The sequence below is a fragment of the Streptomyces silvae genome (assembly GCF_016745505.1).
GTDB lineage: Bacteria > Actinomycetota > Actinomycetes > Streptomycetales > Streptomycetaceae > Streptomyces > Streptomyces silvae.
Window position 1 is genome coordinate 1 of the sequence record NZ_JAERUC010000039.1, and the last position, 55,127, is coordinate 55,127.

Genomic DNA, 55,127 nt, shown 5'->3' on the forward strand with positions numbered 1-55,127 from the left:
ACACGGAAGAGGTCACTGGTTCAATCCCAGTATCGCGCACCATCCGGAACCCCCGGTCGTCTCGACGACCGGGGGTTCTGTCGTGGGCGGGGTCAGCCGGTGAAGAGCTGGGTGGCCTTGCGGACGAGCTCGTACAGCCCGTAGCCGAACGGCACGGCGACCCAGAGCCAGACGAACACCATGAGCGGTTTACGACTGCTGGTGGACACGGGGGCTCCCTTCCGGTGCCTCGTGGAAGCGTGCGTGGACGGGGCGGATGCACTCGTTGGCGACGAAGCCGACGATCAGCAGCCCGATCATGATCGTCAGGGAGGTCCCGTAGAGGTCGGGGCCGCTGTGCCCGGCCCGCTCCCCCGCGTCCGCGACCCGGTTGACGATCAGCGGGCCGAGGACGCCGGCGGTGGACCAGGCGGTGAGCAGCCGTCCGTGGATGGCTCCCACCTGGTACGTGCCGAAGAGGTCCTTCAGATAGGCGGGCGCGGTCGCGAACCCGCCGCCGTAGAAGGAGAGGATCACCAGCGCGCAGCAGATGAACAGCGGCTTGGAGTCGTCGCCGAGCTGGGCGATGACCACGTACATCAGGGCGCCGACGCCGAGGTAGATCCGGTACATGTTCTTACGGCCGATGAGGTCCGAGGTGGAGGACCACAGGAGGCGTCCGCCCATGTTGGCCAGCGAGAGCAGGGCGACGAAGCCCGCCGCCGCGGAGACCGAGACGGGGGTGGCCGTGTTCGCGAAGAAGTCCTGGATCATGGGGACGGCCTTCTCCAGGATGCCGATGCCCGCGGTGACGTTCATGCACAGGACCACCCAGAGGCACCAGAACTGCGGGGTGCGCAGGGCGTTGCGGGCGGAGACCTGGGCGTTGGTGACGAGCCTGCGGGTCTCCTGCTTCGGTTCCCAGCCGTCGGGGAGCCAGCCCTCCGGGGGCACCCGCACGAGGAAGACGCCGAGCGCCATGAAGGCGGCGTAGACGACTCCGTGGACGAGGAAGGCCGTGGCGATGCCGGAGCGGTCCGTACCGAAGCTCTCCAGCATCCCGGTGGACCAGGGCGAGGCGATGAGGGCGCCGCCGCCGAAGCCCATGATGGCGATGCCGGTCGCCATGCCGGGGCGGTCGGGGAACCACTTGATGAGGGTGGAGACCGGGGAGATGTAGCCGATGCCGAGGCCTATGCCGCCGATGAAGCCGTAGCCGAGCACGACGAGCCAGTACTGGCCGGTGGAGGCGCCGAGCGCGGCGACGAGGAAGCCGGAGGAGAAGCAGACCAGGGAGACGAACATCGCCCAGCGGGGGCCGTTGCGTTCGACGAGGGTGCCGCCGAACGCGGCGGAGAGGCCGAGCATGACGATGCCCAGCTGGAACGGGAGAGCACTGGCGGTACCCGAGAGGTCGAGGGCGGATTCGAGCGGAGGCTTGAACACGCTCCAGGCGTAGGCCTGTCCGATGGAGAGATGCACGGCGAGCGCGGCGGGCGGCACGAGCCAGCGGCTCCACCCCGGGGGCGCGACAGTTCGGGACCTGTCGAGGAAGTTCATGGACCCGCACTTTAGGCATCAGCCATGGCCATGACTAGATCATGAACGGAACTCCGTCGACCGTATGCAATGCGGGCCCGGACGCCGGGTCCGGACCCGCCCTGCGGCACCACCCGCCCAGGAGGGTGGGGTCAGGAGCTGAACAGCATCCGGCCGAAGCTCTTCTGACGGTGGTGGCCGCCGTAGTGACCGCCCTGGTGCGGTGCTCCCCAGGCGGGGGCCTGCGCGGCGGGGTAGGCCTGCGGGGCGGGCGCCGCGGGGTAGGCCTGCGGGGCGGGAGGGGCGGGCGGTGCCTGCTGGGCCCACTGCGACTCCAGGCGGGTCAGGGACTCCAGCTCGCCGTAGTCGAGGAAGATCCCCCGGCAGCCGCTGCACTGCTCGATCTGGACACCGTTGCGGTTGTACGTGTGCATCTGGGCATGGCACTTGGGACACTGGATCATCGGGTCGGCTCCTCAGGTCGTGACGACGTCGCCGGAATGCATGCCCGGCGGCGAACGCTTCACCCTACGACGCGTGTTCGGGCGCCAACTCGGGCGGGAGGGAAGCGATGCGGACACATGCGTCGATCATCAACTGTTCCACCTCATCCGGACTGCGGTCCTCCGCCGTGGACTTGGCGAGGGCGAGGGCCGCGGTCTGCACCGTGAGCGCTCGCGCGGCGACGTCCAGCTCGGGCCACGGGTCCCCTTCGGGCCGCACGGCCGGGCCGCCGGCCGCCCGGTAGGTGTCCAGGAAGCGCAGCCAGATCGCGGGCGGCAGGAGCCCGGCCGCGTACCAGGCTGCGGGCCGCGCCAGGTCCCAGGCGGGATCGCCCAGGCCCGTGTCGTCGATGTCGATCAGCAGCCAGGGGCCGTGCTCGGCGGGATGCCGTACGAGCTGGCCGAGGTGCAGGTCGCCGTGGCAGAGGAAGCCGTCCCGGGGTCCGGGCACCGGGTGTTCGGCACGGGCCCAGCCGGGGAGCCCGCGCCAGGCGGCCAGCACCGGGCCGGTGGCCGGGTCGCCGGGGCGGGCCGCGCACATCCGTGCCACGGCCCGGGCGGCCTTGACCGGGCCGCGCATGGGCGGGAGCGGGTGGGGCGGCGGGGTGCGGTGCAGCCGGGCCAGCAGGGCGGCGGCGTCCTCCCAGGGGGCGGCGCCGGGGTCCGTGGGGTCGACGGGTGCGCCGTACGGCCAGAGGCTGACGGTGCGGCCCTCGGCGGTGCCGGGCGGTCCGGCCGGGGCGGGGAGCGGCGGGAGCAGGATGCCCGCCAGCCGGGGTGAGGCGGCCAGGGACAGGCGGGCGGTGAGGGCGGGCACCTCCGAGTCGGCGGCGTGCGCCTTGGCGACGACCCGGCCGCTGCGGACCACGGTCCCGTCGGGCCGGTCGGCGAGCACCTCGGGCGCGGGGCAGGCGCACGCAGTCGGGCCGGCGTGCGCGCTGCCGTGCGCGAGCTCGCCCAGCGCGCGTACGACGGGGGTGGTGGTCATCGGATCGGCTCCCGCGGGGGTGGTCGGCCGGCCCGCGGCCGGTCCCGGCGGCGATCGTACGTGGCGGTGCGCAGTCGTACGCGGCTGTGCGGGGCCGTACGCGGCGAAAAGGGTCCGGACAGCGCGATGTCCGGCCAGCTCCCCAGCTGGCCGGACAAACGCTGCCGTCCGCCGCACCCCCGTCCCCACGGGGCTGTTGGCCGGATGTCCCGGTCCGGACCGCTCTTCCGGACCCGGGGCGCCGCTCAGCGCCCCAGCATCACGCCCACGGACGACGCCTGTGTGACCACTGCGTCCCAGCCGCCGAAGACGACGACCAGCAGGGCCGCCAGGGGAAGGACCATGGCGGTCGCCACCAGCGGGTGGCGCGTGCCGGACGGGCGTACGCCGAACGCGGTGTAGGCCCTGCGTCCCTGCGTGCGGATGATCGTCCGCGTGGCCGTGTCCGCCATGGTTCCTCTCCTGACCTGTTCCGGAGCGGCGGGCGTCTGGCCTCGGGGGACGAGTTCCACGCCCGCCGCTTGACTCCAACATTAGGGAGGCGGGGGCCGCACGGCGTCATGCCCGCGTACCGAATGCCGGGCCTCCCGGAGGATGAGCCGGGAGGCCTCGGTGTACTCCCCTGGGTGGAGATCAGGCGCCGGACCTTGGGGTCATCCCCGAGGGGATGCTCAGAGGCGTCCTCCCGGGGGACCGGCTGTTCGACCGGGGCGGGCACCCTGGTCGCCATGGAGGAGCCAGGCGGCACGGACACCGATCCGACGGGGGCACCGCCCATGTCTTCAAGGCCATGGGGAGGGTGACTTCACTCACTTCCACCACCCCCCGGCGGTCCGCTGTCTCCACCCGGCGGCCCGCCCTGGAGGCCACCGCTTCGTACGTCCTGGTCGTGTCGCCCGCGTCCACGGCTGTTTCCGCACGATCACCCTTTTTGGATCCAATCTCCCTTGTGCGGCGGTCCTTTGAGATCTCGCACGGGCCGGGGAGCCTGGATCGCCGGCTCCCTGACCCCACCTCAATTCTCGCACCGGGCACTGACAATCGATGGGCCGGCGAGGGCGCGGCCTCTGAGCGCGCCGCGCCACGGGTACGTAAGCTGTGCCTCGTCAGGCGGACCGGCAGCGGGGATGGGCAGACGATGGCGATGATGCGGCTCCGGCGCGAGGACCCGCGTGTCGTCGGCTCGTTCAGGCTGCACCGGCGGCTCGGGGCGGGCGGCATGGGAGTCGTCTATCTGGGTTCCGACCGCAGGGGCCAGCGGGTGGCGCTCAAGGTGATCCGGCCGGACCTGGCGGAGGACCAGGAGTTCCGCTCGCGTTTCGCGCGCGAGGTGTCCGCCGCCCGGAGGATCCGCGGCGGGTGTACGGCGCGGCTGGTGGCCGCCGATCTGGAGGCGGACCGCCCGTGGTTCGCCACGCAGTACGTGCCGGGTCCCTCGCTGCACGACAAGGTCGTCGAGGAGGGCCCGCTGTCGGCCGCCGAGGTGGCCTCGATCGGGGCGGCGCTCTCGGAGGGCCTGGTGGCGGTGCACGAGGCCGGTGTCGTCCACCGCGACCTGAAGCCGTCCAACATCCTCCTCTCCCCCAAGGGCCCCCGGATCATCGACTTCGGCATCGCCTGGGCGACGGGGGCCAGCACGCTCACCCATGTCGGTACGGCCGTCGGCTCGCCCGGCTTCCTGGCGCCCGAACAGGTGCGCGGTGCAGCCGTGACGCCCGCGACGGACGTGTTCTCGCTGGGCGCCACCCTTGCCTACGCGGCCATGGCGGACTCACCCTTCGGGCACGGCAGTTCCGAGGTGATGCTCTACCGCGTGGTCCACGAGGAGCCGCATCTGTTCGATGTGCACGATGCGCTGGCCCCGCTCGTCCGGGCCTGTCTGGCGAAGGACCCGGAGGAGCGGCCGAGCACCCTCCAGCTCTCCATGCGGCTCAAGGAGATCGCCGCGCGTGAGGCGCAGGGACTCCAGGAGCGCAGGCCGCCGGCGCAGCGGGGCGCGCAGGAGCTGGACCGGCCGACCGGGCGGCTGGAGGGTCCGTACACCGAGCAGTCGACCCGGCGTACGGCCGGAGGCGGGCCCGCTCAGGAGTCGCGCGCCCCGGGTGGGCGGCGTCCCTCGTCGTCGCGCCAGGCGTCTCCTCGCACGGGTGGCTCGCAGGCCAGGGTGGCGCGGGGCGGTCCGCGCTCCGGGCAGCAGCCGCACGGCCCGAAGGGCACCAACGGCAGGCAGGCCTCGCGCCCCGGCGTACGGACGACCTCGGCGGGGAAGGGCGGGAGGCGGCCGGCCAATCCACGGCTGCTGCGTCAGCGGCTCGTCGTCTTCGTCGTGGTGACGCTGCTGGTCGCCCTCGGCATCGCGGCGGCCCAGGGCTGCCAGGGCCCGGCGCGCGGGCTGGGCGGCACGCCGTCACAGACGTACGACGGGGCCGCCGTCCACCCGGGGCAGGCGGACGCGGCGCGGGGTCGGACGGCCCGGGTCGGATAGGCCGGACGGCCCGGATCGCGTGGTCGGGAGCAGAAGGCCCGGGGCGTGTGGTCGGGTCGGACGGCCCGGATCGCGTGGTCGGGGGCAGAAGGCCCGGATCGCGTGGTCGGGTCAGAGGGCCCGGGTCGCGTAGAAGGCGACCGCCGAGGCCGCGGCGACGTTGAGCGAGTCGACCCCGGCGTCCATCGGGATGCGTACATGGGTGTCGGCTGCGGCGAGCGCCCCTGGGGTGAGCCCGTCGCCCTCCGTGCCGAAGACGAGCGCCAGCTTCTCGTACCGCCGTGCGACGAGTTCGTCCAGGGTGATCGAGGTGTCGCTGAGGCAGAGCGCGGCGGTGGTGAAGCCCGCCTCGCGGAGCAGTCCGGTGTCCTCGGGCCAGGACGTCAGTCGGGTCCAGGGGACGTGGAAGACGGATCCCATGGAGACCTTGACCGCCCGCCGGTAGAGCGGGTCGGCGCAGCGCGGGGTGAGCAGGACGGCGTCGACGCCGAGTGCGGCGGCGTTGCGGAAGGCCGCTCCGAGGTTGGCGTGGTCGACGATGTCCTCGAACACGGCGACCCGCCGTACGTCCCCGTGGTCCGGGGAGAGCAGTGCGCCGGCTCCGGGGAGCGGCTTGCGCTGCATGGAGGCCAGGGCCCCGCGGTGCACGTGGTAGCCGGTGACGCGTTCGGCGAGGGCCGGGGTGACCGCGTAGACCGGTGCGGTGGCCTCCTCGATCACGTCGCGCATGACGTCGACCCACTTGGCGGAGAGCAGCATGGACCGCATCTCGTACCCGGCGTTCCGGGCGCGTCGGATGACCTTCTCGCCCTCGGCGATGAAGAGTCCCTCGGCGGGTTCGCGCCGGCGCCGGAGTTCGACGTCGGTCAGGCCGGTGTAGTCGCCCAGCCGGGGGTCGTCCGGGTCGTCGACGGTGATGAGTTCAGCCACGGGTGCTACTGCCTTGTCGGGGTGAGGTCTGCGGCCCGGCGGGGGGCGCGGGGTTCCGCCGGGCGGTGTGCGGGGGCGTGGGCCGGGTGCCGGCCGTCAGCCTTCGAGCGGGCCGGCCGGGTCCGTGCCGACGGCGACGACGTCGCCGATGACGATGACCGCCGGGGGGCGTACCTCTTCCGCGACGACGCGCTCCCCGACGTTCCCGAGGGTCGCGTCGACCCTGCGCTGGGCCGCCGTGGTGCCCTCCTGGACCAGGGCCACCGGGGTGTCCGGGGACTTGCCGTGGGCGATGAGCGCCTGGGCGATGGCGCCGATCTTGTCGACGGCCATCAGGAGGACGAGGGTGCCGCGGAGCTGTGCGAGGGCCGCCCAGTCGACGAGGGAGCGCGGGTCGTCGGGTGCCACATGGCCGCTGACCACGGTGAACTCGTGCGCGACGCCGCGGTGGGTGACGGGGATCCCGGCCGCGCCCGGCACGGAGATCGAGCTGGAGATGCCGGGGACGACCGTGCAGGCGATGCCCTCGGCGGCCAGCGCCTGGGCCTCCTCCATGCCGCGGCCGAAGACGAACGGGTCGCCGCCCTTGAGGCGGACCACGGACCTGCCGGCCTTGGCGTGGTCGATGAGCGCCTGGTTGATCGCCTCCTGCGCCATGAACCGGCCGTACGGGATCTTCGCCGCGTCGATCACCTCGACGTGCGGCGGGAGCTCGTCGAGCAGGTCGCGGGGGCCGAGCCGGTCGGCGATGACCACGTCGGCCTCGGCCAGGAGGCGCCGGCCGCGGACCGTGATCAGGTCGGGGTCGCCGGGGCCGCCGCCCACCAGGGCGACGCCGGGGGCGCGGGTGCGGTGGTGCGGGGCGGCGAGGGTGCCGTCGCGCAGGCCCTCCACGATCGCGTCGCGGACGGCGGCGGAGTGCCGGGGGTCGCGGCCCTGCGAGGTGGTGGTGAGGACGGCGACGGTGATGCCCTCGCTGCGGCCGGTGGCCGGCGTCCAGGCGGTGGCCGCCTCCGCGTCGTCGCTCCGGACGCACCAGGTGCGGGTGCGCTCGGCCTCGGCGGACGCGGCGTCGTTGGCGGCGGCGTCGGACGACGCGACGAGGGCGTACCAGGTGTCGGCGAGGTCGCCGTCCTGGTACCTGCGGCGCTCCCAGCGGATCTCGCCGGTGTCGGCCATCGCCTCGACGGAGGCGGTCGCGGACGGGGAGATCAGGGTGATGTCGGCTCCGGCCGCGATGAGGGCGGGCAGCCGCCGCTGTGCGACCTGGCCACCGCCGACGACGACGACGCGGCGCCCGTTCAGGCGCAGTCCGACGGGGTAGGCGGGGTGATCGTCATACTCGGCCATGGTCGTGCGTGCTCCTCGTGCGATGCGGAGTGCTGCGGCCGCTGCGGCGGTGGAGCGGCTGTGACGTGATGGGGGCGGTGGGGCGGGGTTCACGATACGGGGTGGGGCGGGAGCCGGGGCGGGGCGCCCGCGGCGGTCCCGCTCGCCTCCCCGCCCCACCCCGTGACCGGGTTCCCGCCCCGGCCCCGCGCCTCGAACGCCGGCGAGGCCGGGAGGGATGCCTCGGGCTACTTCTCCGTGACACCCGCGGCGTCGAACGTCGCCACCTCGTGCATCGCGCGGGCGGCGCTCTGCACGATGGGCAGCGCCAGCAGGGCGCCCGTGCCCTCGCCGAGGCGGAGGTCGAGGTCGACCAGGGGGCGCAGGCCCAGCTTGTTGAGCGCGGCGACATGGCCGGGCTCCGCGCTGCGGTGGCCAGCGATGCACGCGGCGAGCGCCTCGGGGGCGATCGCGCGGGCGACGAGCGCCGCCGCACCGGCACTCACGCCGTCCAGGATCACCGGCGTACGGAGCGACGCGCCGCCCAGCAGGAAGCCCGCCATCGCGGCGTGCTCCAGGCCGCCGACCGCGGCCAGGACCCCGATCGGGTCGGTCGGGTCGGGCTGGTGCAGGTCCAGGGCCCGGCGTACGACATCGACCTTGCGGGCGTGCATCTCGTCGTTGATCCCGGTGCCGCGGCCGGTCACCTCCGCGGGGTCCATGCCGGTGTAGACACAGATCAGGGCGGCCGACGCGGTGGTGTTGGCGATGCCCATCTCACCGGTGAGCAGGCCCTTGTTGCCGGCCGCGACCAGGTCGCGGGCGGTCTCGATGCCCACCTCGATCGCCGCGAGCACCTCTTCGCGGGTGAGGGCGGGACCGGTGGTGAAGTCGGCCGTCCCGGGACGGACCTTCCGGGGCAGCAGGCCGGGGGTCGGCGGCAGTTCGCACGCCACACCGACGTCGACGACGCAGACCTCGGCGCCGACCTGGGCGGCGAAGGCGTTGCAGACGGCGCCGCCACCGAGGAAGTTGGCGACCATCTGGCCGGTGACCTCCTGCGGCCACGCGGTGACGCCCTGGGCGTGGACGCCGTGGTCACCGGCGAAGATCGCGACGGCGGCGGGCTCCGGGACGGGCGGCGGGCAGAGCCGGGAGAGCCCGGAGAGCTGGGCGGAGATGATCTCCAGCATGCCGAGCGCGCCGGCGGGCTTCGTCATCCGCTTCTGGCGCTCCCACGCCTCGCCGAGCGCCTTGGCGTCCAGCGGGCGGATGCCGGCGATGGTCTCCTGGAGGAGGTTGTGCGGCTCCTCGCCGGGCAGGGCGCGGCGGCCGTACGTCTCCTCGTGGACGACCCAGGACAGCGGGCGGCGCTTGGACCAGCCCGCCTGCATCAGCTCGGGCTCCTCGGGGAACTCGTCGACGTATCCGACGCAGAGGTAGGCGACGACTTCGAGGTGGTCGGGCAGGCCGAGTGCGCGGACCATCTCCCGCTCGTCGAAGAAGCTGACCCAGCCGACGCCGAGGCCCTCGGCGCGGGCGGCGAGCCACAGGTTCTCGACGGCGAGCGCCGAGGAGTACGGGGCCATCTGCGGCTGGGTGTGCCGCCCCAGGGTGTGGCGGCCGCCGCGGGTCGGGTCGGCGGTGACCACGATGTTCACGGGGGTGTCGAGGATGGCCTCGATCTTCAGTTCCTTGAACTGCTTGGCCCGGGCCTTCGGGAGCGACTTGGCGTAGGCCTCGCGCTGGCGCTGCGCCAGTTCGTGCATGGAGCGGCGGGTCTCCGCGGAGCGGATGACGACGAAGTCCCAGGGCTGGGAGTGGCCGACGCTGGGCGCGGTGTGGGCGGCCTCCAGGACGCGGAGGAGGACCTCGTGCGGGATGGGGTCGCTGCGGAAGCCGTTGCGGATGTCGCGCCGTTCACGCATGACGCGCAGGACGGCCTCGCGCTCGGCGTCCTCGTAGCCGGGGGCGGGCGGGGAGGCGGGGGCCTCCTCGGCGGCCTCGTCACCTTCTGCGGCCTCGGGCTGTACCGGGGCGGCTTCGGCGGCCTCGGGCTGCTCCGTCGCCTCGACGGGCAGGGCCTCCCGGGGGGCCTCCTCGGCGGAGTGCGGGGGCTCGGCCTCCGGGGTCTCGATGATCTCGGGCCCGGTGCCGGGCTCGAGGTCGGCCTGGGCCTCGGCTTCGGGCTCCGTGAGGATCTGGGGTCCGGCCTGCGGTACGACGAGGAGCTCGGGCGCCGGCTCGGGCACCGCGACGGGCTCGGGCAGAATCTCGGGCTGCTGGACGGCCACCGGCTCCGGCGCCTCCAGGACCTCGGGCGCCACAGACGCCTCGGGCGCCACGGCCTCCGGAGCGGGCTCGGGGGTCTGCTCGGGCTCGGCGGCGGGGGCGGTCGCTCCAGCGACGGGTGCCTCGGCCACGGGCGCCTCGGCGACGGGGGCCGGGGCGAGGTGGGGAGCCGTGGGTACGGATCCCTCCACGGGGACGAACTGTCCGGCCGGCTCGGCCGGGGCGGCCTCGACGGGCGGCACGACGGCTGCCTCGGCGGGGGCGCCGGCCTGGACGGGCGCGGGAGCCTCGGCCACGGCGTCGGCGGGACGCGCCTCGGCCGCCTCCGGCTCCGGCTCGACGGAGGCCTCCGGCTCGACGGATGCCTCCGGCGCCACGGGGGCTTCCGGCGCCACGGCTGCCGCGGGCTCCGGCTCCGGAGCGACCGTTTCTGCGGGTGCGACGGGCGGAGCGGTTGCGACGTCCGGGGCGGGTGCGGCGTCCGGGGCAGGTGCGGCGGGTGCCGCCGCCTGGACGGGTGCGGCTGCCTCGACGGGTTCGGCGAGCTCCGCGGGCGCCACCTGCGCGGCGGGCGCCTCGGCCTCCACCACCGGCTCGGGAGCAGTCGCGGGCTGGACTTCCGCCACCGGCTCGGGCTCCGTCACCGTGGCGGCCTCCACCGGCTCGGGCACGGCAGCAGGCTCGGTCACTGCAGCGGGCTCAGGAGCGGCAGCGGGCTCAGGCGCAGCCGCCGGCTCAGGTGCCGGCTCAGGTGCCGCGACCGGTTCCGGTGCGCCCCACGCGGACGCACCCTGGGGCGGGATCTCCCCCAGCTGCGGGCCCGGCAGCAGGGTCGCGTCGGCGGCCGGGGCCTCGAAGTACTCGGGTCCCACCGTCGGCGGACCCGCGTGCCGTACGGGCATCGGGTTCTGCGGGCCGGCCGGCCCCCGGTCCGCGAGCGAGCGGACCACTCCGCCGGTCGGCGTACCCCCGTAGGTGGGCGCCTCGGTGGACGCGGGGCCCCGGTGCAGCGGGCGCCGGGCGGGCGCGGCGGCCGCCGGCACCTGCACCGGCGCGTGGGCCGGGAACTGCTCGGCCTGGGCGGCCGGAGCATCGCTCCACGCGCCCTGTGAGGCGGGCATCAGAAGGAGGTCGTCGTCCTCGGGTGTGTGCTCGGAGGGGTCGAGGTAGGTGTAGGCGTCCTGGGCGGGGATGCCCGGCTGCTCCACCATGCCTGCGTTCTCCGGCAGTCCCTCGCCCGGGATCTGGCCGGTGTCAGTCATGCGTACCCCTCGCCCATCGTCAGTGCTCCTTCGCCCTTCGCCCGGGATGCCCGAACCACGGCACGCCGGTGCTCGTCAACAAGAACGAGCGGGCTCCCCGCGCGGCACGAAACGCGCGCGGAGGTATACATTCTCGCGGCCGTTCGCCGCCGCGACAGACAGTTCTGCCTCGGCTCGATGTGGACTGCGCCACGTTGCGCGTCCCCCGGTTACGCCGTACCACATCGCGGACCAAAACGGTCCACTTTTCCGGACATTGACGAACGAACCGTCGAACAGCCGGGCGCGGTACAACAATCGGTCAGCCTACCTCGCGCTCCCCCGAGAACACTTCAGGGGGCGAGATCGGACCGCACCGCGGAGAGCAGGAACACGACGGACCGTTCGCGTTCCGCCCAGGCCGAGGTGTCCAGTTCGACGGACTGGAGCAGCGAGCACGCGACGGTGTAGCCGTTCTCCGAGAGCGCCGCGCCCAGTGCCTCCGCCTCGTCCCGGTTCGAGGCGTGGGTGACGATACGTTCCGGCCGCCGGTCGGCGACGGCCGTCACCACGGGTGCCCCGCCGCCCCCGATCCGTACGACGTCGGGTTCGGGCAGGCGCTCCAGCACGTGCGGGGCCTCGCCCCTGACGACCTGGACGCCCACCCGGAAGGCGCGGGCGGCGGCGGACGTACGCGCGCAGGCGTCGGGGTCGCGGTCCACGGCGAGCACCGCCGCGCCGAAGCGGGCCGCCTCCACGGCGAGGGCGCCGCTGCCGGAGCCGATGTCCCAGACCAGGTCGCCGGTGCGCGGGCCCAGGCGGGCGAGCTGGGCGGCGCGCAGTCCGGGGAACTCCCCTTCGCCGGTCTCCCCCGCGCCGCCGTACGAGGCCGGGGGCAGCGCCCAGCCCCGGACGTCCTCGGTGCGCCGGCCGGCGATCCAGGGGCCGGTGGTGGTGGTCTCGGGCCCGCCGCCGATGACGATGACGACGTTGGGGTCGCGCCAGGTGTGATCGGCGGTCTTGTCCGAGGTGAGGACGGTGACCCGCTCGCGTACGGTGCCGAGTTCCTCGCAGATCACGAAGGTGCGGTGGACCCCTTCGAGCAGCAGGGCGAGCTCGGCGGGGCCTGCGCCGGGGGACGTCAGGACGGCCACCTTGTGGTGGGCCCGGATGACGTTGACCGCGCGGCGCAGGGTGCGCGGGTGGGCGACGACGATCTGCGCGTCGTCCCAGGGCATCCCGGCGCGGGCGAAGGCGGTGGCGACGGAGGAGACGGCGGGGACGACCTCGACCTCCAGCCCGTGCTCCGGCTTGCGCAGGGTGCGTACGACGCCGAAGAAGCCGGGGTCGCCGTCGGCGAGGACCACGGCGCTCCCCCGGTGGCCGGCGATCCTGCGGGCGGCCAGGTCCACGCTGCCGAGGCGGATCCGCTCGGCGCGCTCGGGGACCTCGGGGAGATCGAGGTGGTGGCCGGCTCCGGCGACGAGGGTAGCGGCCGAGAGCGCTGCGGTGGCAGCGCCGGTCAGTGGGGAGCCGTCCCAGCCGATCACCGTGACCCGGTCGGCCATCGTCGTCAGTCTCCAGGGTGTGAGCAGGCGGGGCGCTCCGCCGGACGGGCGGAGCAAGGGTGAGCGTATCCGGTCCGTACCCGCGCTCTGCCGGGGGCTCCCGGCACCCGGGAGGGAGGTCAGTTCCAGTCGTTGTACGTGCCGTAGCCGCCCGCGTCGGCCAGCTGCTCGGCGACGCCCTCCAGGTCCTCGGGCAGGAGCCCCCACACGATGAGGTCGGTCCTGATGTCGGTCCAGCCGCCGTCCTCGGTGGCGGTCCTGGCTATGCGGGCGTTGCGCAGGACTCCCTCGCTGATGCAGCCCAGCTTCTGGGCGACCTGCTGGGAGGCGGTGTTGCCCGCGGGGGTGCGCAGCTCGATGCGTTCGAAGCCCTGGTCGCGGAAGAGCCATTCGGCGAGGGCGAGCACGGACTCGGTGGCGTATCCCTCGCCGCGCGCCCAGGGGGCGGTGATGTAGCGGACCTCGGTGGCCAGGGTGCGCCGGTCGGTGTTGAGGAGCCGTACGGAGCCGACGAGGCGCTGGGTGAGGAACTCGGTGACGGCGAAGACGATGCCGTTGCCCTGGGAGCGTTCGGCGGGCGCGATCCTGCGGACCCACCGTTCGGCGTCGACCTGGGTGTAGGGGTGGGGGGCGTCGGTCCAGGCGGTGACCAGCTCGTCGTTCATCATCTCGATGTACGCGGGGACGTCCGCCATGTCGAAGGGGCGCAGCACCAACCTGTCCGTGCTGATGGAGATGGACGGGAAGGTGGTAGTCATGCGCAGCTCCATGCAGAAGACCGTGTAAAGGCACCAGCATGCAGCATCGGACCGTGGATGCGCATGGCCGGGTCGGCACGGCGGAGCCCCGCACACCCTGTTCGGGCGTGCGGGGCTCGTGGAGCAAGTGCGGTACGGAGGTCAGGACTTGGCGGGCTCACCGAAGGCGGGGACGATGGATCCCTTGTAGGTGTCCTCGATGAACTTCTTGACCTCGTCGGAGTTCAGGAGCTCGGCGAGCTTCTGGACCCGGGGGTCGTCCTCGTTGCCGTCCTTGACGGCCAGGAAGTTGGCGTACGGGTTGCCCTCGGCCTTCTCCAGGACCAGGGAGTCCTGGGCGGGCTTCAGGTCGGCCTCGATGGCGTAGTTGCCGTTGATGACGGCGGCGTCGACGTCGTCCAGGGCGCGGGGCACGGTGGCGGCCTCCAGCTCCTTGAACTCCAGGCCCTTCTTGTCCGTGATGTCGCTGATCTTGGCGTTGGTGCCCACGCCGTCCTTGATGGTGATCAGGCCGTTCTCGGCGAGGAGCTGGAGCGCGCGGCCCTCGTTGGTGGTGTCGTTCGGGACGGCGACGGTCTGGCCCGCCTTGATGTCCTTCACGTCCTTGATCTTCTTGGAGTAGAGGCCGAGGGGCTCGAGGTGGACGTTGACGACCGGGACGATGTGGGTCTTGTTCTTCTTGTTGAAGTCGTCCAGGTAGGGCTTGTGCTGGAAGAAGTTGGCGTCGACCTGGCCGTTCTCGGTGGCGGTGTTCGGCAGGACGTAGTCCGTGAACTCCTTGACCTCCAGCTTGAGACCGGCCTTGTCCGCCAGGTTCTTCTTCACGTAGTTGAGGATGTCGGCGTGCGGCGTCGGGGACGCGGCGACGACGAGGGCCTTGGAGGTGTCCGCCTTGGCACCGGTCTCGCCCTTGGAGGCCGGGTCGGAGTCCGTGCCGCAGGCGCTGAGCCCGAGGGCGAGGGCGGCGGTGGCTGCGGCGGCAGCGGTGATCTTGATGTTCTTACGCACGAAGAGTGCCTCTTTCCGATGGTGGTGGTGCGCCCGGACAAGGAGTTCGGACTTCAGGGGAGAAGAAAGTTCAGGTGGTGGTGCGGCCCCGGCGGGCCAGCAGGCGCCCGGCCACGTCGCCGATCAGCTGGACCACGGTCACGATGACGATGAGCAGCGCGACGGTGATGAGCATGAACTGGTCGTCGAAGCGCTGGAATCCGTAGGTGACGGCCTTGGAGCCGAGCCCTTCGCCGCCGACGGCGCCGGCCATCGCGGAGTAGCCGATGAGCACGATGACGGTGGTGGTGACACCGGAGACCAGCGAGGGCAGGGCCTGCGGCAGCAGGACCTTGCGGACGATCGTCGGGATGGACCCGCCCATCGACTGGACGGCCTCGACGAGCCCGTGGTCGACCTCGCGCACCGCCGTCTCGACGAGCCGCGCGAAGAAGGGGATGGCCCCGATGGCGAGGGGCACGATCATCGCGGACGGGCCGATGAAGGTGCCGACGACCCAGGTGGTGAAGGGGATCAGGGCGATCAGCAGGATGATGAACGGCAGGGAGCGCCCGATGTTCACGATCACGCCGACGATCTTGTTCACCACGGTGTTCTGCAGCAGTCCGCCCTTGTCCGTGAGGACGAGCAGGATGCCGAGCGGCAGCCCGCCGACGACGGTGACGAGCGTGGACCAGAGCACCATGTAGAGGGTGTCGATGGTGCCCTGCGTGAGCAGTGGCTGCATTTCGGACCAGGTCACTTCGCCACCTCCTTGGTGATCGCGGCGGGGGTCTGGGAGGGGATGCCGGTGGGTGCGGCGGGGCTGCCGTCCACGACCTCGGCCTGGAGGCCCTGCTCGCGCAGGAAGCCGATCGGTACGACGTTCTCGTCGAAGGGGCCGGGCAGCTCGATGCGCATGCGGCCGATCTGCTTGCCGCCGACGGTGTCCATCGCGGCGCCGAGGATCGAGATGTCGATGTTGTACGTGCGGGAGAGCTGCGAGATCACCGGCTGGGCCGCGGCCTCACCGTGGAAGGTGACGTCGACGACGGTGGAGCCGGGTCCGGAGGGGGCCCCGCCGACCGGGAACAGCTCGTGGGCCAGTTCGGATCCGGGGGTGGCCAGCAGTCCGCCGACGGTGCCCGACTCGACGATGCGGCCCTTCCTCATCAGCGCGGCGGAGTCGCAGACGGTCTTGACGACGTCCATCTCGTGCGTGATGAGCAGGACGGTGAGGCCGAGCTCCTGGTTGAGGTCGCGCAGCAGCTGGAGGATGGAGCGGGTGGTCTCGGGGTCCAGCGCGGAGGTCGCCTCGTCGGACAGGAGCACCTTCGGGTCGCCCGCGAGGGCGCGGGCGATGCCGACGCGCTGCTTCTGGCCGCCGGACAGCTGGGCGGGGTAGGCCTTGGCCTTGTCGGCGAGGCCGACGAGGTCGAGGAGTTCGAGCGCCTTGCGGGTGCGTGCCTGTCCGGAGATCCCGAGGATCTCCAGGGGCAGCTCGACGTTGTCCCGGACGGTGCGCGAGTCCAGCAGGTTGAAGTGCTGGAAGACCATGCCGATGCGGTTGCGCGCCCGGCGCAGCTCCTTGCCGGCGCGGCGGCCGCGGCCGGCGAGGGCCGTGAGGTCCTGTCCGGCGACGGTCACGGTGCCCGCGGTGGGGCGTTCCAGGAGGTTGACGCAGCGGATCAGGGAGGACTTTCCGGCGCCGCTCTGTCCGATGACGCCGTAGACCTCGCCTTCGCGGACGTGCAGGTCCACGCCGTCCAGGGCGGTGACCTCGCGGCCGCGTGACTGGTAGACCTTCGTGAGGCCCGAAGTGGTGATCACAGGGTTTCCGTCACTGTCGAGTGCGCGGCGCGGTGTCCGCCGGGCACGGGGCATTCGTCTGATGGGACTGTTCTCAGTGGTCGACCGGTGGGAGTCCCGTCATGGTCCGGCCGCGGCGGTGCCGCCGGGCGCGGGGCATGGGCGGGCCGGCTCTGTCCATGGGTACGGACGGCACGGGCTCGGTCTCGCTTCGGGGCGCGAGGCCCAGGCGGGGGCCCTCAGAAGGCGCGCATTCGACACATACAACGAGCACCGGGCGTCAGGATCGCCTCGGTCGCAGGGCTGCGGTAGCTCGTCGTGGTCATGCCCCAAGTAAAACAGACGTAACTTCCGGCCGATCCACCGTGTCCGAATAGCGGACAGCCGTGGATGCGGGCCGGAGCCCGCCAGGATCGCCGTTCACACCGCTGTGACCTGCACAAACGACGACGGTTCCGGTACGTCCACGGGTGCCGGCGCGATCATGCTGTGGGCGCCCTGTGGCAAAGGCCACGATTCCCGTGGCCCCGCTCCGCCGGGCGGCCGTCCACCACGGCGGCCTGGGGCCGCACGCGGAGGCTCCGCCCGTCCGTAATACCCTCACCTCATGCTTGACGCCCTGACGGTCGCGGTCGCCGTGACCGCGCTCGCCCTCGCCGCCTGGTGCGGGATCGCCGCCTACCGGGACCAGCCCACGAAGGACTGGCACTTCATCGGCATGGCGGTCGTCTCCGTGCTGGCACTGGCGCAGCTGCTCGTGGGAATCGTGCAGCTGGCGCGCGGTGAGCGGCCCGAGCAGGGCATGACGATCTTCATCGCCTATCTGATCGGCGCCTTCGCGGCCGTACCGGCTGCGGGATTCCTGTCGCTGACGGAGCGGACCCGGTGGGGCTCGGTGACGGTGGCGGCCGGTGCGGTCGTGCTCGCCGTCCTCGAAGTGCGGCTCTACGACATCTGGGGAAACTGACCATGAGCGACACCGACCGCACGGGGGCGCCCGCGTCCCCGGCCCCGCAGACGGACACACCGCGGCAGAAGCAGCAGTTCGAGCTCGGCACCGGACCCGGGCGCGTACTGGTCTGGTTCTACGGGGTGTTCACCGTGGCCGCCGCGTCCCGCTCGATCGTCCAGATGATCCTGGACTTCGACAAGGCGCCGCTGGCGTACGTGCTGTCGGCCGTGGCCGCCGTCGTGTACGGCTTCATCACCTACTCGCTGGTGCGGGGCGGCGAGAAGGCCCGCCGGGCGGCGCTCGTGTGCTGCGCCGTCGAACTGGCCGGGGTCCTGGTCGTCGGCACCTGGACGCTGGTGAAGCCGTCCGCCTTCCCCGACGCCACGGTGTGGTCGGACTTCGGCGTGGGCTACCTGTTCATCCCGGTGATCCTTCCGGTCACCGGGATGATCTGGCTGCGCCGCGCGCGGAACGCCTGACACGGCTGACCTACGTCCGGGCGTCACGGGAGCTGCCCGGGCGCCTCGTTCAGGCGCTGGTCACATAGGCCGGCGCGGTGGCGTCCTTCTCCAGGAGGACCAGCCGGACTCCGTCGCCACCGGTGGTGTTGCCCACCCTGGCGTACCCCGCCTTGCGGTAGAGGCGCAGATTTCCCTCGCTGCGCTCGCCCGTGTGCAGACGGAAGCGGGTCGCCGAACGCCCGTCCGCCAGGCCGGACTCCGCCGCCCGCAGGAGGCGCATACCGAGGCCGTGGTTACGGAGCCGGGGGTGGACGCAGAGCTTGCCGATCCGTCCGGTGCCGTCCGTATCGGTGAAGCCGCGTACGGAGCCGACGACTTCGTCGCCCAGCCGGGCCACGAACACCAGGTCCGTGGCGACTTCGTCCCGCACGGAGTCGAGGCTCTGGACGAGCGGGTCGATCCGGTAGTTGCCGTAGAGCTCCGCCTCGCTCTGGAAGCAGAGGTACTGGAGTCTGAAGATCTGCTCGACGTCCTGTGCCGTCGCCGCCGAGATGGTCACGCTCATGCCCATGTGTGCATGCCTCCCGCTCACCTGTCCGCCGGTTGTCTACCGCTCCATTCCCCGCAGTTCAGGAGCTACAACCTCCGCCGCGAGCATTCTGCGCAGACATCCAAGGCATCGGGAACGCATAGGGCCCAAACTCCCCTGTGACATACCCAACTCCCCTGCGATTTCCCGGTACGTCGGATCGTGGGGGGCCAGCATCGCCTCCAGTAAGCGGGGGCAGCGTCCGGGCAGCCGCCCCACCGCGGTGCGCAGCACCCGGCGTTCGTCGGCCCCCACCGCGATCCGTTCGGGAGAGCCGGCCCAGTCGCCCGGCGGCCCGCCGACGGTGTAGGCGCGCTCGCGCCGGCTTCTGCGGCGGGCCCCGCGCACCTCAGCCCGTACGGCGGCGCGGACCCAGCGGGCGGGATCGGCGGGCACCTCGGGTCCGGGCCGCCGCTCCAGGAGCCTCAGCCAGACCGACTGCTCCAGGTCGGCGGCCTCGACCCCGGCGGCGTGGGCCTCGGCCGCCGCCTCCGCGCGGACCAGCGCGTGCAGGGCGAGCACGACGGCCCGCCAACCGTCGCCCGGTCTCCCGCCGGGGGCGACAGGAACGACAGGGGCGACAGAGGCCGGCGGGACGGCAGGAGCGGCAGGAGCATGATCAAGAAGAGTCACGCTCCGTCAACGCTCCCCGTGCGCGGCCGGCTGCCGCACACGGAGAGCTCCACCCGACCGGGGCATGAGGGCCGCGCGGCTGACGCGCCCGGGGGTCAGCGCGCGGCGAAGTCGGCCGCCGCGAGCAGGGCGGTGTCCGGGTTGTCGGAGAAGATCCCGTCGATGCCCGTGGCGAAGTACGCCTGGAAGGCGCCGAACGCGTCGCCGTACGCGTTCGGGTCCGTGCCGCGCCGGAAGTCCGCGGGCAGGAAGGTGTTCTCGTTGCGCATCGTGTACGGGTGCAGGACGAGGCCCCGCGCGTGCGCGTCCGCGACCAGGGTCGTGGGGGTGGTCAGCCGTCCCTGGCCGTCCTTGGGGATGACCAGGTCCAGCGTGGGGCCGATGCCCTGGGCGAAGGAGGCGATCCACTTCAGCCCGGCGGGCTTCACCAGGTCGGCGACGGTGCGCGGGTCACCGGCCTCCACGAAGTCCCAGGGCCGCTCGGACGGACCTGACAGCAGGACGACCCGGGGCGTGGCGACGAGCTTCGAGAGCCGTCGCATCGAGTCCGGCTCGAAGGACTGGAGGAGCAGCGCGGAGTTCGCCCGGTGCCGGCCGTGGCGGCGCAGCAGCTTGGCGAGCGGCTCCTCCAGGCCGAGCCCGAGGCCCCTGAAGTAGGTGGGGTGCTTGGTCTCGACGTACAGCCAGACGGGCCTGCCGCGCCGGCGGCCCTCCTTCTCCGCCCAGCGCAGGACCTCCTCGAAGGTGGGGATCTCCCAGCGGCCGTCGTACAGCGTGTTCTCCTGGCGGTTGCCGGGGATGCGCTCCTTGGCCCTGAGGGTCTTGAGCTCGGCGAGGGTGAAGTCCTCGGTGAACCAGCCGGTGAGGGAGACCCCGTCGACCCGCTTGGTGGTCCTGCGGCTCGCGAACTCGGGGTGATCGGCGACGTCCGTCGTGCCGGTGATGTCGTTCTCGTGGCGGCAGACCAGGTGGCCGTCCTTGGTCGGCACGAGGTCCTGCTCGACGATGTGCGCGCCCATGTCGAGGGCCAGCTGGTAGGAGCCGAGGGTGTGCTCGGGGCGGTAGCCGCTGGCGCCGCGGTGGCCGATGACGGTGGGCACGGGCAGGTCCCGGTAGCCGCCCTTGCCCCCGCGTCCGTCCGTGGCGACACGCCCGGCGGCATTCGCCGTGGAGGCCGTTCCCAGGGCCGTCGTCCCGAGGGCCGTCGTGCCGAGGACGGCCGCTCCCAGGAGGGTCCGGCGGCCCGGCCCGGTCTGCGCGCGCTCTGTCATGAATGCTCCTCGCATGTGATGTCTGGCACCTTCGGGGCGAGGCTCGATCGTAGGCAGCTACGCCATCGGTGGGGCGGACCGTGGACGAACATGGCGGAAACACACGTCAACACTGCGTATCCGCTGGGTGAACCCGATGTGCGGAGAGGCGGTACCCGCGAGTATCGTCCTCACCTGCACAGACCCTCGCGAATTCCCGCCCCGGCCGCCCGGCCACGACACCGGAGGATGCGTTGTCCCGACTCACGGTCATCAAGGCAGTGCTCGGACCGATCCTGCGCCTGCTCTTCCGGCCACAGGTGGAGGGTGTCGAGAACATCCCCGGGGACGGTCCGGTGATCCTCGCGGGCAACCATCTGACGTTCATCGACTCGATGATCATGCCGATCTGCTGCGACCGGCCGGTGTTCTACATCGGCAAGGACGAGTACGTCACCGGCAAGGGGCTCAAGGGCCGCCTCATGGCCTGGTTCTTCACCGGCTGCGGCATGATCCCGGTCGACCGGGACGGTGGCCGCGGCGGCGTCGCGGCGCTGATGACGGGCCGCCGGGTGCTGGAGGAGGGCCACGCCTTCGCCATCTACCCCGAGGGCACCCGCTCCCCCGACGGCCGTCTGTACCGGGGCCGTACGGGTATCGCGCGGCTGACGCTGATGACCGGTGCGCCGGTCGTGCCGTTCGCGATGATCGGCACCGACAAGCTGCAGCCGGGCGGCGCCGGTCTGCCCCGCCCGGGGAAGGTCACGGTCCGCTTCGGTGAGCCGATGGAGTTCTCCCGGTACGAGGGCATGGACCGCGACCGCTACGTGCTGCGGGCGGTGACGGACTCCGTGATGGCCGAAGTGATGCGGCTGTCCGGTCAGGAGTACGTCGACATGTACGCCACGAAGGCCAAGGCCGCCTGAGCCGTACGGGTGGAATCACGGTGCCCGGCGCGGAAGCGCCGGGCACTCTCGCGTTCGGCACCCACGCGCCGGCGTTCGGTACCCACCCGTCGGCGGGCACCCGCGCGCCGGGCACCCGCCCCTCAGGCACTCACACGCCCCGCATCCACCCTCCGGGCATCCGCGCGCCGGGCACTCACTCGTCCGGGATGATCCCGTCCTCCAGCCGCTGGCCGCGCAGCAGGAACCACGCCGCCACGGCCGTAGCGAGCAGGACCACCGCGCCCACCGCCGCCGACACCCGCAGCCCGTTGACGAAGGCCTCCTGGGCCGCGACGACGAGCTCGCTCCCCTGGTGTGCCGGAAGGTGTTCCGCCGTCTCCACGGCTCCGCCCAGCGACTCGTGGGCCGCCGTCGCCGCTGCGGCCGGGATGCCTTCGGGGGTTCCGAAGCCCTTGTAGACGCCGGTGACGATGGATCCGAGCAGCGCGATGCCGAGGGCCGCCCCGAGTTCGTACGCCGTCTCGGACACCGCGGACGCGGAGCCGGCCTGTTCCTTGGGGACGCTGGAGAGGATGACGTCGGAGGTGACGGTGAACGCGAATCCCGCGCCGACGCCCACGACCAGGAGCAGCACCCCGATCAGGGGGTAGCCGGTCTCCTTGTGGATCACGGTGACCACGGCGAGCGACAGGCCGATCGCCCCCAGCCCGACGGCGACCACGGAGCGCACGGAGTAGCGGCGTGCCACCCTCCCCGCGAGCAGTCCGGCGGTCACCGCGCCGACGGCCGCGGGCAACTCGGCGAGCCCGGCCTCCAGGGGGCCCCGCCCCTGGACCAGTTGGAGGAACTGGGAGAGGAAGAAGACGATCCCGGACAGGCCGAGGATGGTCAGCAGGTCGGCGAGGACCGCGCCGGAGAACCCCCGGTGGTGGAAGAGCCGCATGTCCAGCAGCGGGGCGGGGAGCTTCAGCTGACGGCGCACGAACCAGGTGAGCGCCAGCAGACCGCCGACGGCCGCCACGACGTTCTCCCAGCCCACACCGTGTGCGGCGGCCTCCTTGATGGCGTAGACGACCCCGATCATGCCGACCAGGGAGAGTCCCACACTGATCAGGTCCCAGGGGCCCGGGGCAGGGTTCTTCGACTCGGGGATCATCTTGATGCCCACGGCGACGAGGACCGCCATCACGGGCAGGTTGATCAGGAAGACCGAGCCCCACCAGAAGTGCTCCAGGAGGAGCCCGCCCACGACCGGTCCGACGGCGGCGCCGGCCGAGGCCATCGCGCCCCAGATGCCGACGGCGAGGCTGCGTTCGCGCGGGTCGTGGAAGAGGTTGCGGATCAGGGCCAGGGTGGACGGCATCAGGGTGGCGCCCGCGACACCGAGCAGCGCGCGGGCCAGGATCATCATCTCGGGACTGGACGCGTAGGCGTTGAGCACGGACACCGCGCCGAAGGCGGTGGCGCCGGTCAGCAGCAGCTTCTTACGGCCGATGCGGTCACCGAGGCTGCCCATGGAGACCAGGAGTCCGGCGATGACGAAGGAGTAGACGTCGCCGATCCAGAGCAGCTGGGTGCCGGTCGGTTCGAGGTCCTCGCTGAGGAACGGCGTCGCCAGACCGAGGACGGTGGCGTCCACCGCGACCAGCAGCACCGCCAGGACGAGGACGGTGAGCGCGATCCACCGGCCCGGATGGTGCAGGTCGCCGGTGACGCCCGCCCGCTTGTAGGTGCTGCTCATTTCTCCACGCTCCGGCGTGCTCCGCCCAGGAGCAACTCGACGATCATGTACGGGAAGTCCTGCGCGGCCACCCGGCCGGTCTGCACGGACCACGCGCAGCTGCCGATCAGGCCGTACAGCGCCTCGGTCAGCCAGGCCGGGGTGAGGTCGATCCTGAACTCGCCGCGCTCCTGGCCCCGGCGGAAGAACGCCGAGACGCGCGCGTCCAGCCGGCTCCAGCCCTCGTTGACGTCGTCGCCCTCGAAGAGCTGGTTCTCGGTGACGAGGAACGACAGCAGTCCGGCGCTGGGCTCGACGGCCGCGATCAGCCGCCGCAGGCCCTCCTCGGCGGCGCCGTCGTCGAGCGCGGCGGAGTCCAGGGCCGCCTCGAACTCCCGGATGCCGAGGTCCTCCAGAGCGCCGACCAGGGCGTCCCGCCCGGCGAAGTGCCGGTGCAGGGTGGCGCGGCCGATGCCGGCGGCGCGGGCGACCTCGTCCATGGTCGCGGTGGATTTGCGGGTCAGCAGGGCGGCGGCGCTGCGCAGCACCTGCTCACGGTCGAGAGTCATGAGACGACACTAACCCATATGAGACACGAACGTCCCACTCCGCTCCCCCGGCCGCGCGACGGCCGGAAAGGGTCCGCCGGTGCCGGGCGGTCCGGAGGCACCATGGCGCCATGAAGCCGCTGCTGCTGATCGACATCGACGGTCCGCTCAACCCCTATGCGGCGCTGGCCGGCCGCACCCTCCCGGAGGGCTACGAGCTCCACCGGATGCGGCCGACGGGGTGGAAGACCGGGGCGGGCCTGCCCGTCCTGCTCAGTCCCGGCCACGGCGGTGAGCTGCTGGCCCTCGCCGGTCGGTACGAACTCGTCTGGGCCACCACCTGGAAGGACGAGGCGAACGAGTGGGTCGGCCCGCGCATCGGGCTGCCCCCGTTGCCGTACATCGACTGGCCCGCGATGCACGCGGTCACGGCGGACGGGACGTACTGGAAGACCCGCCATGTCGTCGACTACGCGGACGGCAGGCCGTTCGCCTGGGTCGACGACGAGATCACCGCTCTCGACACGGCGTGGGTCGCCGCGCACCACCCGGGGCGGGCCCTGCTGCGGAGGGTCGACCCCTGGGTGGGGCTGGTGCGGGCGGACTTCGAGGCGCTCGCCGACTGGGCGTGAGCCCGCGCCGGGCGGCGCCCGTACCCGGCGCGGAGCGTCCGTTCAGCTCCAGGGCAGCGAGGCCCGGTGGCGCCAGTACGCCTCGGGCTCCTCCACCAGGGCGGACAGCCGGTCCAGCCGCTCCGGGTCCAGGTCGAGCAGCGGCGCGTGCAGATTGGCCGCGAGCTGGGCGACGGTGACCGCGCCGGACAGGACGACTCCGGCCCAGGGCTGGTGGAGCACCAGGGCCAGGGCGACGGCGTCCGCGTCCAGTCCGGCCTCGGCGCCGATCTCCCGGACGACGGCGGGCGCCTCGGTCCCCGCGAGCCGGCCGTTGGCCATGGCCTCCTTGACGATCACGGTGAGCCCCGCGTCGTGCGCCTCGGCGAGCGCCGCTCCGGCGGAGGTGTCCAGGGCGTTGTAGGTGGCCTGGACGGTACGGAAGAGGGGCTCGCCGTCCACGGTCACGGCGACGGCGGCGCGGATGGCGTCGCTCTGCCCGGGGCCGCTCGTGGAGAAGCCGACGGTGGTGCCTCCGGCGGCCAGCTCGGCGAGGCGTGCGTGCAGGTCCTTGTCGCTCAGCGCCGGGCTGTCGGCGGTCAGCGAGTGGATCTGGTAGAGGTCGAGCCGGTCGCCGAGCAGCTCCGCCGTCTCGGCGTACTGGCGCTCGAAGGTGGCCTGGCCGTGGTCCTTGACCTCGTGTGTCTCGGCGTCGACGTGCCAGTCACCGGTGTAGGTGTAGCCCCATTTGCTGCCGATGACCACGTCCGTGACGTCGGGGCGGGCGGTCAGCCACTCGGCGAGGAACTCCTCGGCGCGGCCGTAGGAGCGGGCGGCGTCGAAGTAGCGCACGCCCTGGGCGTAGGCCGCGTCCAGCAGTTCATGGGTGCGGGCGCGCAGCGCGTCCACGCCGCGGTCGCCGGGCAGATCGCGGTCACGGTGCGGGGTGATGTAGCCGGGCCTGCCGACGGCGGCCAGGCCGAGCCCGATGTGGGAGGTCGGGGTAGTCGCTCGGTTCAGGCGGGCGAAGGGCATCGCGGGCTCCTCTGGGTCGGTTCCGAACGCCTTCCCGTCAACGTAGCCCGCGATGCCTGCCGAATCAGCCGCGCGCGGTCGCCCAGGCGTGCTGCGTCACCAGGTCGGCCTTCACCTCGGCCAGCTGGACCGCGACGGCCGAGGGTGCCGTACCGCCGCGTCCGTCGCGCGAGGCGAGCGCGCCGGGCACGTTCAGGACGGTGCGGACCTCAGGGGTGAGGTGCTCGGAGATCTTCGCGAACTGCTCGTCGGTCAGCTGGTCGAGCTCGATGCCCTGCTGCTCGCAGACCTTCACGCACTCGCCGGCGACCTCGTGCGCCACCCGGAACGGCACGCCCTGCTTGACCAGCCACTCGGCGATGTCCGTGGCGAGCGAGAAGCCGGCCGGGGCCAGCTCCTCCATGCGCTCCCGGTTCACGGTGAGCGTGGCCATCATGCCGGTGAAGGCGGGGAGCAGGACCTCCAGCTGGTCGCAGGAGTCGAAGACCGGCTCCTTGTCCTCCTGGAGGTCGCGGTTGTACGCGAGCGGGAGGGCCTTCAGGGTCGCCATCAGACCGGTCAGGTTGCCGATGAGGCGGCCGGACTTGCCGCGCGCCAGCTCGGCGATGTCCGGGTTCTTCTTCTGCGGCATGATCGAGGAGCCGGTGGAGAAGGCGTCGTGGAGAGTGACGAAGGAGAACTCCTTCGTGTTCCAGATGATGATCTCCTCGGCGATGCGGGAGAGGTTGACGCCGATCATCGCGGTGACGAAGGCGAACTCGGCGACGAAGTCCCGCGAGGCGGTGCCGTCGATGGAGTTGCCCACCGACCCGCGCTCGAAGCCGAGGTCGGCCGCGACCGCCTCCGGGTCCAGCCCGAGGGACGACCCGGCGAGCGCGCCGGAACCGTACGGCGACACCGCGGTCCGCTCGTCCCACTGCCGCAGCCGCTCCGCGTCCCGGGACAGGGACTGCGCGTGCGCCAGGACGTGGTGGGCGAAGAGGACGGGCTGCGCGTGCTGGAGGTGCGTACGGCCGGGCATCGCCACGTCCGGGTGCGCCTCGGCCAGGCCCACCAGCGCGTCCTGGAGCTCGGCGACCAGACGGCCGATGATCCGGGCGTGGTCGCGCAGGTACATGCGGAAGAGCGTGGCGACCTGGTCGTTACGGGACCGGCCGGCGCGCAGCTTGCCCCCGAGGTCCGGACCGAGGCGCTCCAGGAGGCCGCGCTCCAGGGCGGTGTGGACGTCCTCGTCGGCGATGGTCCCGACGAAGGACCCGTCGGCCACCGCGGCTTCGAGCGCGTCCAGCCCCTCGATCATCCGGGCCAGCTCGTCGGCGGTGAGCAGCCCCGCCTTGCTGAGCACGCGCGCATGGGCACGGGAGCCCGCGATGTCGTACGGCGCGAGCCGCCAGTCGAAGTGGACGGAGGCGGACAGCTTGGCCAGCGCCTCGGCGGGGCCGTCGGCGAAACGGCCGCCCCAGAGGCGTACGTCGCTGTTACCGGTGCCGTTGCTCACTGCGGTGCTCCTCGGGAGTGCAAGGGGTGTGCTTCCGCCTGACGGCGCGATCACGAATAGCATAACTATGCGGTGCCCCGTATGCATTGTCAAAGCTGCTGGTCAGGGGTGGGAAAATGACTGTCATCGGAGGAGGCCGCCCTCTACCATCGGCATCCGCGCACACGCACTTCAGGGGGAGCTCATGAGCGACGACGACGGGCCGGCCGGGCGCCTGAGAGACGGGGTGCCGCTGCGTGAGGCGGTGGGCACCGCGTCCCCGGCGGACTGGGTCAGGCTGGACGCCGAGGTACGGATCCCGGCCTGGCGAACCGCGAACCGACTGCCGACCCGCGAGGAGCTGCGAGGCCTGCCGGCCGGTCCGCTCTCCGACGCCGCCGAGTCCCGCGTCGCGCTGGCTCTCTGCCACCCCGACGGCAGGGTGCGCGAGGCCGCACTGGGGCGGGTGGCCGACGCCCCGGGGCTACGGCCCCTGCTGGTGGTGCGCTGCGCCGACTGGGTCACGCCGGTGCGCGACCGGGCCAGGGCTCTGCTCGGGGAGACCTCCGGGCCACTGCTCGCCCTGCTGGCCCCGCTGATCCTGCTGCTGTCCCGCCGCGACCGGGGCGGCTTCGCGCTGCGTCTGCTGGAAGACGCGCTGCGCCAGGGGGCGGCCCAGGACGTCGAGGCGCTGCTCACCGACGGGGACCGCGCAGTGCGCCGTCTGGCGTACCGCATCGCCGTCGGCCGGCAGTTGCTGACCCCGGCAGAATTCGCGCGGACGGCGGCGACCGCCTCCGGCGACACGAGCGTCCAGGCCCTCTGCGCCGACGCGGCCCTCGCCGGGGCCGGGGAGGACGACTACGACGCCGTGGTGGCTCCTCTGCTGGCCTGCCGGTCGCCGCAGGTCCGGTCCGCCGGCGTGACCGGGCTGCGCCGGACGGGACGGCACAGGGAGGCGATCCCCTTCCTCGCCGACCGGTCCGCCCTCGTGCGGGCCTGCGCACGCTATGTCGTACGGCAGGGCGGAACCGACCCGCTCCCCCTGTACCGGTCGATGTGCGCCGATCCCACGCGCTACCCGGCCGCGGCCGCCGGACTCGGTGAGTGCGGGGCACGGTCGGACGTGGACACGCTGTGGCATCTGACGGCCCACCAGCTCCCCGCCGTACGGGCCCACGCCGTGTCGGCCCTGTGCGCACTGGACGCCGTACGGCCGGACCGGATGCGGCCGCTGCTCGACGACCCCTCGGCCGTCGTGGTCCGCGCCGCCGCCCGGGCCCTGCGGCCGCACGCGGCGACGCTGGACACGGACCTGCTACGGGCGGGACTCGCACCGGACCGGGCGCGCCCCACCCGGATCGCGGCGCGGCGGCTCCTGGAGGCACAGGAGCGAGCCCTCGCGCGAGGAGCGCGTCCCGGACCGTGAAATATCCGGCCCCGGGCGTCGGGTCGCACGACAATGCGGACATGGGAAAAACGTATGAGCGCATCGACGGCCGTCTGCGGGCCTTCATCGAGGAACAGCACATCTTCTTCACCGCGACCGCGCCCCTGGACGGCGACGGCACGGTCAATCTGTCGCCCAAGGGGGTGAGCAGGTCGTTCGCCGTCGTCGACGAGCGGACCGTGGCCTATCTCGACTTCGCCGGCAGCAGCGCCGAGACCGTCGCCCATCTCCGGGAGAACGGGCGCATCACGCTGATGTGGTGCGCCTTCCAGGGGCCGCCCAACATCGTCCGGGTGCACGGGCGCGGCGAGCCCGTGTTCCGTGACGACCCGCGCTTCCCGGGGCTGCTCGGGCACTTCCCCGACGTCGACCCGGCTCTCCACGGGCTGCGCGCCGTCATCGTGGTGACCGCCGACCTGGTCCGGGACTCCTGCGGTTACGCGGTGCCGTTCATGACGTACGACGAGGACCGCCCCCTGCACGCGAGCCGGTTCCGGCGGGAGGACGACGAGAGCCTGAGCAGGTACTTCGAGAAGAAGGACCACATCTCGACCAGCATCGACGGGCTGCCGGGGCTCCCCCTGCCGCTGCCCGCGATGCCGGCACCGGTCACGGAGTGAGCCACTGGGCCGTACGGAGCAGGCGCGGTGGGGGCGGGAGGCGGCGCGCCGTACGGTCCGGAGCATGCGCAGACTCCTGGTGACCGCGTCGGTCCTGCTCGCCCTGGCCGGTTCGCTCGCGGCGCGGCCCGCCGGGGCGCCGCCCCTCCCGGAGCGCCTGGCCGACACGGGCGGCGGTACGCAGCTGATCACCGCCGAGGCGCCCGGCACGGACTCCGTCACGGGCACGGTCACCTGGTGGGACCGGCGCGGGGACGGCTGGGTGGCGGCGGGTTCGGCGCCCGCCCGCTTCGGGGCGAACGGGCTGACGGACGGCGCCACCCGCACCCAGGGCACGAACACCACACCCACCGGGCTGTACGACCTGCCGTACGCCTTCGGGACCGAGGCGGCCCCGCCCGGGACCCGCTACCCGTACCGGCGGGCCGGCCAGGACGCGTGGTGGTGCCAGGACAACGCGTCCCGGGCGTACAACCGCTGGACCGAACCGCGACCCGCCGACTGCCGCGCGGACGAGGCCGAACACCTCGTCACCTATCCCGTCCAGTACGCCCGTGCGCTCGTCATCGGCTTCAACTACCACCGTCCGGTACGCGGCAGGGGCGCCGGGATCTTCCTCCACGTGAACGGCAAGGGTGCGACCGCCGGCTGTGTGTCCGTACCGGCGGCCGCGATGGACCGGATCCTGGCCTGGGCGGACCCGTCCCGCAGCCCGCACATCGCGGTCGGCACGGCGTCCGGCCCGACCGCGATCACCCGCTACTGAGGGCCGCGGTCGTTCTGGGCCAGCCGCAGCAGGTGGTCGGCCAGCGCCTGGCCGCCGTTCGGGTCACGGCTGATCAGCATCAGCGTGTCGTCGCCCGCGATCGTGCCGAGGATCGCCTGGAGTTCGGCCTGGTCGATGGCCGAGGCGAGGAACTGGGCGGCGCCCGGCGGCGTACGCAGCACCACCAGGTTGGCCGAGGCCTCCGCCGAGATGAGCAGCTCGGCGGAGAGTCTGCGCATCCGCTCCTCCTTGGCCGACCCGCCCAGCGGCGCCTGCGGGGTGCGGAAACCGCCCTCGCTCGGCACCGCGTAGATCAGCTCGCCGCCGGTGTTGCGGATCTTCACCGCGCCGAGCTCGTCCAGGTCGCGGGAGAGCGTCGCCTGGGTGACGCTCAGCCCGTCGTCGGACAGGAGCCTGGCCAGCTGGCTCTGCGAGCGCACCGGCTGACGGTTCAGGATGTCCACGATCCTGCGGTGGCGTGCCGTGCGGGTCTGCGGCACCGACTGCCCTCCGTGGTCGGTTTCCTGCGCCTCGGTCATCGTCGTCGCCTCATTCTCCGGATCGTCACTCCCCGGATCGTCCGTCCCCGTAAGCCGCGTCGAGAGCTCCCGGCAGTATCCGCAGAAACGCGTCCACCTCGGCGTCACCGATGATCAGCGGCGGCATGAGCCGTACGACGTCGGGGGCGGGCGCGTTCACCAGGAGTCCGGCTCCCTGAGCCGCCTGCTGCACCTTCGGTGCGTGGGGCCCGGTGAGCACGATACCCAGCAGCAGGCCGGAGCCCCGGACGTGGGAGACCGCCGGGTGCCCGAGGCTCTCCACGCCGTCCCTGATCCACTCGCCGAGGCGCTTCACGGTGTCCAGCGCCCCGTCGGCCGCGAGCGTGTCCAGCACCGCGAGACCGGCGGCGCAGGCCACGGGGTTGCCGCCGAACGTCGTGCCGTGCTGACCGGGCTTCAGCAGGTCCGCCGCCGCGCCGAAGGCCACGGTGGCGCCGATCGGCAGCCCGCCGCCGAGCCCCTTGGCCAGGGTGACCAGGTCGGGTTCGACACCCTGGTGGGCCTGGTGCTCGAACCAGTGGCCGCAGCGGCCGATCCCGGTCTGCACCTCGTCCAGGACGAGCAGCGTGCCGGTGGCCCGCGTGATCTCCCTGGCCGCCTCCAGATAGCCCGCGGGCGGGACGGCGACGCCGATCTCGCCCTGGATCGGCTCGATGATCAGCAGCGCGGTGTCGGTCGTGACCGCGGCGCGGAGCGCCTCGACGTCGCCGTACGGCACATGGGTGACGTCTCCGGGCAGCGGCAGGAACGGGGTGCGCTTGCCGGCCTGGCCGGTCAGCGCGAGGCTGCCCATGGTCCGGCCGTGGAAGCCGCCGTCGGTGGCGACCATGTGCGTACGCCCGGTCAGCCGGCCGATCTTGAAGGCCGCCTCGTTGGCCTCGGCGCCGGAGTTGGAGAAGAAGACCCTGCCCTGACGCCCGAAGAGCGCCAGGAGCCGCTCGGCGAGCGCGATGGGCGGCTCGGCGGTGTAGAGGTTGGAGACGTGGCCGAGGGAGGCGATCTGCATGGAGACGGCCTCGACCACCGCGGGGTGGGCGTGGCCGAGCGCGTTGACCGCGATGCCGCCGACGAAGTCGAGGTACTCGTTGCCCTCCGCGTCCCACACCCGGGCGCCCGCGCCGCGCACCAGCGGCAGCTGCGGTGTCCCGTAGTTGTCCATCAGCGCGCCCTGCCAGCGCCGCGCGAACTCCTCGTTGCCGGTCATGACTCCCCCTCTGCGTCGTGCGGTGCGGCGGGTGCCGCGTCGGGCACGACCATCGTGCCGATTCCCTCGTCGGTGAAGATCTCCAGCAGGATCGAGTGCTGGACCCGGCCGTCGATGACACGGGCGGTCTCGACGCCGTTGCGTACGGCGTGGAGGCAGCCCTGCATCTTGGGCACCATGCCGCTGGAGAGGTCGGGCAGCAGCTTCTCCAGCTCGGTGGCGGTGAGCCGGCTGATGACGTCGTCGCTGTTCGGCCAGTCCTCGTAGAGGCCCTCGACGTCGGTGAGGACCATCAGCGTCTCGGCGTCCAGCGCGGCGGCGAGTGCGGCGGCCGCGGTGTCGGCGTTGACGTTGTAGACGTGGTTGTCCTCGGCGGAGCGCGCGATGGAGGAGATGACCGGGATCCGGCCGTCGTCCAGCAGCGCCTGGATCGCCCCGGTGTCGATGGCGGTGATCTCACCGACCCGGCCGATGTCGACCGCCGTCCCGTCGATCATCGGGCGGTGCTGGGTGGCGGTGATCGTGTGGGCGTCCTCGCCGGTCATGCCGACGGCGAGCGGGCCGTGCTGGTTGAGCAGGCCGACGAGCTCACGCTGGACCTGCCCCGCAAGCACCATCCGGACGACGTCCATCGCCTCGGGGGTGGTGACGCGGAGGCCGGCCTTGAACTCGCTGACCAGGCCCTGCTTGTCGAGCTGGGCGCTGATCTGCGGGCCCCCGCCGTGCACGACGACGGGCTTGAGTCCGGCGTGCCGCAGGAAGACGACGTCCTGGGCGAAGGCGGCCTTCAGCTCCTCGTCGATCATGGCGTTGCCGCCGAACTTGATGACGACGGTCTTGCCGTTGTGCCGGGTGAGCCAGGGCAGCGCCTCGATGAGGATCTGCGCCTTGGGCAGCGCGGTGTGCTTCCTCGCGGCACTCATGAGCTGTACGCGCTGTTCTCGTGGACGTACTCGGCGGTCAGGTCGTTGGCCCAGATGACCGCCGACTCGTCCCCGGCCGAGAGGTCCGCGGTGATCTTGACCTCCCGGTAGCGCATGTCGACCAGGTCGCGGTCCTCGCCGACGCCGCCGTTCTTGCAGACCCAGACGTCGTTGATCGCGACGTTCAGCCGGTCGGGCTCGAAGGCGGCCTTCGTGGTGCCGATCGCGGAGAGGACACGGCCCCAGTTGGGGTCCTCGCCGTGGATGGCGCACTTGAGGAGGTTGTTACGGGCGATGGACCGGCCGACCTCGACGGCGTCGTCCTCGGTCGCCGCGTTGACCACCTCGATCCGGATGTCCTTGGAGGCGCCCTCGGCGTCGCCGATGAGCTGCCGGGCGAGGTCGGCGCAGACGGTCTGGACGGCCGCGGCGAACTCGGCCTGCCCGGGGGCGATCCCGCTCGCGCCCGAGGCGAGCAGCAGCACGGTGTCGTTGGTCGACATGCAGCCGTCGGAGTCGACCCGGTCGAAGGTGGTGCGGGTCGCGTCGCGCAGCGCGGCGTCGAGCACGGGCGCCTCGACGTCGGCGTCGGTGGTGAGGACGACCAGCATGGTGGCGAGGCCGGGGGCGAGCATGCCCGCGCCCTTGGCCATGCCGCCGACGGTCCAGCCGTCGCCGCCCGCGACGGCGGTCTTGTGGACCGTGTCCGTGGTCTTGATGGCGATGGCGGCCTTCTCGCCGCCGTGCTCGCTGAGGGCCGCCGCGGCCTTCTCGATGCCGGGCAGGAGCTTGTCCATGGGCAGGAGCAGACCGATCAGCCCGGTCGAGGCGACCGCGATCTCCCCGGCGCTGTGGCCGGTGAGGACCTCGGCGGCCTTCTCCGCGGTGGCGTGGGTGTCCTGGAAGCCCTGGGGTCCCGTACAGGCGTTGGCGCCACCGGAGTTGAGGACGACGGCGGTCACCTCGCCGCCCTTGAGGACCTGTTCCGACCAGAGGACGGGGGCGGCCTTGACACGGTTGGAGGTGAAGACACCCGCGGCGGCGCGGCGGGGCCCGTTGTTGACCACGAGGGCCAGGTCGGGATTACCGCTGTCCTTGATCCCGGCGGCGATGCCCGCCGCCGTGAATCCCTTGGCTGCCGTGACACTCACGGTGCGACTCCGATCGTGGAAAGACCTGTGCTCTCGGGAAGTCCGAGGGCGATGTTCATGCTCTGCAGGGCGCCTCCGGCGGTGCCCTTGGCGAGGTTGTCGATGGCGCTGATCACGATGATCCGGCCGGCCGCCTCGTCGTGGGCGACCTGGATCTGCACGGCGTTGGATCCGTACACGGCCGCGGTCGCGGGCCACTGTCCCTCGGGCAGCAGGTCGACGAACGGCTCGTCGGCGAAGGCCTTCTCGTACACCGCGCGGAGCGACTCCGCGCTCACCCCGGGCCTCGCCTTCGCGCTGCACGTGGCGAGGATGCCGCGGGGCATGGGCGCGAGGGTCGGCGTGAAGGACACGGAGACGGGCTCACCGGCGGCGGCGCCCAGGTTCTGGATCATCTCGGGGGTGTGCCGGTGGACCCCTCCGACGCCGTACGGGGTCATGTTGCCCATGACCTCGGAGCCGAGCAGGTGCGGCTTGGCCGCCTTGCCCGCGCCTGAGGTGCCGGACGCGGCGACGACGACGGCCTCGGGTTCGGCGAGGCCGGCCGCGTACGCCGGGAAGAGTGCGAGGGAGACGGCCGTCGGGTAGCAGCCGGGTACGGCGATGCGCTTGGTTCCTTCGAGTGCCGTGCGGGCCCCGGGCAGCTCCGGCAGGCCGTAAGGCCAGGTGCCGGCGTGCGGCGATCCGTAGAACTTCTCCCAGTCGGCGGCGTTCTCCAGCCGGAAGTCGGCGCCCATGTCCACCACGAGCACCTCGTCACCGAGCTGTTCGGCGACGGCGGCGGACTGCCCGTGCGGCAGGGCCAGGAAGACGACGTCGTGTCCGGCGAGGACCTCCGCCGTGGTCGGCTGGAGCACACGGTCCGCGAGCGGCCTCAGGTGCGGTTGCAGCGCGCCGAGCCGCTCTCCCGCGTTGGAGTGGCCGGTGAGGGCCCCGATCTCGACCTGTGGGTGGGTGAGGAGCAGGCGGAGCAGTTCCCCGCCGGCGTATCCGCTCGCCCCTGCCACTGCCGCACGTACCACCATCGGAATTCCTCCTCATCGATGGCATGACTATACGCATCTATGCAGTTTTATGCAAAGAGTGGGCGGGTGCGTCCCGCGCGCGGTGACCCTCGATACGGCAGAACATCGTTACAGCACCAGCGGCGGCACGGAGAAGGAGAGTGAGCATCCATGGGTGAGATCGTCGACGAGATCAGCCGTGTGCACCGGGAGGTCGGCACGCGACGGGTGGGGTCGGAGGAGGCGGGGACGGTGCTGTTGCGGCGCACCTTCGACGCCGGGCCCGCCGAGGTCTGGGACGCGGTGACCTCACCGGAGCGGATCGCCCGGTGGTTCCTTCCGGTGACCGGTGAGTTCCGCGTGGGCGGTCACTACCAGCTGGAGGGGAACGCCGGCGGCGAGATCCTGGAGTGCCTGCCCCGGGAGCGGCTGCGCGTGTCCTGGCTGTTCGGCCCCGACCCCGGCTTCAGCGAGGTCGAGGTGCGCCTGGCGCCGGCGCCGGAGGGCGGTGACCGGACGGTCCTGGAGCTGGAGCACGTGGCCGTGGTCCCCGAGGAGTTCCGGAGCCAGTACGGACCGGGCGCGGTCGGCATCGGCTGGGACCTGGCGTTCCTGGGGCTCGGGTGGCACCTGGCGGGCGAGGGGCTCAGCCCGGAGGACGCCGTGGAGTGGCAGACCTCACCCGAGGCGAAGGCCTTCGTGGCCAGGTCGGGCGAGGAGTGGGGCCGTGCGTTCGCCGCCTCGGGCGCGGACCCGGAGACGGTGACCGCGACGACGGTGGCGACCATCGAGTTCTACACCGGGGCCTAGCGCATGTGCTGAGAGGTCCCGCGTGCCCGGCCGGCCCGGTCCGACGCCCGGCCGGCCGCACGCGTGGGCGGGGCGAGGTCAGTCGCGGTCGGCCTGCGCGGCCCGGGCCGCGTCGCGCTCCTTGATGCGCGCCGCTTCCTTGCGGACGTCGGCCTGGGTGGCGCGCTCCTTCTGCAGCCACTCGGGGCTCTCCTGCTTCAGGGCGTCGATCTGCTCGGTGGTGAGGGGCTCCGTGACCCCGCCGCGCGCGAGACCGGCGATGGAGACGCCCAGCTTCGAGGCGACCACCGGCCGGGGGTGCGGGCCGTTGCGGCGGAGCTCCTGCAGCCACTCCGGCGGGTCGGTCTGCAGGGCGTTCAGCTCGGCGCGCGAGACGACGCCCTCCTGGAACTCGGCGGGGGTGGCTTCGAGGTACACACCCAGCTTCTTCGCCGCGGTGGCGGGCTTCATCGTCTGGGTGGTCTGGTGCGACGTCATGCTGTCCAGGGTATCGACCATGTGCGCCGCCTCCGACCACGGCCGGTAACCTGGCGGGGTGACAGGCTCGGAAGTACCCCCTGCGTTCCGGCTCGCCTACGTCCCGGGCGTGACCCCGACCAAGTGGGTGCGGATCTGGAACGAGCGACTGCCCGGTACCCCGCTGACCCTCGTCGGCGTGCCCGCCGCGGAGGCCGCCGGTCTGCTGCGCGACAGCGGCGCCGACGCCGGTTTCGTGCGGCTGCCCGTGGACCGTACGGACCTCAGCGCGATCCCCCTCTACACCGAGACGACCGTGGTCGTGATCCCCAAGGACCACGCCGCGACGGCCGTCGAGGAGATGTCGGCCGAGGATCTCGCCGAGGAGACGGTGCTGCACCCCCTCGACGACACCCTCGACTGGGAGCGCCCGCCGGGCCGGCCCGCGCTGGAGCGCCCCACCACGACGGAGGACGCCGTGGAGCTGGTGGCCGCGGGGGTGGGGCTGCTCGTCGTCCCGCAGTCGCTGGCCCGGCTGTACCACCGCAAGGACCTCACCTACCGGCCGCTGACCGGTGCCCCCGAGTCCCGGATCGCGCTGTCCTGGCCGGAGGAGCGGACGACCGATCTGGTGGAGGAGTTCATCGGGATCGTCCGGGGCCGGACGGTCAACAGCACCCGGGGGCGCCCTCCGACACCCCCGCAGCCGAAGGCCGCGCGCGCCACGAAGAAGAGCGGCGGCGCCCCGCGCAAGCCGGCGGCCGGCAAGACCTCCCGGGGCGGCGCCGGCGGCGCGAATCCCAAGGGCGGGGCGAAGAACCCCAAGGGCGGCGCGAAGCGCGGAAAGCCCCGCCGCAGCCGGTGAGCGGCCGGGGCGCCCCCTACCCGTAGTACTTCGGAGCTACGTTCCAGGTGCGCTCCTGAGCGGGACGCCGACCACGCTGCCCGCTCCCTACCTTCGGTACCGGATTCGACGAGACCCGGTACGGAAGGACTTCCCATGGCGCCCAGCCCCCGGAGCGGTCGCGCGCGGCGCGCCCTGCTCACCGCGTTCGTCACCGCGTCCGTGGCGCTGCCGGTGTCGGGTGCGGCCCGCCCCGCGGCCGTCGCGGCCCCCGCCCCGGCCGCCGTGGCCCCGCTGGACTCGGCCGGGTCCTCCGCGCTGGAGGCCAGGTACGCGGCCGGGCGGGCGGAGATCCGGGCGGCGCGGGACATGGCGGCCCGCCACGGAGACCGGCGCCGGGCCACCGCGCTCACCGCCATGGCGCGCCCGGGCCGCACCTTCCTGATGTTCGACGGGCGCGACGGCGGGCGGGGCGTCGAGGTCGTCGGCGATCTGTCCCGTGCGCGGCGCATCGCCGTACTGGTGCCGGGGGCGGGCGTGGACCTCGATCACTACGGGCGCTTACGGCGGGGCGCCGGGGCTCTGCTCGACGAGCTGGGCAGCGGGTCGGCCGTCGTCGTCTGGCTCGGCTACCGGACGCCCGCCATGCTCAGCCCCGCGGCCATGACCCCGGGCCGGGCCGACGAGGCGGCTCCCGCCCTGCGGTCCTTCGTACGGGAGTTGAGCGCGGCCAAGCCCTCGGCCCGGGTCTCCCTGCTGTGCCACTCCTACGGCTCGGTGGTCTGCGCCCGGGCCGCGTCCGGGCTGGAGGTCGCGGACCTCGTGCTGTACGGGAGCCCCGGCACCGGTGCCGGGAGCGCGGCCGCCCTGCACACCCGGGCCACGGTGCGGGCGGGCCTGGGCGGGGACGACTGGATCGCGCGGGTCCCGCACGTCGCCGTTCCGCTGCCGTACGGCACGGCCGGCTTCGGGACGGACCCGGTGGCCCCGGAGTTCGGCGCCGAGGTCTTCGACGCGGGCGGCGCCGGGCACAGCGGCTATCTGGAGCCCGGTTCGGTCTCGCTGCGCAGCATCGCCGGGATCGTCGCGGGGACGGCCGGGGGCGGCCATGCGTGACCTCGTACGGCGCGACGGTGTGCGCGCCCTGGTGCGGCGGATCGACGCGGCGACGCCCCGGGACCGTGACCGTGCGGTCGACGCGCTGCGCGCCTTCGCCATCCTGGGCGTGGTCTGCGGCCACTGGCTGGTGACCGCGCTGGTCGCCGACAGCGGCACGGTGCACGGCGCGAGCCCGCTCCGGTACATGCCCCGGCTCGCGCCGGTCTCCTGGGTGTTCCAGACCCTCGCCGTCTTCTTCCTGGTGGGCGGCCAGGTGGGCGCGAAGGGGTACGCGTCCGCCCGGGCCAGGGGCGAGTCCTACGGGCACTGGCTGCGGGTCCGGATGCTGCGGCTGTTCCGGCCGGTGGCCGTCGTCACCGCCGTATGGGCCGTGGCGGCCGGCGTGATGCTGGTCTCGGGGGTGGACACGGGGACGGTACGCGCGCTGGGCAAGCTGGTCTGGTCCCCGCTGTGGTTCCTGCTGGTGTTCGCGGTGCTGACCGCGGCGACCCCGCTGGTGGCCCGGCTGCACCCGCTCTGGCCGCTCACCGTCGTCCTGTACGTCGACCTGTTCCGGCTGGGGCTCGACGGACCGGCCGCCCTGGGCTGGATCAACGTGGCGGCGGGCTGGCTGGTCCCCTACTGCCTGGGGGCGGCCTGGGCACGCGGCGGGCTTAGCGACCGCCGGACCGGGTGGGTGCTGCTGGCGGGAGGCACGGTGACCACGGCGGGGCTGGTGCTGTTCGCCGGGTATCCCGCCTCCATGGTCGGGGTGCCGGGCTCCACGCTCTCCAACCTCGACCCGCCGACCCTGGCCGTCGTGACCTTCGGCCTCGCCCAGTGCGGTGCGGCCCTGCTGCTGCTCGGACGCCTCCGGCGGGCGCTCGCACGGCCCGCCGTGTGGGCGGTGGTGGCCCTGCTGAACCTGTCCGCGATGACCGTGTTCCTGTGGCACCAGACCGCGATGATCGTGGTCACGGCGAGCGCCCTGTTCCTGTACGGCCCGCTCCCCGGCCTGCACACGGTCCCCGACACCCCCGGCTGGGTGTTCGCCCGGCCGGCCTGGCTGCCCGTGTTCGCCCTGGTGCTGCCGGTCTGCCGGGCCGCGTTCGGGGCGTACGAGCGGCGGGGCGGCGGCCGTTCGGCGGTCGTACGGTCCCATTCCCCCGCCCGGACCCCGGAGTCGCACCATGCCTAAGCTGAGCGCCATGACGGGGGTCGGGGTACGGGTGAGGGGGGTGCTTCGCGGGCTGCCGCGGATGCTGCGCGAGGACCTGTGGACCGCTCCCGTCGATCCCGTACCGCCCGTGGGCGCGCCCGGATCGCCGGTCTGGCGGCCCGCGTTCGGGATGCTGCTGTTGCTCGGGGCGACGCTCGTGGCCGTATGGCACGTGCCCGACCTGGTGCCCCGGGGTGCCGCCGTACCCGAGTACGCGGTGCTCCTGGTCGTGTGCCAGGCGCTGGCGCTCCTCGCCGGCATGTGGCAGCCGCTGTACGCCTGGTGGGCCTCGCTGGGCCTGATGGCCGTCAGCGTGCGGATCGCGGAGTCCGCGATGACGCCCGGCGAGCTGTTCCCGTGGACCGGTCCCGAGATGGCGTTGCAGGGCGGGGCGCTGTTCCTGCTGGCGCTCCGGGTCCATCCGCGCCGGGCGGTCCTCGCGCTCGGCCTGAGTCTGCTGGCGGGGCTGGTGAGCAGCGCCTTCACCACCCAGGCCCATCACTACTCCCTGGACGTCGGCGCGCCGGTCGTCATCACGGCCGTGGGGACCGGCGCGGCGCTGCGCGCGCTGAAGGTGGCCCGCAGCCAGCTCGTCGTGCAGTCCGGGCTCACGGAGGAGGAGCGGTCGCGGCGCACCCTCCTGGAGGAGCGCAACCGGATCGCGCGTGAGCTGCACGACGTGGTCGCCCATCACATGTCGGTGATCTCCATCCAGGCGCAGGTCGCCCCGCATCTGGTCGAGGCTCCCTCCGACGAGCTCCGGGAGAACCTCGCCGGCATATGGGAGAACGCCGTGGAGGCGCTGGCCGAACTGCGCCGGGTGCTCGGTGTGCTGCGCTCGGAGGACGCCGTGGCGGACGGGGTGCGGCACGCCCCTCAGCCCTCCCTGGACAGCCTGGGCGAGCTGATCGGCACGGTGCGGCGCGCGGGCGTCGGCGTCACGGCGAAGACGACGGGCACGCCCCGGCCGCTGGCGCCGGGGGTCGGGCTGTCGGCGTACCGCATCGTGCAGGAGGCGCTCAGCAACGTGATGCGGCACGCCCCCGGGGCGCGCGCCCGGGTGGAGGTCGGCTACCACTCCGCCGCCGTCACCGTCCGGGTCACCAACACCGCTCCGGAGGCGCCCGCCCCACGCGCGGGCGGAGTCGGGCACGGGCTGCTCGGCATGCGCGAACGCACCGCCATGCTGGGCGGTGACCTCATTCACGGCCGTACCCCCGGCGGGGGTTACGAAGTACTGGCGACGCTCCCCCTGGAGGGCCCCGCATGACCATCCGCGTGCTGATCGCCGACGACCAGATGATGGTCCGCCAGGGCTTCACGGTGCTGCTGAACGCCGAGCCCGGCATCGAGGTCGTCGGTCAGGCGGTGGACGGCGTGGACGCGCTGGAGAAGGCGGCCGAACTCGCCCCGGACGTCGTCCTGATGGACATACGGATGCCGCGCCTCGGCGGCATCGACGCCACCCGGCGGCTGACCGCGGCTCCGGGCGCGACCGTCCGGGTCCTCGTGCTGACCACGTTCGACCTGGACGAGTACGTCTACGAGGCGCTGCGCTCGGGCGCCTCCGGCTTCCTGCTGAAGGACGCCTCCGCCGCCGAACTCGCCCAGGCCGTACGGGTGGTGGCGGCCGGCGACGCCCTGCTCGCCCCGAACATCACCAAGCGCCTGATCGCCGAGTTCTCCCGGGTGAGCAGGGGACCGCGCCCTCCCGGCAGGGAGCGCGTCGGCGCTCTCACGGAGCGCGAGACGGAGGTGCTGTCCCTCATCGCGCAGGGCCTGTCGAACGCGGAGACAGCGGTGCGCCTGGTGGTCGCGGAGCAGACCGTGAAGACCCATGTGAGCCGGATCCTGGTGAAGCTGGGGCTGCGCGACCGGACCCAGGCGGCGGTGTTCGCGTACGAGTCGGGGCTGGTGCGCCCGGCCGGCTACTGAGGGCGGCCGGCGGGCCACGCTCACAGGGCGGCGTATACCGCGTCGACCAGGGCCATCTTGCGCGGGTCGTCGGCGATGTGCGGGCCCATGCGGTTCATGACGTAGCCGAGCGCGATCCCCGCCTCGGGGTCGGCGAGGCCGCAGGAGCCGCCCGCCCCGTCGTGGCCGACGGCACGCGGGTTGGGGCCGTACGACGCGTTCGGGCCGCTCAGCCAGAGGCCGAGACCCAGCTCGGTCTCGTGGGCGAAGCCCGCTCCCAGCACCAGGTCCCGGCAGCTGCCCTGGCCTTCGCGGACCCGCTCGGCCGCCTCCTCGGAGAGGATCCGCCGGCCGTCGAGGCTGCCGCGTCCGGCGAGGATGCCGTAGAGGGCGGCGACCCCGCGTGCGGTGCCGTGGCCGTTGGCCGCGGGGATCTCGGCGGCGCGCCACTCGGGGGTGTTCGCGGCGGCGGTGCCCGTGCCGGGGTTGAGCAGCGAGGCGATGGCGACCGGCTCCATCGTGGCGAAGAGCGCGGCCTGTTCGCGGGAGACGGCCTTCGGCTGGACCAGTTCGGCGACGCGGCCGGCGTCCTTCTCCGGCAGCCCGACGTGGAAGTCGATGCCGAGCGGTCCGGTGATCTCCTTGCGCAGGAACTCCCCGGGCAGCAGGCCGCTGACCCGGCGGACGACCTCGCCGACGAGGAAGCCGTACGAGATGGCGTGGTAGCCGGAGCGGGTGCCGGGCTCCCACCAGGGCTCGGTGGCCGCGAGGCGGGCCGTGGTCAGCTCCCAGTCGTAGAGCTCGGCCAGGGTGTGCGGATCGCGCAGGCCCGCGACCCCGGAGCGGTGCGAGAGCAGATGGCGTACGCGCACGGACTCCTTGCCCGCGGCCCCGAACTCGGGCCAGTACGCGATGACCGGGGCGTCCAGGTCCAGGAGGCCGCGGTCGGCGAGGACATGGGCGCAGAGCGCGGTGGGGCCCTTCGTCGTGGACCAGACGTTGACCACGGTGTCGCGCTCCCAGGGGCGGCTCCGCTCCCCGTCGGCCCAGCCGCCCCAGAGGTCCACGACCGGACGGCCGTCGAGCAGGACGGTGACCGCCGCGCCCAGCTCGTCACGTTCGGCGAAGTTCGCGGCGAACGCCTCGCGCACGGCGGCGAACCGGTCGTCGCAGTGGCCTTGGATCTGCGGCACGGGCTTCTCTCCTCGTCTCGGTCCACGCACCGTACCGACTGGTCGGACTGGCGGGAAGACGTCGTACGCGCCGTTCCTTCGACCGGGTGACCCCGGCTTCCGGCTCAGTGCGGGACCGATTCGAGGCTGAGGCTCCAGCGGCCGGGCAGTCCGGTGATGGTCACGGTGGAGAGCGGGTGGACGTCGACGTTCCAGTACGTCGACGGCGGGGCGTTCAGGGCGTACACCAGGGCCGCGCGGACGACGGCGGGTTCGGCGACGGCGACGAGCGCGCCCTCGCGGACCGGGCGGGTGTCGAGCCAGCTCCCCACCCTGGATATGAAGGCGAGCAGGGATTCGCCGCCGTGCGGGGCGGCGCGCGGATCGGCGAGCCAGGCGCCGACGGCGGCCGGCTCCTGGGCGGCCACCTCGGAGAGGGTCATGCCCCGCCAGCGGCCCATGTCGCAGTCGCGGAGCGCTGGCTGGACGAGGGGCGCGAAGCCGAGGGCGTCGCCGGTGGCGCGGCTGCGCGGGGTGGGCGAGCAGTAGCGCAGTTCGGCGGCGCCGAGCGGCACCAGCCTGTGGGCGGCGAACTGGACCTCGCGCCAGCCGGCGTGGTCGAGCGGCCGGTCGTCGTCGAAACGCTCGGCGAGGAGGGCGGAACTTCGTGCTGCGGCGACGAGGGACACCCGGACACTCATGGGCGCGATCGTGGGGCCGGGCGCCGCGCCGGTCAAGAGGACACCCGGCCATATGCGTCCACCCTGCCTCAGCCCGTCTGGAGGGACATCCACATCTCCGGCTCGGCGAGCGGGGTGAACCCGAGCTTCGCGTACACCCCGTGGGCGTCCTTGGTGGCGAGCAGGAAGCGGCGCACCCCGAGCGGGGCCAGCCGGTCCCGGGCGGTGGCGACGAGCCGGGTGCCGAGGCCGTGGCCACGGGCCGCGGGGTCGACGTACACATCGCATATCCAGGCGAAGGAGGCACGGTCGGTGATCACCCGTGCGTAGCCGGCCTGTTCGCCGGAACCGGCTTCGTAGGCACCGAAGTTGAGCGAACCCGCGATCGCCCGGTCCTGCTGCTCACGGCTGCGCCCCAGGGCCCAGTAGGCGTCCGTGGACAGCCAGTGGTGGATGCGGGCCGCGTCGAGCCGGGCGGGGTCGTCGGAGATCTCGTAGCGCCGCTCGGCGCCGCCGTCGTCGTTCATCCGGGGAGGCTATCGCCCGGCGCCCGCAGCTCGTCGACGGCGGTGCGGAGCCGGCGTACGCCCTCGGCGATCTCGGCGGGCCCGGACACGGCCGCGAAGCTCAGCCTGAGGTGTCCGGCGGGGGGTTCGGCGCAGTGGTAGGGGCGGCCGGGGGCGACGGCGACACCGGCGCGCAGGGCGGCGGAGACCAGGGCGGGCTCCTCGGCGCCCGGCCCGGGGAGCCTGAGCCAGAGGCTGCCGCCGCCCGACGGCACGTGCGCCAGGGTGAGTTCGGGCAGCCGGCCGCGTACGGCGGCGACCGTCGCGGTGCGCCGGCTGCCCAGTTCGGCGGCCACGGTACGCAGATGGCGCTCCCAGGCCGGGGAGCCGACCAATTCCAGTGCGGCCTCCTGGAGCGGGCGGGGCACGAAGAAGCTGTCGACGACCTGGATCGCGCGCAGCCGTTCCCGGACGGGTCCGCGGGCGGCCAGCGCCCCGACCCGGAGGCTGGGCGAGGTGATCTTGGTGAGGGAGCGCACATGGATCACGACGCCGTCCGGGTCGTCGGCGGCCAGCGGCTCGGGCAGCGGTCCGGCGTCGTCGTGGACGAGGCGGCGGGCGAAGTCGTCCTCGACGACGAAGGCGCCGGCCTGCCGTGCGGCCCGTACGACGCGCTCACGGCGCTCGGGGGCGAGGATCACGCCGGTCGGGTTGTGGAAGAGCGGCTGGCAGACGAAGACCTTGGCCCCGGTGGCGCGGAAGGCGGCCTCCAGCAGGTCGGGCCTGACCCCGTCGGCGTCCATGGGGACGGGCACCGGCCGCAGTCCGGTGGCGCGCGCGGCGGCCAGCATGCCCGGGTACGTCGGTGACTCGACGAGGACGGGGGCGCCGGGCGGGGCGAGCGCCCGCAGCGCGGTGGCCAGGGCGCTCTGCCCGCCCGCCGTGACCAGGACGTCGGAGCCGGTGAAGGGGGAGCCGATCTCGCGGGCGAACCAGTCGCGGAGTTCGGGCAGTCCGCAGGTGGGCGGCCGGCCCCATGCGCCGGGGCGGCGGCCGGCCCGGGCCAGGGCGGCGGCGAGGGCCCGCTCGGGCTGGAGGCCGGGGTGGAGGTAGCCGCCGTTGAACTCGATGACACCGGACGGGGGTTCGGCGAGCGTGACGAGAACGCCCGAGGCGTCGACGGTGCGGGGCACGACCTCGGGTCCGCCGCTCCCGCTGAGCGAGACCTCCTGCCAGGAGGTGTCACCCGGGGCCGGTGCGGGGGTGCGGGTCTCGGCCCGGAAGGCGCCGGAGCCGGGGCGGGTGACGACGAGCCCTTCGGCGGCGAGCTGCGCGACGGCCCGGGAGACGGTCACCGGGCTGACCTTGAAGCGCTCGACGAGCGTCCGGCTCGACGGCAGCTTTCCACCGGGTGAGTAGCGGTTGAGTTCGCTTCTCAGGGAAGCAACCAGGTCAGCCGCGCTGCTACGCTCATGCATGACAGCACATGATAGCACTACCGATCAGCTGACGATAGCGGTTGACGCTCCTGGGCAGGCGGTGCGCCGGGGCCCCGGGAGCGGTGTCGTGCTCGCCGCGCTCGGTGTCCTGGCCTTCTCGCTGACCTTCCCCTCGACGGTGTGGGGTCTGGAGAGTTTCGGCCCGTGGTCCCTGGTCGCGCTCCGCAGTGTGCTCGCGGCGCTGATCGCGGGCTGCGCGCTGCTCGCGGGCCGGGTCCCGGTGCCCGAGCGCCGCCATCGGGCCGGGCTCGCCGTCGTCGCGGGCGGGGTGGTGGTGGGGTTCCCGCTGCTGACCACGCTGGCCCTCCAGACCTCCACGAGCTCGCACGCGGCGGTCGTGGTGGGGCTGCTGCCGCTGACGACCGCGCTCTTCTCCGCACTGCGCACCGGCTCCCGCCCGCCGCGCGCCTTCTGGGTCGCGGCGCTGGCCGGGGCCGCCGTGGTGATCGCCTTCACGGTCCAGCAGAGCGGCGGGAAGCTGTCCGGCGGCGATCTGTATCTCTTCGGGGCCCTGCTGGTCTGCGCCGCGGGGTACACCGAGGGCGGCAGGCTGGCCGGGGTGATGCCGGGCTGGCAGGTGATCGGCTGGGCCCTCGTCCTCGCCCTGCCGCTCGCGGTGGCCGGAGCGGCCGTGGCGCTGCCCTTCGAACCGGTCCACCTCACGGCGCACGGGATCGTCGGGCTGGTCTGGGTGGCCGCCGGGTCGACGTTCCTCGGGCTGTACGTCTGGTACCGGGGGATGGCGGAGATCGGCGTCCCGCGCGCCAGTCAGCTCCAGCTGGCGCAGCCGCTGCTCACCCTGGTCTGGTCGTTCCTCGCCCTCGGCGAGGAGGTGTCACCCGCCGCCCCGGTGGCGGCGGTGGCGGTGCTGGTCTGCATCGCCGTCACCCAACGCGCGGGACGGCGCGGCGGGCGGCGCGCGAGGGCCGAGGCGCCCGTCGGGTCATAGACTTGTCGACATGGACCGCCACCCGTGAGGAGGTCACTCCCGATGGAGGCACACACGGGCGACCGGCTGCTGACGCACGGCAGGACCGTCGGACAGCACGACCGGGTCGCAGAGATCATCGAGGTGCTCGGCGACGGGGGCAGTCCCCCGTACCGCCTGCGCTTCGAGGACGGGCACGAATCGATCAGGTCCCCGGGCCCGGACAGCGTCGTCCAGCACACCGCCCCCGAGGACCGGGACCGGTAGAGCGCGCGGGGGCCGGGGGCACGAGTGGTCCCCGGCCCCCGCGTCCGGACCGTACGGCGCGGGCGGGCGGCCGGCTCCGGTCAGTGCGGGGTGCGGGCGCGGGTCCGGTAGTGGTCGGCGACGACCCGGGCCATGGCCCCGATGGGGTCGGCCTTCACCTGCTTCGCGGAGAAGAAGACGTGCCCGCCCGCCTCCGGATGGCCGGAGGCCAGGTCCAGGTGGCGTGAGAGCTCGGCCGGGTCCTGCCAGGCGGCAGGCTGGGCGGGGTCGCCCGCCTTGTAGAGGGCCTCACCGATGTACAGGCCGACGCCGGTGCCGCGCACCGTCTCGGCCCACCAGGGCAGCAGTTTCGCGTAGTCGGCCGCGGCGAAGCCGATGTTCCAGTAGAGCTGCGGGCAGATGTAGTCGATCCAGCCCTCCTTGACCCACTTCCGGGTGTCGGCGTGCAGGTCGTCGTACGTCTGCACACCGGCCGCGGTGTCGGAGCCCAGCGGATCGGTCGAGGCGTTGCGCCACACACCGAAGGGGCTGATCCCGAAGCGGACGCCGCTCCTGACCTCCTTGATGCGTTCGGCCGTCTCCCGCACCAGCCGGTCGGTGTTGTCGCGGCGCCAGGCCGCCTTGGTCGCGAAGTCCTCGCCGTACTCCTCGTACGCCGCGTCGTCGTCGAAGACCTGGCCGGCCACCGGATACGGGTAGAAGTAGTCGTCCCAGTGCACCGCGTCGACGGCGTAGCGGCTCACCGCGTCGAGCATCGCGTCCTGGACGAACTCCCTGACCTCGGGCAGCCCGGGGTTGTAGTAGAGCTTCCCGCCGTACGGCAGGACCCAGTCCGGGTGCTGCCGGGCCGGGTGGGAGGCGACCAGTCGCGAGGGGTCCGTGTGGTTCGCGACCCGGTACGGGTTGAACCAGGCGTGCAGTTCGAGCCCCCGGGCGTGCGCCTCGCGCACGGCCGTGCCCAGCGGGTCCCAGCCCGGGTCCTTGCCCTGGACCCCGGTGAGGCACTCGGCCCACGGCTCGTACGAGGAGGGCCACAGGGCGTCCGCGCTGGGCCGGACCTGGAGCACCACGGCGTTGAGCTTCAGGGCGACCGCCCGGTCCAGGTGCGCGATCAGCTCCGCCTCCTGGGCCGCGGCGCTCAGCCCCGGCGCCGAGGGCCAGTCCAGGTTGGCGACCGTGGCGATCCACACACCGCGCAGCTCGCCCGTGTCCGCTCTGCGGCGGCGCCGGTGCGGAGGGGAGGCGGGCCCGCGCGCGGCGACGGCGTCACCCGCCGTCATCAGCGCGGCCACCGTGCTCGCCGCACCCAACACCAGGGACCTTCGGCCCATACGACGCATGTGTGCACCTTTCGCTCATCGGTTCGCGTGTGTCCCGTCGGCTGTGCGTGACACAGATCATGCCCGCCCCCGGGCTCCCCGACCCGCAGCTCACCGGAGCCGCGTCGCGGAGTAACGTCGTGGGGTCGAGGCGGGCACCGGAATCAAACGGGACTGCCGCACGAAGATCAGCGAAAGGCACGAGGTGACGGACTCTATGGCCGACATTGCACGCGTCGGAGTGGTCGGCTGTGGCCAGATGGGCGCAGGCATCGCGGAGGTGTGTGCCCGCAGCGGCCTCGATGTCATGGTGGCCGAGACCACCGGCGAGGCCCTCGAAATAGGGCGTACCCGGCTCCACAACTCCCTCTCCAAGGCCGCCGAGCGCGGCAAGATCACCCCGGAGGAGCGCGACGAGACGCTCGGCCGTCTCAGCTTCACGACGGACCTGGGCGAGTTCGCCGACCGCGACCTCGTGATCGAGGCCGTCGTGGAGAACGAGCAGGTCAAGACCGAGATCTTCCAGGTGCTCGACCAGGTGGTGACGCGTCCGGACGCGATCCTCGCCTCGAACACCTCCTCCATCCCGCTGGTGAAGCTGGCCGTGGCGACCTCGCGCCCGGACCAGGTCATCGGCATCCACTTCTTCAACCCGGCCCCGGTGCAGCGGCTCGTCGAGCTGATCCCCGCGCTGACGACATCCGACGAGACCATAAAGCGTGCCGAGGCCGTCGTGCAGAACGTGCTGGACAAGCACGCGATCCGCGCCCAGGACCGGTCGGGCTTCGTCGTCAACGCCCTGCTGATCCCGTACCTGCTCTCGGCGATCCGGATGTTCGAGTCGGGTATCGCCAGCCGCGAGGACATCGACAACGGCATGGAGATGGGCTGCGCCCACCCGATGGGCCCGCTCAAGCTCGCCGACCTGATCGGCCTGGACACCGTGGCCTCGGTCGCCGACTCCATGTACGCCGAGTACAAGGAGCCCCTGTACGCCGCTCCCCCGCTGCTCCAGCGGATGGTCGACGCGGGCCGGCTCGGCCGCAAGACGGGTTCGGGCTTCTACCCGTACGAGTGAACCGCTTCCGCCGGTGCCGCGGGCGGCCGGAGCCTTCGGGCCGGGACGCCCGCCGCACCGGTAGGTGTGGTCAGCCCAGCCGCATGTGATGGAGCATCAGCAGTCCGGCCGCCATGTTGGCCGCCGGTATCTCACCGCGCGCGATCATGTCCGGCACGAGCTTGAGCGGGACCCACTCGCGGCGCGAGGACTCGAAGTCGTCCGCCGGATGACCCGTGTACGTCGCCTCCCTGGACCAGAAGAGGTGGTGCCGGGCGTCGACGAGGCCGTTGGCCGGTTCCACGGTCATCAGCGGGTGCAGCTCGCCGGGGCGCCATCCGGTCTCCTCCTCCATCTCCCTCGCCGCCGCGGCGGCGATGTCCTCGCCGTCCTCCACCACGCCCGCAGCGAGCTCCCAGCCCCAGCTGTCGGTGATGAAGCGGTGCCGCCACAGGAGCAGGACCTCGTTGGCGTCGTTGACGACGGTCGCCGCGGCGACGGCCCTGAGCCGTATGAGGAAGTGGTCCAGGTGCCGGCCGTCGGGGAGAACGACGTCCGCCAGGTTGACCCGGAACCAGCGATTCTCATACACGGTCTGTTCGTTTAAGTTCGTCCACTGCACGGTTCTGCCACCTTCCGACTGGTCGATGGCAACATCGGAGCAGGGTCCGCCTCGCAGGGGAACGCGTGAAGGCTCCTGGGACGAGGCTCACAGGGGCACGCGCAGCGCCCCGTCGATGACGCCGGCCGCCGCCGCGGCGTCGGCACTGCCGCTGGCGGCCAGCTGCTTCCGTACGGAGCGGAGCCGGTCCCGGAGCCGCTGGGACTCCATGCCCCGGGCGCGTTCCGCCATCTCCGAGGCCGTGCGGGCCGCCCGGTCCGCCTCCCCCTGGAGCAGTTCGAGACGGGTGAGCATGGCGAGCCGGTGCACGGTCCCGCGGTCGTGCGCCGGGGAGCGTACGGCCGCCGCCGCGTGCTCCCGGGCGCCCGCGAGATCGCCGAGGCACAGCAGCGCCTCCGCCACCTGGACGTTGACGAGGCCCGGCTGGACGTACCCCGTCTCGTCCGGTTCACCTCCGCTGCGGATGCGGCCCGACTCGCTCTCGGCGCGGCGGATGCACTCCAGGGCGCTGCGGTGGTCGCCGAGCTGGGCGTACGCCTTGGCCTGCATCGCGTGCAGATCGGTGGCCAGCGCCGGGGTGATGTGCGGGCCCGCCGCGCGCAGGGCCGCCTCGGCGAAGGCGACGGACCGGCGGAATTCGGCCAGGTACAGCGACTGGTTCACGAGCAGTGCGATCACATAGCCGCCGAGCCCCCGGTCCCCGCTGGCCTTGGCCAGCCGCAGCGCCTGGTGGAAGTAGCGCTGGGCCAGCCCGTGGGCGTCGGAGTCGTAGGCGCAGATGCCGGCGACGGCCACCAGCCCGGCGGTCGCGCGGTGGAGCTGGCGGCCCGTGGCGTCGCTGTACCCGCCGCGCAGCAGCGGCGCGGTCTCGGCGTTGAGGAAGCCGACGATGCGGGACCTGGTCGCGATGCCGCCGGCCTTCCGGTACATCTGCTCGTAGTGCGCGCGGGCCGCGCGGAGCATCGCTATGTCCGCCATGCTCACGCGGCAGGGCCCGGGGCGGGCGACATCGGCGTCCTCGGGCGGGTTCTCCCACTCCCAGACCGGCATCACCGCGGTCGTGCCGGTGACGGCGGGCGCGGTGGCGAGGTGCGGTCGCTGCTGTTCGTCGGAGCGCCACAGGGCCGTCGCGTGCTCGACGAAGCCGGACAGTCCGGCGCCCTGGGCCGCCGTGTGCATCCCGGGGATCCCCATGCCGATGTCGTCGAGCGTGACGGGCCGGTCCAGGCGGCCGGCCAGGACCTCGCAGATCAGGTCGGGGACCTGTCCGCGCGGGCGCTGGCCCTTGAGCCAGCGGGCGACCGCTGTGTGCTCGTAGCGCAGGCACAGCCCGCGGGCACGGCCGGCCTGGTTGACATGGCCGGCGAGTCCGGCGCGGGACACACCCGCCTCGTCGATCAGGGATTCGAGCAGGACGTTGGGCTCCATTGCCCCCCCATGTGCGCGTCGCAATGAGCTTAGACCGTCCGGCACATGGTGGGTGGAAGAAGGAGCGGAGCTGGGTGCGTGCAGCTGCAAGGCGGAGGATTGAAGCAACGCGGAGCGATTGGGGCCTCCCCTGGTCGAGCGAAGCCGAGACCTTGGGGAAGATTGACGACAACGCCGATGGGGTCCCCCTGGCCCTTAAGGCCTTGGGGAGCGCGTGCCCAGCCCCGCGACGCCACCCACCATGTGCCGGACGGTCCAAGTGGAGCACGATTCACACGGGGTGTGAACGGAATGCCCGAACCATCCTGCTGTGCGCTCTGCCGCGCCGGGGCGCCGCTCGCTTGAATGAGTCCCTCGCAAGAGGCGGCCGGGTCGTCGGCTCCCCCTCGTAACAGTTCGACGACCCGCCCCCGCGCCGTTCGTTCTGCCGGCCTGCCCGACACTCCGTGGCAGGGCGGGCGGCGCCGGACCGCACAGCCCACTGCCCCGATGACAGCCGGGTGCGTTGTGGTCCCCGGGCCGTCCGGCGAGAACAGAAGGGGCGTACCCGGTGGCCGGATACGCCCCTTCTCACTGCCGTGGGTCCTACGCGCCGCGCAGCACCGCGCCGGTGCGTCCGGCCGCCAGGGCGACCGCGGAGTCACGGGCCGCGGAGGCCTCCTCCACCGTCAGCGTGCGGTCCGGGGCACGGAACCGCAGCGCGTACGCCAGGGACTTGTTGCCCTCACCGATCTGCTCGCCGGTGAAGACGTCGAACAGCCGCAGCGATTCGAGCAGGTCGCCGGCGCCTTCGCGGAGCGCCTTCTCCACCGCTTCGGCGGGCACGTCCGCGGCGACGACGAGCGCGACGTCCTGGGTCGCCACCGGGAAGGTGGAGATCCGGGGCGCCTGGAGCGGACCGTCGACGGCCCGCTCCAGGACGTCGATCTCGACCTCCATGGCGCAGGTCCGCGCGGGGAGGTGGAGCTCCTTGACGACGCGCGGGTGGAGTTCGCCCGCGTGCCCGAAGAGGGTCTCCTCGCCGTCGACCGTGACGTACAGCGCGGCGCAGCGGCCGGGGTGCCACGGTGCGTGCCGGTCGGCGCGGACCGTCACCTCGACGCCCGCCTCGCGGGCGATGCTGCGCGCCGCCTCGACGGAGTCCGCCCAGTCGGCGGGGCGGCCCTTGCCCCACCAGCCGGCCTGCTCGCGGGCGCCCGCGAGGACGACGGCGGCGCGGCGCGGCTGACGCGGGAGCGCCGCGTCCAGCCCGGCGATCTCCTCGTCGGTGGGACGGCGGTCGACGGGCAGCCGTACGGCCTTGGTCTCCTCGCCGGTGGGCCTGAAGACCAGCCCGGTCTCGAAGAGCGCCAGGTCGTGGCTGCCACGGCCGTCGTTGCGCCGCAGTGCGCCGAGCAGGCCGGGCAGCAGCGTGGTGCGCAGCGCGGGCTCCTCGTCGGAGAGCGGGTTGACGAGGGTGACCGTGCGGCGGCGGGCGTCGTCCTTCTCCAGGCCGAGCTGGTCGAGGACGGCGTCACCGATGAACGGGTAGTTGGGCGCCTCGACGTAACCGGCGCCGGCCAGCGCCCGGCCGATGCGGCGGTGCAGCCGCTGGCGGTCGGTGAGCCCGCGGCCGGCCGGCGGCGTCGGCAGGGTGGAGGGGAGGTTCTCGTACCCCTCCAGCCGGATGACCTCCTCGGCCAGGTCGTTCGGCTCGGCGAGGTCGGGGCGCCAGGACGGCACCGTGACGATCAGCTCGTCCTGCCCGTAGACGTCGCAGCCGACCTGCTGGAGGCGGCGTACGACGATCTCGCGGCCGTACGCGACACCCGCCACCCGGTCGGGGTGGTCGGCGGGCATCGCGATGGTGCGGGGTGCGGACGGGGCGGTGATCTCGGTGACACCGGCCTCGGCCGTACCGCCCGCGAGGAGGACCAGCAGGTCCACCGTGCGCTGCGCGGCAGCGGCGGCGGCCTGCGGGTCGACGCCGCGCTCGAAGCGCTTGGACGCCTCGGAGCTCAGCTTGTGGCGGCGCGCGGTCCGGGCGATGGCGATCGCGTCGAAGTGCGCGGCCTCGATGACGACCTCGGTGGTCCCGGTGTCCTCGGCGTGGTCGGCGATCTCGGTGTCGGCGCCGCCCATGACGCCCGCGAGGCCGATCGGCCCGCGGTCGTCGGTGATGACCAGGTCCTGGGAGTCCAGGACGCGCTTGGCACCGTCGAGGGTGGTGAGCTTCTCGCCCTGCTGGGCGCGGCGCACCCCGATCGTCCCCGTGACACGGGAGCGGTCGTAGGCGTGCAGCGGCTGGCCCAGCTCCAGCATCACGTAGTTGGTGATGTCGACGGCGAGCGAGACGGTGCGCATCCCGGCCTTCTGCAGCCTGCGCTGCATCCAGATCGGGGAGCGCGCCTCGGGCCGCAGCCCGGTGACCGTACGCGCGGTGAAGTTGCTGCATCCGAACGGGTCGGACACCTTTACCGGGTAGCCGTGGGCGTTGGGCGGGGGCACGTCCAGGAGCGCCGGGTCGCGGAGCGGAAGCCCGTACGCGATGGCGGTCTCGCGGGCGACGCCGCGCATCGAGAGGCAGTAGCCCCGGTCCGGGGTGACGGCGATGTCGAGGACCTCGTCGACGAGCTCCAGGAGCTCGATCGCGTCGGTGCCGGGCTCGTACTCCGGCGGCAGCACGATGATGCCGTGCGTGCCGTCGTCGCCCATGCCCAGCTCGTCGGTCGAGCAGATCATGCCGTGCGAGGTCTTGCCGTACGTCTTGCGCGCGGCGATCGCGAAGTCGCCGGGCAGCACGGCGCCCGGGAGGACCACGACGACCTTGTCGCCGACGGAGAAGTTACGGGCGCCGCAGACGATCTCCTGCGGTTCGCCGGTGCCGTTGGCGGTGCCGACGTCGACGGTGCAGAAGCGGATGGGCTTCTTGAAGCCCTCCAGCTCCTCGATGGTCAGGACCTGTCCGACGACCAGGGGGCCCTTGAGGCCGGCCCCGGTCTGCTCGACGGTCTCGACCTCCAGGCCGACGGAGACGAGCTTGGCCTGTACGTCACGGCCGGTCTCCGTCGCCGGCAGGTCGACGTATTCCCGCAGCCAGGAAAGCGGGACGCGCATCAGATCTCCATCCCGAACGGCCGGGTGAACCGGACGTCGCCCTCGACCATGTCTCGCATGTCCTCGACGTTGTGGCGGAACATCAGCATCCGCTCGATACCGAACCCGAAGGCGAATCCGCTGTACTTCTCGGGGTCGACGCCGCAGGCGACGAGCACCTTCGGGTTGACCATGCCGCAGCCGCCGAGCTCGATCCAGCCCTCGCTGCCGCAGGTGCGGCAGGGGCGGTCCGGGTTGCCGACGGACTCGCCGCGGCAGACGTAGCAGACCATGTCCATCTCGGCGGACGGCTCGGTGAACGGGAAGAAGTTCGGCCGGAGCCGGGTCTTCATGTCCGGGCCGAAGAGCGCCTGGACCATGTGGTCGAGGGTGCCCTTGAGGTCGGCCATGGTGAGGCCCTCGTCGACGGCGAGCAGCTCGATCTGGTGGAAGACCGGGGTGTGCGTGGCGTCGAGCTCGTCGGTGCGGTAGACCCGGCCGGGGCAGACCACGTAGACGGGGGGCTTACGGCTGAGCAGCGAGCGCGCCTGGACCGGCGAGGTGTGCGTACGCAGCACGACTCCGGACTCGTCGCTCTTCGCGCCGTCGGCGCCCTGGACGAAGAAGGTGTCCTGCATCTGGCGCGCCGGGTGGTCGGGCACGAAGTTCAGGGCGTCGAAGTTGAACCACTCCGCCTCGACCTCGGGGCCCTCGGCGATCTCGTAGCCCATGGCGACGAAGACGTCGGCGACGCGCTCCATGATGGTCGTCAGGGGGTGGCGGGCGCCGGCCGGGACGCGGTCGTAGGGCAGGGTGACGTCCACCGCCTCCTCGACCAGCACCCGGGCGTCACGCTCGGCCTCCAGCTCGGCCTGGCGGGCGGCCAGCGCCTTGGAGACGGCGCCGCGGGCCTGGCCCACGCGCTTGCCCGCCTCGGCCTTGGCCTGCGGGGGCAGGGCGCCGATCTCCCGGTTGGCGAGCGACAGGGGCGAGGTACCACCGGTGTGCGCGGTCTTCGCCTGGGCGAGCGCGTCGAGGTCGCCGGCGGCGGCGAAGGCGGCGAACGCCTCGTCCCGCATGCGCTCGATCTCTTCCGGTTTCAGTGCCTCGACCTCGACTGGGTCGTACGACTTGTTCGGTGCCGACATCTCTTCCCGTGCTTCCGATTGGCTGGTGGCGACCCTGGTTCGACGACTGAGGACGCAAAGGTGCCAAAAGTCGAGTCTACGGGCCGCCGGGAGGCGAAGAAGCCCGTGGGCCGCTCAGACCAGGTAGGCCGGCGTGCTCACGGGCAGGATAAATCGGAACTCGGCGCCGCCGCCGGGTCCCCGGGCGACGGTGATCGTCCCGCCGTGCGCCTCGACGATGCCCTTGACGATGTACAGGCCCAGGCCGGTCCCGCCGCGCTTGCTCCCCCGCCAGAAGCGGGTGAAGACGCGGCCCATCGACTCCTCGGGGATGCCGGGACCCTCGTCGCTCACGGTGACTGCCGTTCCGCTCTCGTCGTCCTTGCCCGGTGCGGGCGCCGGGGCGATATCGATGGTGACGGTTCCCTCGCCGTGGCGCACCGCGTTTTCCAGGAGGTTGCCCAGGACCTGGTCCACCTTGTCCGGGTCCGCCCACAGCGCGGGCAGCGGCCGGCCGGTCCTGACGAGGAACCGGTCGGGCGCCTGGCCCGCCGCGACGAGGGCCTGGACGTGGCGTTCGACGGCCGCGGAGATGTCCACGGGCTGGCGGCGCAGCTCCAGCCGGCCGGAGTCGATGCGGGAGATGTCGAGCAGCTCGGCGATGAGCCGGGTGACGCGGTTGGCGTCGGCGTCGACGGTCTCCAGCATCAGCCGCTTCTGGTCGTCGGTGAACCGCTCCCACTTGGCCAGCAGCGTGGCGGTGAAGCCCTTGACCGAGGTCAGCGGGGAGCGCAGCTCGTGGGCGACGGTGGCGATCAGCTCGGCGTGGCTGAGCT

At 72.8% G+C, this 55,127-nt stretch carries 53 protein-coding genes and 1 pseudogene (1 of these 54 running past the window's edge); 17 read left to right on the forward strand and 37 right to left on the reverse strand.

From position 1 onward, the window contains the following. Positions 1-92: 92 nt before the first annotated feature. The 6 genes and pseudogenes from JKV81_RS36900 to JKV81_RS36090 form a co-directional block, all read right to left on the reverse strand. On the reverse strand, positions 93-182 hold the full coding sequence (locus JKV81_RS36900; RefSeq protein ID WP_415923270.1) for an MFS transporter small subunit: 90 nt from the start codon (positions 180-182) through the stop codon (positions 93-95). Positions 183-189: 7 nt separating this feature from the next. After that, complete coding sequence (locus tag JKV81_RS06020) at positions 190-1,539, reverse strand: L-lactate MFS transporter (RefSeq protein ID WP_129261408.1); 1,350 nt, start codon at positions 1,537-1,539, stop codon at positions 190-192. A 131-nt stretch (positions 1,540-1,670) separates the two neighbouring features. Then, a complete protein-coding gene (locus JKV81_RS06025; protein ID WP_124279697.1) occupies positions 1,671-1,982 on the reverse strand; it encodes a TFIIB-type zinc ribbon-containing protein in 312 nt (103 codons plus the stop codon). A gap of 64 nt (positions 1,983-2,046) precedes the next feature. Further along, entirely contained in the window at positions 2,047-3,009 is a 963-nt protein-coding gene (locus JKV81_RS06030; RefSeq protein ID WP_202075087.1) for a phosphotransferase family protein, read from the reverse strand. Between the two features lie 245 nt (positions 3,010-3,254). Further along, positions 3,255-3,461 (reverse strand): hypothetical protein, encoded by a 207-nt coding sequence (locus tag JKV81_RS06035; RefSeq protein WP_099176808.1) that lies wholly within the window; start codon positions 3,459-3,461, stop codon positions 3,255-3,257. Positions 3,462-3,658: 197 nt separating this feature from the next. Next, a pseudogene (locus tag JKV81_RS36090) lies at positions 3,659-3,951 on the reverse strand (DUF8836 family protein); the annotation flags it as partial. A 196-nt stretch (positions 3,952-4,147) separates the two neighbouring features. Between JKV81_RS36090 and JKV81_RS06040 the strand changes: the two are divergent. Then, entirely contained in the window at positions 4,148-5,494 is a 1,347-nt protein-coding gene (locus JKV81_RS06040) for a serine/threonine-protein kinase (RefSeq protein WP_202075088.1), read from the forward strand. 111 nt (positions 5,495-5,605) lie between these two features. On the opposite strand, the gene JKV81_RS06045 is transcribed toward JKV81_RS06040, so the two are convergent. The 8 genes from JKV81_RS06045 to JKV81_RS06080 form a co-directional block, all read right to left on the reverse strand. After that, positions 5,606-6,424, reverse strand: a complete 819-nt coding sequence (locus tag JKV81_RS06045; RefSeq protein WP_129261414.1) for a TrmH family RNA methyltransferase — start codon at positions 6,422-6,424, stop codon at positions 5,606-5,608. A 96-nt stretch (positions 6,425-6,520) separates the two neighbouring features. Beyond that, on the reverse strand, positions 6,521-7,774 hold the full coding sequence (cobA, locus tag JKV81_RS06050; RefSeq protein ID WP_129261416.1) for a uroporphyrinogen-III C-methyltransferase: 1,254 nt from the start codon (positions 7,772-7,774) through the stop codon (positions 6,521-6,523). Between the two features lie 227 nt (positions 7,775-8,001). Further along, positions 8,002-11,307: a nicotinate-nucleotide--dimethylbenzimidazole phosphoribosyltransferase gene (gene cobT, locus JKV81_RS06055; RefSeq protein WP_202075089.1), complete on the reverse strand. Its 3,306-nt coding sequence runs from the start codon at positions 11,305-11,307 to the stop codon at positions 8,002-8,004. 332 nt (positions 11,308-11,639) lie between these two features. Further along, the gene (gene cbiE / locus JKV81_RS06060) at positions 11,640-12,854 is read right to left on the reverse strand and encodes a precorrin-6y C5,15-methyltransferase (decarboxylating) subunit CbiE (protein WP_202075090.1); all 1,215 of its coding nucleotides are present in this window, start codon (positions 12,852-12,854) and stop codon (positions 11,640-11,642) included. A gap of 119 nt (positions 12,855-12,973) precedes the next feature. Continuing rightward, positions 12,974-13,612 carry a GNAT family N-acetyltransferase gene (locus tag JKV81_RS06065; RefSeq protein WP_099176802.1) on the reverse strand — a complete coding sequence of 213 codons (639 nt, stop codon included), beginning with the start codon at positions 13,610-13,612 and terminating at the stop codon, positions 12,974-12,976. Between the two features lie 141 nt (positions 13,613-13,753). Continuing rightward, positions 13,754-14,620 carry a MetQ/NlpA family ABC transporter substrate-binding protein gene (locus JKV81_RS06070; RefSeq protein WP_124279690.1) on the reverse strand — a complete coding sequence of 289 codons (867 nt, stop codon included), beginning with the start codon at positions 14,618-14,620 and terminating at the stop codon, positions 13,754-13,756. A gap of 70 nt (positions 14,621-14,690) precedes the next feature. Beyond that, positions 14,691-15,362, reverse strand: coding sequence for a methionine ABC transporter permease (locus JKV81_RS06075; RefSeq protein ID WP_099176800.1), 672 nt, complete (start codon positions 15,360-15,362; stop codon positions 14,691-14,693). Further along, positions 15,359-16,429: a methionine ABC transporter ATP-binding protein gene (locus JKV81_RS06080; protein WP_129261423.1), complete on the reverse strand. Its 1,071-nt coding sequence runs from the start codon at positions 16,427-16,429 to the stop codon at positions 15,359-15,361. Before JKV81_RS06080 ends, JKV81_RS06075 begins: the two co-directional genes overlap by 4 nt. A 586-nt stretch (positions 16,430-17,015) precedes the next feature. Between JKV81_RS06080 and JKV81_RS06085 the strand changes: the two genes are divergently transcribed. Both JKV81_RS06085 and JKV81_RS06090 read left to right on the forward strand, forming a co-directional pair. Then, positions 17,016-17,375: a hypothetical protein gene (locus tag JKV81_RS06085; protein WP_099176798.1), complete on the forward strand. Its 360-nt coding sequence runs from the start codon at positions 17,016-17,018 to the stop codon at positions 17,373-17,375. 2 nt (positions 17,376-17,377) lie between these two features. After that, positions 17,378-17,839 carry a hypothetical protein gene (locus JKV81_RS06090; protein WP_202075091.1) on the forward strand — a complete coding sequence of 154 codons (462 nt, stop codon included), beginning with the start codon at positions 17,378-17,380 and terminating at the stop codon, positions 17,837-17,839. 49 nt (positions 17,840-17,888) lie between these two features. On the opposite strand, the gene JKV81_RS06095 is transcribed toward JKV81_RS06090, so the two are convergent. From JKV81_RS06095 to JKV81_RS06105, 3 genes are all read right to left on the reverse strand, one after another. Then, positions 17,889-18,392, reverse strand: coding sequence for a GNAT family N-acetyltransferase (locus JKV81_RS06095; RefSeq protein ID WP_202075092.1), 504 nt, complete (start codon positions 18,390-18,392; stop codon positions 17,889-17,891). Positions 18,393-18,428: 36 nt separating this feature from the next. Further along, positions 18,429-18,932 carry a sigma-70 family RNA polymerase sigma factor gene (locus JKV81_RS06100; RefSeq protein WP_202075093.1) on the reverse strand — a complete coding sequence of 168 codons (504 nt, stop codon included), beginning with the start codon at positions 18,930-18,932 and terminating at the stop codon, positions 18,429-18,431. A gap of 206 nt (positions 18,933-19,138) precedes the next feature. After that, the gene (locus JKV81_RS06105) at positions 19,139-20,314 is read right to left on the reverse strand and encodes a glycerophosphodiester phosphodiesterase (RefSeq protein ID WP_202075094.1); all 1,176 of its coding nucleotides are present in this window, start codon (positions 20,312-20,314) and stop codon (positions 19,139-19,141) included. Between the two features lie 233 nt (positions 20,315-20,547). Here JKV81_RS06105 and JKV81_RS06110 point away from each other — a divergent pair, with 233 nt between their 5' ends. After that, positions 20,548-21,219 (forward strand): lysophospholipid acyltransferase family protein, encoded by a 672-nt coding sequence (locus JKV81_RS06110; protein WP_099176793.1) that lies wholly within the window; start codon positions 20,548-20,550, stop codon positions 21,217-21,219. Between the two features lie 175 nt (positions 21,220-21,394). Here JKV81_RS06110 and JKV81_RS06115 read toward each other — a convergent pair whose 3' ends face one another. Then, positions 21,395-22,942 (reverse strand): MFS transporter, encoded by a 1,548-nt coding sequence (locus tag JKV81_RS06115; RefSeq protein ID WP_129261431.1) that lies wholly within the window; start codon positions 22,940-22,942, stop codon positions 21,395-21,397. After that, on the reverse strand, positions 22,939-23,490 hold the full coding sequence (locus tag JKV81_RS06120) for a TetR/AcrR family transcriptional regulator (protein WP_202075095.1): 552 nt from the start codon (positions 23,488-23,490) through the stop codon (positions 22,939-22,941). Before JKV81_RS06120 ends, JKV81_RS06115 begins: the two co-directional genes overlap by 4 nt. A gap of 110 nt (positions 23,491-23,600) precedes the next feature. Between JKV81_RS06120 and JKV81_RS06125 the strand changes: the two genes are divergently transcribed. Beyond that, positions 23,601-24,101 (forward strand): HAD domain-containing protein, encoded by a 501-nt coding sequence (locus tag JKV81_RS06125; RefSeq protein ID WP_124279681.1) that lies wholly within the window; start codon positions 23,601-23,603, stop codon positions 24,099-24,101. Positions 24,102-24,143: 42 nt separating this feature from the next. On the opposite strand, the gene JKV81_RS06130 is transcribed toward JKV81_RS06125, so the two are convergent. Both JKV81_RS06130 and argH read right to left on the reverse strand, forming a co-directional pair. Beyond that, positions 24,144-25,115 carry an aldo/keto reductase gene (locus JKV81_RS06130; protein WP_124279680.1) on the reverse strand — a complete coding sequence of 324 codons (972 nt, stop codon included), beginning with the start codon at positions 25,113-25,115 and terminating at the stop codon, positions 24,144-24,146. Between the two features lie 64 nt (positions 25,116-25,179). Beyond that, on the reverse strand, positions 25,180-26,613 hold the full coding sequence (gene argH / locus JKV81_RS06135; protein WP_129261435.1) for an argininosuccinate lyase: 1,434 nt from the start codon (positions 26,611-26,613) through the stop codon (positions 25,180-25,182). A gap of 184 nt (positions 26,614-26,797) precedes the next feature. Here argH and JKV81_RS06140 point away from each other — a divergent pair, with 184 nt between their 5' ends. From JKV81_RS06140 to JKV81_RS06150, 3 genes are all read left to right on the forward strand, one after another. Then, positions 26,798-28,021: a hypothetical protein gene (locus tag JKV81_RS06140; RefSeq protein ID WP_202075096.1), complete on the forward strand. Its 1,224-nt coding sequence runs from the start codon at positions 26,798-26,800 to the stop codon at positions 28,019-28,021. 41 nt (positions 28,022-28,062) lie between these two features. Continuing rightward, positions 28,063-28,662, forward strand: coding sequence for a pyridoxamine 5'-phosphate oxidase family protein (locus JKV81_RS06145; RefSeq protein WP_202075097.1), 600 nt, complete (start codon positions 28,063-28,065; stop codon positions 28,660-28,662). Between the two features lie 64 nt (positions 28,663-28,726). Beyond that, positions 28,727-29,428: a L,D-transpeptidase family protein gene (locus JKV81_RS06150; RefSeq protein WP_129261439.1), complete on the forward strand. Its 702-nt coding sequence runs from the start codon at positions 28,727-28,729 to the stop codon at positions 29,426-29,428. On the opposite strand, the gene JKV81_RS06155 is transcribed toward JKV81_RS06150, so the two are convergent. Genes JKV81_RS06155 through argC form a run of 5 tightly spaced genes read right to left on the reverse strand, consistent with a single transcriptional unit; the run spans position 29,422 to position 34,291 of the window. After that, positions 29,422-29,967, reverse strand: a complete 546-nt coding sequence (locus tag JKV81_RS06155) for an arginine repressor (RefSeq protein WP_099176785.1) — start codon at positions 29,965-29,967, stop codon at positions 29,422-29,424. The genes JKV81_RS06150 and JKV81_RS06155 overlap by 7 nt on opposite strands. A gap of 25 nt (positions 29,968-29,992) precedes the next feature. Continuing rightward, on the reverse strand, positions 29,993-31,192 hold the full coding sequence (locus tag JKV81_RS06160; protein ID WP_202075098.1) for an acetylornithine transaminase: 1,200 nt from the start codon (positions 31,190-31,192) through the stop codon (positions 29,993-29,995). After that, positions 31,189-32,115: an acetylglutamate kinase gene (gene argB, locus JKV81_RS06165; protein ID WP_129261443.1), complete on the reverse strand. Its 927-nt coding sequence runs from the start codon at positions 32,113-32,115 to the stop codon at positions 31,189-31,191. Before argB ends, JKV81_RS06160 begins: the two co-directional genes overlap by 4 nt. Then, a complete protein-coding gene (gene argJ, locus JKV81_RS06170) occupies positions 32,112-33,266 on the reverse strand; it encodes a bifunctional glutamate N-acetyltransferase/amino-acid acetyltransferase ArgJ (RefSeq protein WP_202075099.1) in 1,155 nt (384 codons plus the stop codon). The genes argB and argJ overlap by 4 nt, the downstream gene beginning before the upstream one ends. Beyond that, positions 33,263-34,291 (reverse strand): N-acetyl-gamma-glutamyl-phosphate reductase, encoded by a 1,029-nt coding sequence (gene argC / locus JKV81_RS06175; RefSeq protein ID WP_202075100.1) that lies wholly within the window; start codon positions 34,289-34,291, stop codon positions 33,263-33,265. The genes argJ and argC overlap by 4 nt, the downstream gene beginning before the upstream one ends. Before the next feature lie 150 nt (positions 34,292-34,441). On the opposite strand from argC, the gene JKV81_RS06180 reads away from it, so the two are divergent. After that, on the forward strand, positions 34,442-35,080 hold the full coding sequence (locus tag JKV81_RS06180; RefSeq protein ID WP_202075101.1) for an SRPBCC family protein: 639 nt from the start codon (positions 34,442-34,444) through the stop codon (positions 35,078-35,080). Between the two features lie 78 nt (positions 35,081-35,158). Here the strand turns inward: JKV81_RS06180 and JKV81_RS06185 are convergent, their stop codons facing one another. Next, entirely contained in the window at positions 35,159-35,557 is a 399-nt protein-coding gene (locus JKV81_RS06185; protein WP_099176984.1) for a DUF5997 family protein, read from the reverse strand. Positions 35,558-35,615: 58 nt separating this feature from the next. On the opposite strand from JKV81_RS06185, the gene JKV81_RS06190 reads away from it, so the two are divergent. From JKV81_RS06190 to JKV81_RS06210, 5 genes are all read left to right on the forward strand, one after another. Continuing rightward, the gene (locus tag JKV81_RS06190; RefSeq protein WP_129261451.1) at positions 35,616-36,401 is read left to right on the forward strand and encodes a LysR family substrate-binding domain-containing protein; all 786 of its coding nucleotides are present in this window, start codon (positions 35,616-35,618) and stop codon (positions 36,399-36,401) included. A gap of 135 nt (positions 36,402-36,536) precedes the next feature. After that, positions 36,537-37,496: an alpha/beta hydrolase gene (locus tag JKV81_RS06195; RefSeq protein WP_202075102.1), complete on the forward strand. Its 960-nt coding sequence runs from the start codon at positions 36,537-36,539 to the stop codon at positions 37,494-37,496. Then, positions 37,489-38,676: an acyltransferase family protein gene (locus tag JKV81_RS06200; protein WP_202075103.1), complete on the forward strand. Its 1,188-nt coding sequence runs from the start codon at positions 37,489-37,491 to the stop codon at positions 38,674-38,676. The genes JKV81_RS06195 and JKV81_RS06200 overlap by 8 nt, the downstream gene beginning before the upstream one ends. Then, positions 38,669-39,967: a sensor histidine kinase gene (locus tag JKV81_RS06205; RefSeq protein WP_236055479.1), complete on the forward strand. Its 1,299-nt coding sequence runs from the start codon at positions 38,669-38,671 to the stop codon at positions 39,965-39,967. Before JKV81_RS06200 ends, JKV81_RS06205 begins: the two co-directional genes overlap by 8 nt. After that, positions 39,964-40,632 (forward strand): response regulator, encoded by a 669-nt coding sequence (locus JKV81_RS06210; RefSeq protein ID WP_129261457.1) that lies wholly within the window; start codon positions 39,964-39,966, stop codon positions 40,630-40,632. Before JKV81_RS06205 ends, JKV81_RS06210 begins: the two co-directional genes overlap by 4 nt. A gap of 20 nt (positions 40,633-40,652) precedes the next feature. Here the strand turns inward: JKV81_RS06210 and JKV81_RS06215 are convergent, their stop codons facing one another. From JKV81_RS06215 to JKV81_RS06230, 4 genes are all read right to left on the reverse strand, one after another. Continuing rightward, positions 40,653-41,804, reverse strand: a complete 1,152-nt coding sequence (locus tag JKV81_RS06215; RefSeq protein ID WP_202075104.1) for a serine hydrolase domain-containing protein — start codon at positions 41,802-41,804, stop codon at positions 40,653-40,655. A 104-nt stretch (positions 41,805-41,908) separates the two neighbouring features. Beyond that, positions 41,909-42,484, reverse strand: a complete 576-nt coding sequence (locus JKV81_RS06220) for a histidine phosphatase family protein (protein WP_202075105.1) — start codon at positions 42,482-42,484, stop codon at positions 41,909-41,911. Positions 42,485-42,552: 68 nt separating this feature from the next. Beyond that, entirely contained in the window at positions 42,553-42,990 is a 438-nt protein-coding gene (locus JKV81_RS06225; protein ID WP_202075106.1) for a GNAT family N-acetyltransferase, read from the reverse strand. Next, a complete protein-coding gene (locus JKV81_RS06230; RefSeq protein ID WP_129261462.1) occupies positions 42,987-44,447 on the reverse strand; it encodes an aminotransferase-like domain-containing protein in 1,461 nt (486 codons plus the stop codon). The genes JKV81_RS06225 and JKV81_RS06230 overlap by 4 nt, the downstream gene beginning before the upstream one ends. Between JKV81_RS06230 and JKV81_RS06235 the strand changes: the two genes are divergently transcribed. Beyond that, positions 44,446-45,417 (forward strand): DMT family transporter, encoded by a 972-nt coding sequence (locus JKV81_RS06235; protein ID WP_202075107.1) that lies wholly within the window; start codon positions 44,446-44,448, stop codon positions 45,415-45,417. The genes JKV81_RS06230 and JKV81_RS06235 overlap by 2 nt on opposite strands. 42 nt (positions 45,418-45,459) lie before the next feature. Then, a complete protein-coding gene (locus JKV81_RS06240; RefSeq protein WP_031097534.1) occupies positions 45,460-45,663 on the forward strand; it encodes a DUF1918 domain-containing protein in 204 nt (67 codons plus the stop codon). 80 nt (positions 45,664-45,743) lie between these two features. On the opposite strand, the gene JKV81_RS06245 is transcribed toward JKV81_RS06240, so the two are convergent. Beyond that, positions 45,744-47,003 carry a glycoside hydrolase family 10-like protein gene (locus JKV81_RS06245; RefSeq protein ID WP_124279660.1) on the reverse strand — a complete coding sequence of 420 codons (1,260 nt, stop codon included), beginning with the start codon at positions 47,001-47,003 and terminating at the stop codon, positions 45,744-45,746. Between the two features lie 196 nt (positions 47,004-47,199). Between JKV81_RS06245 and JKV81_RS06250 the strand changes: the two genes are divergently transcribed. After that, positions 47,200-48,060: a 3-hydroxybutyryl-CoA dehydrogenase gene (locus JKV81_RS06250; protein ID WP_063746174.1), complete on the forward strand. Its 861-nt coding sequence runs from the start codon at positions 47,200-47,202 to the stop codon at positions 48,058-48,060. 70 nt (positions 48,061-48,130) lie between these two features. On the opposite strand, the gene JKV81_RS06255 is transcribed toward JKV81_RS06250, so the two are convergent. The 5 genes from JKV81_RS06255 to JKV81_RS06275 all read right to left on the reverse strand — a co-directional run. Continuing rightward, complete coding sequence (locus tag JKV81_RS06255; RefSeq protein WP_124279659.1) at positions 48,131-48,661, reverse strand: NUDIX hydrolase; 531 nt, start codon at positions 48,659-48,661, stop codon at positions 48,131-48,133. A gap of 87 nt (positions 48,662-48,748) precedes the next feature. Further along, positions 48,749-50,089, reverse strand: coding sequence for an NsdA family TPR-like regulatory protein (locus tag JKV81_RS06260; RefSeq protein ID WP_129261470.1), 1,341 nt, complete (start codon positions 50,087-50,089; stop codon positions 48,749-48,751). Between the two features lie 585 nt (positions 50,090-50,674). Continuing rightward, positions 50,675-53,185 (reverse strand): phenylalanine--tRNA ligase subunit beta, encoded by a 2,511-nt coding sequence (gene pheT, locus JKV81_RS06265; protein WP_202075108.1) that lies wholly within the window; start codon positions 53,183-53,185, stop codon positions 50,675-50,677. After that, positions 53,185-54,312: a phenylalanine--tRNA ligase subunit alpha gene (pheS, locus tag JKV81_RS06270; RefSeq protein ID WP_124279656.1), complete on the reverse strand. Its 1,128-nt coding sequence runs from the start codon at positions 54,310-54,312 to the stop codon at positions 53,185-53,187. The genes pheT and pheS overlap by 1 nt, the downstream gene beginning before the upstream one ends. Before the next feature lie 114 nt (positions 54,313-54,426). Beyond that, on the reverse strand, positions 54,427-55,127 hold the 3' portion of the coding sequence (locus JKV81_RS06275; protein WP_129261474.1) for a sensor histidine kinase. It continues 454 nt past the right edge of the window; only the last 701 of its 1,155 coding nucleotides appear in the window; its start codon lies off the right edge, out of view; its stop codon occupies positions 54,427-54,429.

Excerpts from the sequence above, each read along its gene's own strand:
- JKV81_RS06205 (WP_236055479.1), top strand. The coding sequence starts at position 38,669 with ATGCCTAAGCTGAGCGCCATGACGGGGGTCGGGGTACGGGTGAGGGGG.
- JKV81_RS06200 (WP_202075103.1), top strand. The coding sequence starts at position 37,489 with ATGCGTGACCTCGTACGGCGCGACGGTGTGCGCGCCCTGGTGCGGCGG.
- JKV81_RS06180 (WP_202075101.1), top strand. The coding sequence starts at position 34,442 with ATGGGTGAGATCGTCGACGAGATCAGCCGTGTGCACCGGGAGGTCGGC.
- JKV81_RS06115 (WP_129261431.1), bottom strand. The coding sequence starts at position 22,942 with ATGAGCAGCACCTACAAGCGGGCGGGCGTCACCGGCGACCTGCACCAT.
- JKV81_RS06195 (WP_202075102.1), top strand. The coding sequence starts at position 36,537 with ATGGCGCCCAGCCCCCGGAGCGGTCGCGCGCGGCGCGCCCTGCTCACC.
- JKV81_RS06155 (WP_099176785.1), bottom strand. The coding sequence starts at position 29,967 with ATGACCGAGGCGCAGGAAACCGACCACGGAGGGCAGTCGGTGCCGCAG.
- cbiE (WP_202075090.1), bottom strand. The coding sequence starts at position 12,854 with ATGGCCGACCGGGTCACGGTGATCGGCTGGGACGGCTCCCCACTGACC.
- argC (WP_202075100.1), bottom strand. The coding sequence starts at position 34,291 with ATGGTGGTACGTGCGGCAGTGGCAGGGGCGAGCGGATACGCCGGCGGG.
- JKV81_RS06145 (WP_202075097.1), top strand. The coding sequence starts at position 28,063 with ATGGGAAAAACGTATGAGCGCATCGACGGCCGTCTGCGGGCCTTCATC.
- JKV81_RS06240 (WP_031097534.1), top strand. The coding sequence starts at position 45,460 with ATGGAGGCACACACGGGCGACCGGCTGCTGACGCACGGCAGGACCGTC.
- argB (WP_129261443.1), bottom strand. The coding sequence starts at position 32,115 with ATGAGTGCCGCGAGGAAGCACACCGCGCTGCCCAAGGCGCAGATCCTC.
- JKV81_RS06130 (WP_124279680.1), bottom strand. The coding sequence starts at position 25,115 with ATGCCCTTCGCCCGCCTGAACCGAGCGACTACCCCGACCTCCCACATC.
- JKV81_RS06090 (WP_202075091.1), top strand. The coding sequence starts at position 17,378 with ATGAGCGACACCGACCGCACGGGGGCGCCCGCGTCCCCGGCCCCGCAG.
- JKV81_RS06040 (WP_202075088.1), top strand. The coding sequence starts at position 4,148 with ATGGCGATGATGCGGCTCCGGCGCGAGGACCCGCGTGTCGTCGGCTCG.
- JKV81_RS06140 (WP_202075096.1), top strand. The coding sequence starts at position 26,798 with ATGAGCGACGACGACGGGCCGGCCGGGCGCCTGAGAGACGGGGTGCCG.
- cobA (WP_129261416.1), bottom strand. The coding sequence starts at position 7,774 with ATGGCCGAGTATGACGATCACCCCGCCTACCCCGTCGGACTGCGCCTG.
- JKV81_RS06160 (WP_202075098.1), bottom strand. The coding sequence starts at position 31,192 with ATGACCGGCAACGAGGAGTTCGCGCGGCGCTGGCAGGGCGCGCTGATG.
- JKV81_RS06210 (WP_129261457.1), top strand. The coding sequence starts at position 39,964 with ATGACCATCCGCGTGCTGATCGCCGACGACCAGATGATGGTCCGCCAG.
- cobT (WP_202075089.1), bottom strand. The coding sequence starts at position 11,307 with ATGACTGACACCGGCCAGATCCCGGGCGAGGGACTGCCGGAGAACGCA.
- JKV81_RS06065 (WP_099176802.1), bottom strand. The coding sequence starts at position 13,612 with ATGACTACCACCTTCCCGTCCATCTCCATCAGCACGGACAGGTTGGTG.
- JKV81_RS06085 (WP_099176798.1), top strand. The coding sequence starts at position 17,016 with ATGCTTGACGCCCTGACGGTCGCGGTCGCCGTGACCGCGCTCGCCCTC.
- JKV81_RS06150 (WP_129261439.1), top strand. The coding sequence starts at position 28,727 with ATGCGCAGACTCCTGGTGACCGCGTCGGTCCTGCTCGCCCTGGCCGGT.
- JKV81_RS36900 (WP_415923270.1), bottom strand. The coding sequence starts at position 182 with ATGGTGTTCGTCTGGCTCTGGGTCGCCGTGCCGTTCGGCTACGGGCTG.
- JKV81_RS06245 (WP_124279660.1), bottom strand. The coding sequence starts at position 47,003 with ATGCGTCGTATGGGCCGAAGGTCCCTGGTGTTGGGTGCGGCGAGCACG.
- JKV81_RS06225 (WP_202075106.1), bottom strand. The coding sequence starts at position 42,990 with ATGAACGACGACGGCGGCGCCGAGCGGCGCTACGAGATCTCCGACGAC.
- JKV81_RS06025 (WP_124279697.1), bottom strand. The coding sequence starts at position 1,982 with ATGATCCAGTGTCCCAAGTGCCATGCCCAGATGCACACGTACAACCGC.
- JKV81_RS06095 (WP_202075092.1), bottom strand. The coding sequence starts at position 18,392 with ATGGGCATGAGCGTGACCATCTCGGCGGCGACGGCACAGGACGTCGAG.
- JKV81_RS06125 (WP_124279681.1), top strand. The coding sequence starts at position 23,601 with ATGAAGCCGCTGCTGCTGATCGACATCGACGGTCCGCTCAACCCCTAT.
- JKV81_RS06035 (WP_099176808.1), bottom strand. The coding sequence starts at position 3,461 with ATGGCGGACACGGCCACGCGGACGATCATCCGCACGCAGGGACGCAGG.
- pheT (WP_202075108.1), bottom strand. The coding sequence starts at position 53,185 with ATGCGCGTCCCGCTTTCCTGGCTGCGGGAATACGTCGACCTGCCGGCG.
- JKV81_RS06220 (WP_202075105.1), bottom strand. The coding sequence starts at position 42,484 with ATGAGTGTCCGGGTGTCCCTCGTCGCCGCAGCACGAAGTTCCGCCCTC.
- JKV81_RS06250 (WP_063746174.1), top strand. The coding sequence starts at position 47,200 with ATGGCCGACATTGCACGCGTCGGAGTGGTCGGCTGTGGCCAGATGGGC.
- JKV81_RS06230 (WP_129261462.1), bottom strand. The coding sequence starts at position 44,447 with ATGCATGAGCGTAGCAGCGCGGCTGACCTGGTTGCTTCCCTGAGAAGC.
- JKV81_RS06235 (WP_202075107.1), top strand. The coding sequence starts at position 44,446 with ATGACAGCACATGATAGCACTACCGATCAGCTGACGATAGCGGTTGAC.
- JKV81_RS06105 (WP_202075094.1), bottom strand. The coding sequence starts at position 20,314 with ATGACAGAGCGCGCGCAGACCGGGCCGGGCCGCCGGACCCTCCTGGGA.
- pheS (WP_124279656.1), bottom strand. The coding sequence starts at position 54,312 with ATGTCGGCACCGAACAAGTCGTACGACCCAGTCGAGGTCGAGGCACTG.
- JKV81_RS06020 (WP_129261408.1), bottom strand. The coding sequence starts at position 1,539 with ATGAACTTCCTCGACAGGTCCCGAACTGTCGCGCCCCCGGGGTGGAGC.
- JKV81_RS06120 (WP_202075095.1), bottom strand. The coding sequence starts at position 23,490 with ATGACTCTCGACCGTGAGCAGGTGCTGCGCAGCGCCGCCGCCCTGCTG.
- JKV81_RS06260 (WP_129261470.1), bottom strand. The coding sequence starts at position 50,089 with ATGGAGCCCAACGTCCTGCTCGAATCCCTGATCGACGAGGCGGGTGTG.
- JKV81_RS06185 (WP_099176984.1), bottom strand. The coding sequence starts at position 35,557 with ATGACGTCGCACCAGACCACCCAGACGATGAAGCCCGCCACCGCGGCG.
- JKV81_RS06030 (WP_202075087.1), bottom strand. The coding sequence starts at position 3,009 with ATGACCACCACCCCCGTCGTACGCGCGCTGGGCGAGCTCGCGCACGGC.